This window comes from Ruegeria sp. HKCCA5763, assembly GCF_013034545.1.
GTDB lineage: Bacteria > Pseudomonadota > Alphaproteobacteria > Rhodobacterales > Rhodobacteraceae > Ruegeria.
The window spans coordinates 115344-173014 of the sequence record NZ_WQGF01000006.1 but is presented as its reverse complement, the minus strand read 5'-3'; the positions used below and the strand labels follow the sequence as shown (position 1 = coordinate 173014).

Here is a 57671-nt window from a genome sequence, read left to right as displayed (position 1 = left end):
CCCGGCGATTGCCTCGGCGGCGGTGTTGGCATTCCTTGCTTCGTTCGAGAACTACAACACCACCACCTTTACGTTTGGTGAATACCCGACGCTGACAATCGAGCTGGCCCAGAAGGTCCGGTATGGCATCACACCCGCGATTTCTGCGCTGGCATTTATCATCGTGGCCTTGACCGTGTTCTTTGCCTTACTGAACGAAGCCAAGCTCAAGCGTCAGGAACTGGTCGCGGCGGCACGCAAGAACGCAACGGTTGAGGAACTGGCCGGCAAAATCAAACTGCCCAGCTTCTTTGCCGGAAACGCAGCGGCGGTTCTGGTGGTTGTGTTTGCGATTGCAACGATCACGGTTGTCGGCACTGCAACGGCCTACGACCCCGGTCAGTGCATTGCCAACGTGCGCGAGCAGAAACAGCTGGAGGCCGAACAACGCATTCAGGAACTGCGCAAGCAGCGTGAAGAGCGCCGTAAGCAACGCGAAGCCGAAGAAGCCGAACAGGGTGAGGCGCAATCCACGCCCAAGCCATCAAACAACAGTGGCTTTGGAAACGTGTTTGCCCCCAACTCTCTGGGCGGAGACGAAAGCGAAAGCAACGATGGTTCGTCCGAGGCCGACCCGGCCCCATCGAACAACAGCGGGTTCGGAAACGTCTTCGACCCCAACAGCCTGCAAAACGACTAGCGTCGCAGGTTGATAGCCAAGGCATCCGCCCGGATCAGGATCAGCCCTGTCCGGGCGGATTGCGTTTCAGGATGGCGACATCGCAGCCTTGAACAGTTTGACCCTTCCAGATCACCGGGCTTGCATTGTAGTTGATCAGGAACACATGATCAGCTGTCTCGCGCATCCGCAAGCCTTGTGGCATGGCTTGCACGATCAATCCTGTTTGCTTTGCCGCCATCGCAATGACCCGATCCCAAAGCTGTTCATCAGGAAATCCCGCCAGATACCAAAGCCCGTTTTCCCCCTTGAGCGCGGCTGCCCCATCTTCGAAGTTCAGCAAATCGGTGGCTGAACCCGACAGTCGATCAACCCAATGAAGGGCTGCGCCACCGCCATTAACAGGTCGCTCAACCGTCGGAGGAAGCGTTTCGACCAGATCGACGTCACAGTCCAATGCGCTCAATCCGGGGCGGCCATTCTCGGGAATTTGGAAATCACGGGTAATGGCTCCGCTTCGGGGGCCAAGGATGGCGAGGTTACACGCCGATTTCAGACGGCGCTCCAAATCCTGATCAAGTGTCGCCAGCCCCGGTGCAAGGATCAGATCGTACTGTCCTGAGAGGTCATGGGTAGATACAAAATCCACCGACAACCCTGCGCGTCGCAGCGCGCGATACGCCGCAAAGACCAGTCGGAAGTAATCAAACCCGGCCCCCTGCGGCTGAATGGACCATGCCCAGTCCGACGCATATTCGAACAAAATAGCCACTTTGGCTTGCGACTGCCGGACGTCACCCAGTTCCGACAGTGTATCCGCGGTTTGACGCGCTTCAGTCAATGCAGGTGCAGGACGGTTGTTTGACGTCAACAAGCCTGCGTGCATCTGCTCTTGCGCGAAGGGGGCTTGTCGCCAACGAAAATAGCTCACCACTTCAGCGCCATGAGCAACGGCCTCCAGAGACCACAGCCGTACCATTCCGGGAAGGGGCGCTGGGTTATAAGGTGCCCAATTCACAGGACCGGGTTGCTGTTCCATCACCCACCAACGTCCGCGCCCGACGGCCCGGTACAGGTCGTGATGAAACGCCTGCATATCCGGGTCGCCTTGTTGCAGAAAGGCGATCTTTTGCGCATCGTCATCTTCCAGCCGATCCGACAAAAATCCAATTGGATAACTGTCCCAGGTGGCAATATCCAAATCTGCGCCGACCTCGAAGTGATCGAAATCCAGAACCCGGCCCATGTAATTGTGCAGCAGTGGCGCGTCGGTCAGCTGCCGCAAAACCTCAACCTGAGCTTTGTTGAAAGCCACAACCTGATCTGAGCTGAACCGTCGGAACGCCAACACATGAGCCGGGTTCGGTTCGGTTACGGTTTGATTGGGTAGGTCAATCTCGTCAAAACTGGCATATTCCATTGACCAGAACACATTGCCCCATGCTGTATTCAGCGCTTCGACGGTGCCATATTGAACTGCCAACCACTGTTGGAAGGCGCGGAGGGCAGGGGCACTGTAGCTGACCGTTGTGTCATGACACCCGTATTCGTTGTCGATCTGCCATGCTGCCACCTGCGGATTACGACCATACCGTTCGCCCATGATGCGGGCGATGCGTGAACATTCGTCGATATAGCCTTGGTGACTAAAGCAATAATGTCGCCGCGACCCAAACTTGCGCGGGGCCCCGAGTTCATCCACTGCAAGCATATCCGGGTGTTTGTCGATCATCCAGCGGGGCGGTGTCGCCGTTGGCGTACCCAGCACAACCTTCAACCCGGCGGACCCAAGTGTTTCGATCGCACGGTCCAGCCAATCGAGTTGCAGATTACCCGGCTGAGGTTCCATACGGCTCCAGGCAAACTCACCGATCCGAACCCAGGTCAGACCGGTGGTGATCATGCGCGCTGCGTCCTCCGCCCACATCGCCTCGGGCCAGTGTTCGGGATAGTAGCAAACGCCAAGTTCCGGCTTCATAAAATGACCCTGTGTTCTGCCTGACCCCGCCCGACATTTAGCGCGGCAAAGGTCTTTCCGTTGTTTGGTTGCGCTTCGATTTCGTCGGCACTTAACCCCTGACGCGCTGTTGTGCAGAAAAGGGTGCTCAGATCACTGCCGCCAAAGGCCGGGCAGGATGTATGCGCCGCGTCGTAAGAAACGGCACGCAGGAATTGTCCCTCAGATGTATAACAGGCAACCCGGCTCGCACCCCATTGGGCAATCCAGATGTTTCCAGCTGCATCAACCACAGCGCCGTCGGGGTTCAACCCTTCCGCCCGAAGATCCAGAAAGACCGAATGATCCCCTTCAGGCCACCCGGTTTCCGCGTCCAGCTTCCAACGCCGAACCTGCCCTGTCACGGTATCGCAAAAATAGGCAACCGACCGATCCGGAGCAAAACAGATCGCGTTTGAGATTGTCACATCCGCAACCAGACGCCTCAACGCGCCTTTCCAGAACCGATAGATCGATCCGGCTGCTGGTTCCGCATGCTTTCCCATCGTTCCGATCCAGAAGCCACCCCAAGGGTCGGCCCGACCGTCGTTAGAGCGGGTGACTGAGTTATCTGCCTCCAACGGTGTGATCAGGCTGCAGTCCGCAGCGGTCAAGTCAAAACGCCAAAGCCCGGTTTCCGACGCCAGCAGCAGCGTATCGTGATCCACCCATCCTGCAGCAGAGACATATTCTTCAAATGCCCAGCTCTGCGGCCCTTGTGCGCTACGGGTCATCAGGCGTTTGCCGATGATGTCGAACCAATACAACTGTTGCCGTTCGGGATGCCACAAAGGCCCTTCACCCAATTCACAGGGGCGATCATCGAAAACAGTGCTCATCCCACCGCCTTGTCATAGGCGGCAACGATCTGGCGGGCGCGGTCTGATATCTCGGTCACGTCCATGCCAGGTTTATATAGCGCCGATCCGATCCCGAACCCATCTGCCCCGGCCTTGATCCACTGATCAAAATTCTCAGGGCCCGCACCACCCACGGCAAACACCAGCGCACCGTCAGGCAAAACCGGGCGCAAAGCTGCCAGTCCGGCAGGTCCTGCCATCACACCGGGAAACAGCTTTAGCCCTGTGGCGCCGGCCTTTAGTGCCCCGAACGCTTCGGTTGGGGTATAAACACCCGGCCAGCTTTGCATCCCCAAAGCGACCGTGCGCCCAATGACCTCGGCATCATAGTTTGGCGATACGATCAGTTTACCCCCGGCATCCGAAACAGCATTGACCTGATCGATGGTTAAAACCGTGCCTGCTCCGATCAGTGCCTGATGCCCGAATACCCTGGCAAGAATAGCGATACTATTTAACGGGTCGGGTGAGTTGAGCGGCACTTCGATACGGTCGATTCCCGCGTCAAGTATCACGCGCCCAACGGCTTCGGCGTCGGACGGATTAAGCCCACGAAGAATGGCGATGATGGGACGGCTCATGAATTCACCTTGTCTTTTGCCAGAGCAAGCCCTGCCAGTGTCGCCGCAGTGGCATTTTCAGTTTCGACAAACGCACCTTGTTGCTTCAGCGCAGTTGCATAAATCTGCGAAACACCGTCGGCACCAATCACGGCCAACTGTTGTCCCAACCAATAGGGTCGGGTGGCGGCCAGCTCGGCACCGATCAGCAACCCCGAAAGCTGCGCCCGAGCGGTGCCTTTGTCCTGACCGTGTAGCAGATCTGCTGCGCGCAGACCGAATAGGCGTGCAGCCAGTTGTTCGGGCTTGGACAGGGTATCTGCAACGGCGTCCACAAATGCGTTATCATCCCAACCTTCGCAAACCGAGTGTCGCAGCACCGATTGCCCAGACAACAGATCGAACATCTCTCCCGTCATGAATGTCCGAAAGCTGACAACTTCGCCCGCGCTGACCTGAACCCACTTTGTATGCGTTCCGGGCAAACAGATCACCCCATCCCAATTCTGCCGCGCGGCAAGAAATCCTGCGATCTGCGTTTCTTCGCCACGCATAACGTCCGGCGGTGCCATCTGTTTCAGACCGGGCACGACAAAGGCACAGATGCGTGGATCGGTGTCGGGAACGCGGATTGGCGCGTCGGGCAGTGGTTGGCTTGGAACTGCGCCATAAGGTGCCTCGACCCAGCCCTGCCGCGCACCAACCATACCGCACGCGATTACGTCCACCGGGGTATCCGCCAGCCATGTTTCAACAAGCGCAAGCAACGCCGCCTGAAACCCATCCTTGCCAACTCGGGCCATTCCTGCGTCAGACCGTGCCTGATCCAGCACGGTGCGCCCCTGCATGGCCCACGCGCGCAGATGGGATGTACCCCAATCAACAGCGATCCATTCAGTATTCATCACGTCACCCCGTAACCACAACGCCACCGTCAACGACCACGCATTGGCCGGTCATCGCGCGGCTGGCCTTAGACGCCAGAAACAGGGTGGGCGCAATCATGTCTTCAGGTGTCAGATGCTCTTTCAGGCATTGCCGGTCCAGATGTGCAGCCAAATCTTCGGGCGTGGCCCACATGTCCAGCTGTTTCTGCGTCAGAACCCAGCCGGGCGCCAGGGCGTTGACCCGGATGTTCTGTGGCCCAAGCTCGCGCGCCAAAGAGCGTGTCATGCCCGTGATCCCGGCGTTTGACGTCGTGTAGATCGGATAGCCCGCGTTGCCCATCATATAGCTGATTGAACTGAAATTGATGATCGCACCCCCGTCTTTCATCTGCCGGGCGGCTTCCTGACAGGCGAAGTAATAGGCTTTCAAGTTGACCTCGATCATCCAGTCCCAGAACTCTGGCGTTGTTTCGTCCAAGGCGTGCCGCTGATCGTTGGCCGCGTTATTGACCAGTACATGCAAAGGCCCATGTACGTCGGCGGCCTTGCGCATGGTTGCGTGCAGCAATTCGGTATCGGTCATGTCACCCTGCATGAAAAGCGGCGCGCGGCCATGCTTGTCGCGCATCTCGTCAACAAACCCGCTGGCGTCCGAGCGACCGATGAACGCAACGTTGGCCCCCTGAGCCATAAAACCATCTGTCAGCGCCGCGCCGACGCCCGAGCCTCCGCCCGTGATATAGACAGACGCCCCTTTCAGGTCATGAAATGTTGCTAGTTGGGGCATCAGTGGCTCTCTCTGGTTACAAGGCGAGTGTCTTTGCCCACAAGGAAATCAAGATCAGCGCCCTGATCTGCCTGAAGCACGTGGTCGATGTAAAGTTTCGCGTAACCACGGGAGTAATACGGCTCATCCGGCTGCCACGCGGCGCGACGGGCGTCCAGTTCCGCTTCATCAACCAGTAATTCCATCTCACCCTTGCTGGCCGAGATACGAATGCGGTCACCGGTTTTCACCAGTGCCAGTGTACCACCGGCTTGCGCTTCGGGGCTGACATGCAGAATGACAGTGCCATAAGCGGTACCGGACATGCGCGCGTCTGAGATGCGGATCATGTCACGCACGCCCTCTTTCACCAGCTTGGCCGGGATCGGCATGTTGCCAACCTCGGGCATGCCGGGATATCCCTTGGGGCCGCAGCCTTTCAGGACCAGAATAGTATCAGGTGTGACCAGCAGATCATCTCGGTCGATATTGGCTTTCAGGTCTTCGATGTTTTCAAAAACGTAAGCCTCGGACTCGGTTTCCAGAAATTCATCCGTCGCCGCCGATGGTTTCACGATCGCCCCGTTGGGCGCCAAGTTGCCTCGCAAGACGCGCAGACCGGCGGCAGGTTTCACCGGATCGTTGAAAGGGCGGATGACGTCCGTATTGAAGCACTCGGCCCCTTCATAATGGGCTGAAATGTCCTTGTTCAACACGGTTTTTGCCTGGCGAAGGAAGGGTTTAAGCTCGTTCAGCACGACGGGAACCCCGCCTGCGTAGCAGAAGTCCTCCATCAGGTATTTGCCCGAAGGCATACAGTTCACCAGTAGAGGAATCTCAGACCCAATCTCAAAGTCCTTGAGCGTTAGATCAACTCCTACACGGCCTGCCAGAGCCAACAGGTGGACCACAGCATTGGTTGACCCACCCACAGCAGCATTCGCCAAAATGGCGTTCTCGAACGCTTCCTTGGTCAGGATGTCCGAGGGCTTCAGGTCTTCGCCCACCATCTCGACGATCCGTTTGCCGGTCAGATGTGCCAGCGCCATACGGCGGGCATCCACTGCGGGCAGGGCAGCATTGGTAGGCAGGGACATACCCATCGCCTCAACCAGCGAGGCCATGGTGCTGGCAGTCCCCATGGTCATACAAACCCCCGCGCTGCGAGACATGCCGGATTCGGCGTTCATGAAATCCTGCAGCGTCATTTCCCCAGCGCGGACAGCCTCGGAGAATTTCCAAACGTCGGTGCCCGAACCGATATCCTGCCCGCGATATTTGCCGTTCAGCATCGGGCCGGAGCTGACCACGATTGACGGCAAATCGACCGAGGCTGCGCCCATCAGCTGCCCGGGCGTTGTCTTGTCACACCCGCCCAGCAGGACAACGCCATCAATTCCGTATGCGCGGATGCTTTCTTCGACATCCATCGCCAGCAGATTGCGGAACAGCATGGCGGTCGGCTTCATCTGTGTTTCGCCCAGTGACATGACGGGGAATTCGACCGGAAAGCCACCTGCCTCCCACACACCGCGTTTGACGCCTTCGGCCAGATCGCGCAGGCCCGAGTTACAAGGCGTCAGTTCGGACCATGTGTTGCAGATGCCGATGATAGGGCGCCCATCAAAAGCGTGGTCAGGAAACCCTTGGTTCTTCATCCACGAACGATGGATGAACCCGTCCTTGTCGAGTTTTCCATACCAATGTGATGAGCGGCGCTTTTTTGTCATTTTTTGTTAGCCTTCTAGTCTCGCGGTCAGGCGGCTTTGGCGGGTTTGCACCAATCCGGCAACCAGTCTGCATGTGCGTCCAGTAGATCGCTCACCAGGCTGCGGATTTGACGAAGGTCCAATTCGGCAGCGGTGTGTGGATCCATCATCGCGGCGTGATAGATGTATTCGGGGTTCTGATCGACCAATGCGCGGACCGTCAGTTCCTGCACATTGATTTGGCTGCGCATCAACGCGATCAATTGGGGCGGGATGTCCGTGACAACCGAAGGCTGGACACCATTACTGTCAACCAGGCAAGGCGTTTCGACAGCGGCACCCAGTGGAAGTTGGGGAATTTGACCGGTGTTGGGCAAGTTGCCGTAGGCTGTATAGGGCGTATCCGTGACGATGGCGTTCATCAGGTCGGCCGCGAATTCGTGGCTTCGAATGACTTCAATGTCGCGGCCGTCGGTCAACGTCTTGGCCTGTTCTTTCCAGTTAGCGACCTGTTCGACACAACGGGTTGGGTACTCGTCCAGCGGGATCGAAAACTGTTCGATCAGATCCTGGCGTCCGTCCTTGATGAACCACGGGACGTATTCCGCCAGATGTTCCGAGCTTTCAGTGCAGAAATAGCCCAGGTGGTCCATTACTTCGTAACGCACTTTGTTGGGGCAGCGCGGCATCAGCAGGGGTGGTTTTGGGATTTGGCCATTGGCATACCCCTGCCTCAAAGCGGGGTAGAGATCGCTGTTTTGATGTTCAAGTTTCAGGAAGAAGGCCACATGATTGACGCCCGCAACCTTGTAGTGGATGTCCTCTTTGCGCAGGTCCAGATCATGAGCTAGTTCCTCGACCGTGTTCTGAACCGAATGGCACAAACCAACATGTTTTAGGCTGGGGAATTGCTCGGCCAAGGCCCAGGTGTTGATCGCCATCGGGTTTACGTATTGTAGCAGTGTTGCGTTGGGACAGAGCTGCATCATGTCCCGTGCTACGTCCCATAACACAGGAACCGTGCGCAGCCCGCGCATGATGCCACCGACGCCCAGCGTGTCGGCAATGGTCTGGCGCAGGCCATATTGCTTGGGGATTTCGAAATCGGTGACAGTGCAGGGCTCATACCCCCCGACCTGAAAGGCGGTAATGACAAAATCTGCGCCATCCAACGCAGCGCGGCGGTCAGTATGGGTTGTAACCGTCGCCCCTGTACCGACCGACTGGATCATAGCGCGAGCTACAGCTTCGCTTTCGGCAAGCCGCTCGGGGTCTATGTCCATCAGTGCAAATTGGCTGTTGGCCAATGCAGGGGTCAGCAGGGCGTCACCTACGATGTTCTGCATGAAGATCGTGGAACCAGCCCCGATAAAGGTGATCTTTGTCATCTTACAAACTCTTGGTTTGACGTTATTTTACGGCACCGAGGGTCAGGCCCGCGATAAAGTGTTTCTGCATCAAGAAGAACATGGCAACCGGCGGTAAAGCTGCAACGATCGAGCCTGCACTCATTAACTGATAGGCTGCCCTGAACTGCGCGTTAAAGCTGGTGATTCCTGCGGTGACAGGCTGGCTTTCAGCGCCTTGGGTCAGCACGACGGCCCAAAAATAGTCGTTCCAGATAAAGGTAAAAATCAGCACGCTAAGCGCTGCAATTGCCGGTTTCATCAATGGCAGCACGACGTACCAGAATATTCGCCATTCGCTAATGCCTTCCACCCGAGCAGCTTCGATCAACTCGAAGGGCAGGGCGCGAATGAAGTTCCGCATGAACAGGGTGCAGAACCCGGTCTGGAACGCGATGTGGAACAGGACAAGGCCGGTTTTTGTGTTGTAGAGACCAAGTTCAAGGGTGAGGTCGCGTACGGGTACCATCAGAATCTGGAAGGGTACGAAGTTGCCCGCGACAAACATGAAAAAGATCCAGAGGTTCGATTTGAACTTGTAGATCCCCAACGCGAACCCGGTCATGCAGCTAAGCGCGACGGCTCCGATCACAGTTGGGATGGTGATCATGAACGAGTTCAACAGATAGCGCGGCATGTCCGAGTTGAAGAATACCTGCCCATAGTTGAACGCACCTTCAAAGCTTGATGGCAATCCCCAGTAATTGGCGTTTGTGAAATCCGCGGCGGGCTTGACCGAAAACAGGGCAACCGCCAGCAGTGGACCCAGCCATAGCAACAAGGCCAGCGGCAGCATGGCCTGATAGGTGATCTGCGCCGCTCGGGGTTGTTTTTCGATGGGTTTGGGAAACATCTCAGTGCCCCTTTTCTTCGCGGTACATCGACCACAGGAAGTAGGCGATGAAGCAGAGCATGATGAGGAACAGGATCACTGCGATTGCAGCGCCATATCCCATGCGGAAGCCGTATTCGGACAGGGCAACCTCGAACATGTAGTAGGCCAGCACCCTAGATGATCCGAAGGGTCCGCCTTGGGTCATGATCGAGATCAGGTCGAAGCTGCGCAAAGCGCCGATGATTGTAACAACAAATGCGATGAAGGTGGCGGGGCGTAGTTGTGGCAGGATGATGTGCCACAGCATTCTCCACCCTTTTGCACCGTCCAATCGCCCGGCCTCAATCTGTTCCGGATCCACAGCGTTCAAGCCCGTCAGATACAGTATCATGCAATATGCGGTTTGCGGCCAAAGACCGGCGAAGATGATGCCATAGGTGACGAACCGTTCGTCGCCCAGCACATTCAGCGGGCCAAGGCCTAAGAAACCAAGGAATTCGTTCAAGAGCCCGAAGGTCGGGTCATAAAACCACGTAAATACAAGGCCCACGACCACCTGAGAGATTACGAACGGGAAGAAGAACAGGGATTTGTACAGGCGGATGCCCCAAACCGTCTGGTTCAGGAATAATGCGATGAACAGGCCCGCCGGAATCGCCAGAAGATAAAGGATCAGCCAGATCAGGTTGTTTTTCAACGAGATGAAAAAAGCATCCCGATCCACCCATTCCCAATACAGGTCTTCGTAATTCCGGAACCCGACATATTCGGCTGCGCCCAAACCGTCCCATTCGTAAAGGGACAGGTTGAAGGATTGGAATACCGGGATGATCACATAGACCATGAAGAACAGCAGACCCGGCGCCAGGAACAACCACGGCGCAATTCGCTGCTGGTTGCGGTGAAACCAGCTTTCTTGTTCTGGGATGTCGGCGGCAACGGTCATGACGGTGTTCCGGGTGATAAGGGGTGGCGGGCTGAAGTCCGTCCTACATTTCAGGGGATAGGTAGGCCGGGCAATTAGCCCGGCCCGATCCGCTTAGTTGTCGTAGATGCGCTGACGGGCGCGTTCCAGTTTCGCCAGAATACGATCAGCATTGTCCGGCTTGACCATAAATTCCTGGAAACCTTCCATCGAAACTTTGGCCATTTCAGCCGGAGCATCGCGGTCCCAGAATTGAGCGACACCGCCGGGGCTGTTTGATGACAGCATTTGGAAGCCCTGCTGCAGGAACTTGTCGTCATCCACCGAAGACTGCGCGTTCACAGGCAGCTGACCTAGGTTTGCACCATTGTTGATCTCGGTTTGCTCGTCTGCCGAAACCACAAAGCGCAGGAACTCACGCGCGGCTTCTTTGTTGGACGCATTGGCCGGGATGTGGAACGTGTCTGTCGGAGCGTCTTCGGCCAATTCGACGTCGGGATTGATCGAAACGAACTGGTAGAAGTCCAGCTGATCATCCGTCAGACCGGCATCACGCAACGGCGCAACGGCGAAGTTGCCCATCAGGTAAGCAGCGGCTTCGCCATTGACCATAAAGGGCAGGGCCTCTTGCCAGCTATAGGTCTGATGGTTGTCGATGAACGCACCCATGTCGATCAGCTGTTTCCAGTTGGCGAAGGTCTGTTTGACTCGATCATCTTCCCAGCTGATTTCGCCATTGGCGAGTTGGTTGTGGAAGTCAAACCCGTTGGTGCGCATGTTCAGGTAGTCGAACCAGCCACCGGCGGTCCACAGGAACTTGGTGCCGATGGTATAGCAGGCGCGACCTGAATCGACGATCTTCTGGCAGTTGGACAGTTCTTCTTCCCAAGTCGTCGGTTCGCTCAGGCCCAGCTCATCAAAGATGTCTTTGCGATAGTAAACGCCCCACTGATAGTAGGTGTACGGCACACCCCACTGCTTGCCATCGATGGTCATCGCGCCTTTGGTCGAAGCCAGGTTCTCGGCAATTTCAGGCTCGGCCCACAGGTCTGATACGTCTTCAAACAGGCCTGCCTCAACATACGGCTTCATGCGATTGGCTGCGTACCAAGTGGCCACGTCCGGAGTATCGGCCGTGAGGAAATTGCGAATCTGCGTTTTATAAGCTTCGCGGTCGATCACGGTGGTTTCGATTTCCAAACCTGGATGCTGTTCCGCAAACCGCTCGATCATCGCTTCCATCGTCGCACGCGGCGCCGGGTTTGACGTGTCCAGGAAAATGCGCAGCTCTCCGGTCAGTTCCGCAGCTGCTGGCGCCGCCATTGCGACGCCAAGCGCCAGCGCAGCCGTTGTGCGCTTGAAAGTGGAATACATGGTCTCCTCCCTGTTGCTCCCATGTGAGGTTCCAAATATTGAAACCAAGTTTTATATATTGAAAACTACACATCGACTCGGTTAGTCTTGTCAAGACCCATCGAGAGGAAGCGATGGAAAACGGAGGAGAATGCAAGCCCGTGTCAGGTGATGGAACCATAGGCAAAGCATGTGACGTGCTGGATCACGTCGCGGCATTTCAACGCCCTGTGCGGTTTTCTGAACTGCTGGACAGCAGTGCCTTTCCCAAGGCAACGCTCTACCGGTTCCTTCAATCCCTGACGAATCAGGGAATGTTGTCTTACGACCCGGACAGACAAACCTATGCGCCTGGTATGAGGTTGGTTCGCCTTGCCCATGCCGCGTGGACTCAAAGCTCTCTGGCCCCAATAGCACGCCCATTCCTTGACGCGTTGAGCCGGGAAACAGGTGAAACTGTACATTTGGCGCAGCTCGACTCAGGCCAGGTTCTGTACGTCGACAAACGCAACGCTGCGCAGCCCATTGAGATGTATTCGCAAGCCGGCAAAGTCGGGCCCGCCTATTGCACCGGGGTTGGCAAGGCGATGATGGCGTTTTTGGGGGAGGAGGCGCTGAACAGGGTCCTTTCCCAACAAAGCTATCACCGCTTCACTGACAAGACCCTCACCTCGGAACAGGCGCTGCGCGACGACCTCGAACGGATACGCAACCGCGGGTTCGCTGTTGATGATGAAGAACACGAACCCGGTATCATCTGTATCGCCTGCCCGGTTCTGACGTCCAACAGTCGAATGCTGGGCGCGATTTCCGTGACAGGCTCGACGGAACGGATGGATTTCAAACAACTCGAAGCCTGGGTGCCGCGTCTACGCCGCGTGGCCGAACAGATCGGGGCCGAGGCGCAGGCATGGCGCTTTCCCGAAACGGACCCAAACCACAGCAATGACAGGATGCAAGCGACATGACGGGAGTAACTCTGAACCAGGCGATCAAGCGGTATGGTCAGACACAGGTCATTCACGGGATCGACCTGCAGATCGACGACGGTGAATTCTGCGTCTTTGTTGGCCCTTCTGGATGCGGCAAGTCCACCTTGCTGCGCATGATCGCCGGGCTTGAAGAAACGTCAGAAGGTCAGATTCACATAGGTGCGCGGGACGTCACGCATATGGACCCTGCAAAACGTGGGGTCGCGATGGTGTTTCAAACCTACGCGCTTTATCCGCACATGACGGTCGCCGAAAACATGGGGTTCGGCCTGCGCATGAACGGTGTTGCAAAACCCGAGATTGAAAAGAAGGTTCAGGAAGCATCGAACATTCTGAAGCTGGATCAATACCTCAAGCGCAAACCCAAGGCTCTGTCAGGGGGCCAACGGCAGAGGGTTGCAATCGGTCGGGCCATTGTTCGCGGGCCCGAGGTTTTTCTGTTCGATGAACCTTTGTCGAATCTCGACGCCGAATTGCGGGTCGAGATGCGGGTCGAAATCGCGCGTCTGCATCAGGAAATCGGCGCGACCATGATCTATGTGACCCACGATCAGGTCGAAGCAATGACCATGGCCGACAAGATCGTTGTTCTGCGCGATGGTCGAATCGAGCAGGTGGGTGCCCCGATGGATCTGTACCGCGATCCCGACAACCGATTTGTGGCCGGTTTCATTGGCTCACCCGCGATGAACTTTTTAGACTGCGACTATGCCGATGGGCACGTCACACATCCCGCACTGGCGCAACCGCTGCCGATTTCGGCAACGATTCCGGCCGGACAGGTAAAAGTTACTTTGGGGATGCGCCCGGAACATATTCAGATTGATCGCGCGGCAGACACTTGCACCGTGGACCTGACCGAAGCGCTTGGGGGCGTTTCCTACTCGTATCTCCTCACCCCAAATGGCGACAAGCTGATTGTCGAGGAACGGGATGATCAACGCAGCAAAACAGGCGAACGGATTGGTATCTCGATCCAACCTGACCGCGCTATGGTGTTCGACCCCGAAACAGGGCAGAGGTTTCGGTAATCCGCTGGACCTGGACCGAGAGTTTGGTTGCGCATGCGCAAAGTACCGCTGAATAGTGTTGCGTGCTTCAAAGCAGAGCAACTAATGGCGAACGTTTGGAACGTTTTGCCGTACGAAACTCACGACACTCAAATCTGACCCGTGGCAAAACGCGCGCCTGTAGGCGATTGATTCCAAGCCAAACCTGATTTAAGGGAAGCCCTGTCAAAACAGAGTCACCCAGGGGCGGTATCGTGATCGCGCCCCTCCCGCGCCGCGCTTTTGCGGCCCTTAACTCTTAGATCGCACGCCCCGAAAGGCTTAAAAAAGGTAAAAGAATATGGCAGATAAATCGAACTTCGACATATTGTATACCATTGTAGACGAAGCGCCCGAGCTGGCCAGCGCCTCGTTCCTGCCCATCATCCGCAAGTTCGCATCTGCTGCGGGCGTCAGCGTTGGCACCAAGGACATTTCACTGGCTGGGCGCATTCTGGCAACTTTCCCTGAGAAGCTGACAGATGCGCAGCGCATTACCGATGATCTCGCCGCGTTGGGTGACCTGGTGAAAACACCGGATGCCAATGTCATCAAGCTGCCGAATATCTCGGCCTCGGTTCCGCAGCTGGTTGCCGCCATCGAAGAGCTTCAGTCGCAAGGCTATGACATTCCTGCCTATCCTGAAGAACCGGCCACAGAAGAAGAAAAAGCAATCCGCGCGCGGTATGACGCGATCAAGGGCTCGGCCGTGAACCCGGTTCTGCGAGAGGGCAACAGCGACCGTCGAGCGGCGCGTGCGGTTAAGAACTATGCCCAGAAGAACCCCCATTCGATGGGTGAATGGGCTTCGGACAGCAAAACCAAAGTGTCGTCCATGACCGGCAACGACTTTTATGCCAACGAAAAGTCCGCGACCATTTCCGCTGCTCAGGCCGGCAACGCAAATATCGAGTTTGTCGGCAAAGACGGCAGCATCACCGTTCTGAAAGACGCCTGGCCGCTGGAAGAAGGCACTGTGGCCGACGCGACCTTCATGTCGGTCAAGGCTTTGTCTTCTTTCCTTGCCGACGCTATCGAGGACACCAAGAAAGACGGCACCATGTTCTCGCTGCACATGAAGGCGACGATGATGAAGGTCAGCGACCCGATCATCTTCGGCTATGCCGTCAAAGCGTGGCTGGCCCCGGTGTTTGAGCAATTTGGTGCCGAATTGGACGCACTGGGTGTGAACCCGAATTCGGGCCTGGGCGACCTGTTGGATCGTGTGAAAGACAACGCCGATGTCATGGCCGCCATCGATGCGATCAAAGGTGATCGTCCGTCGATGTACATGGTCGACTCGGATCGTGGTATCACCAACCTGCACGTGCCCTCAGACGTGATCATCGACGCCTCTATGCCTGCCGTGATCCGTGCAGGCGGCAAGGGTTGGGATGAGACAGGCGCCAAGGGTGACACCAATTGTGTGATCCCTGACCGCTGCTACGCGCCGGTCTATGACGAAACCATCAAGTTCTTCAAAGCCAACGGCGCGTTAAACCCAGCGACCGCAGGTGCAGTCGCTAACGTCGGCCTGATGGCACAGAAGGCCGAAGAATATGGCTCGCACCCGACCACGTTCCAAGCCCCTGCCGATGGTACGATCCGCATCGTTCTTGCGAATGGTGAAACGTTGCATAGCCACGAGGTCGAGGCCGGTGATATCTGGCGGTCTTGCACCGTCAAGAAAGCACCGATCGAGAACTGGATCCAACTGGCGATGGACCGTCAGCGCCTGACCGGGTCCGAGGCGATTTTCTGGCTGGATGCAAACCGCGCCCATGATGCCGAACTGATCAAATACGTCAAACCGGCGCTCGAGGCCGCTGGCGTTGCCGACAAGTTCCTGATCATGGCCCCGCGCGAAGCCACCCGTCAATCGCTGGAAACCATCACGGCTGGCAACGACTCGATTGCCATCACCGGCAACGTGCTGCGGGACTATCTGACCGATCTGTTCCCGATCCTCGAACTGGGTACTTCGGCCAAGATGCTGTCGATTGTGAAACTGATGAATGGCGGCGGATTGTTTGAAACCGGGGCAGGAGGGTCCGCTCCGAAGCATGTGCAGCAGTTGGTTGAGGAAAACCACCTGCGCTGGGACTCGATGGGTGAGTTCTGTGCGCTTGGTGAATCTCTGAACTTCCTTGCTGACAGCAAAGGCAACGCCAAGGCAGGTGTTCTGGGTGCTGCTGCCGAAGCTGCAACGCAGGGCATTCTGGACAACAACCGCTCGCCCAGCCGCAAAGTAGGCCAGCCGGACAACCGTGACAGCCACTATTGGTTCGCGCGCTACTGGGCAGAAGCTCTGGCAGCGCAATCCGATGATGCTGATCTGGCGGCGGAGTTTGTGCCCCTGGCCAAAGACCTAGCCGATAAGGAAGAAAAAATCTTGTCGGAACTGGCTGCGGCTCAGGGTGTTGCTGCGGATCTGGGCGGATACTACCACACCGATCCCGCCAAAACGGCCGCTGTAATGCGTCCAAGTGCGACACTGAACGCGATCATCGGGTAATCGGTACCGACAGAGCAGATGCACGTGCATCTACTCTGTAAGCTAAGAAAAGGGGCCAGCAGAGAGTGCGGCCCCTTAATTATTGTGACGACAGGTCATCGATAAACGTGCCGATTTAAGCAGAGGATCAACGACTTCATCTACGGTGCTGGACCGAATACGAAACTGCATTACAGTACTCCTGTATGAGATTTTAAGTACATTATTTCAGATGGTTACAAGAATACCTCATCCACCTACGGGATTCCCCCAATAGAAACTGGAATGAGCCTAAGTTACACCTGTGACAACAAAGAATTTCACTGGTGAGGCCCCTTGGGCTCTATCACTCACTCAGAAGATGACCAGCATTTGGGGTGCTGGTCATTTTGCTTTTCAAAGCCCAAAATCTCGAGATTAACCCTGACCAAACCAATCCTGTCAGATTCGCGTCAGCTGCGGCTGTGCGCGGTCGGTTGAGCAAGGGAATGTTTTGGAGTGCGCTGTAATTCAGCCGAAACGGCGTGCCTGCGGCTGTACAAGGGAAGACTGCATCCTGTTCGCACCTGATGCGGCCACACCTTCATATTGCAAGTAGGACATACGCCGCGCCTCTCGCCGTGCAAGGGCAAGAGACTGCATGATAAGGGCGCAAACAATGAACAACATCGATGCGACAAATCCCGACACGGCAACAACCAGCGACGGTATCCGGTCAACAAGACCGGTATCCAGAAACTCGCGGAAAACCGAAATAAAGACCAACAGCGAGGGTAAAAATGCCAACAAGGCCAAAGACAGGAAAAACGAGATTGGTTTTTCGTCTTTGATCAGCAGGCCAATCATCTTGAGTATGCGCCACCCGTCCGAAAAAGTGGCCAGTTTGGAATTCGAGTCCGGCAACCGTGAGAAATAGTGTGTTTCAACTTCACCAACCGGCATCCGCATCTGCATCGCATGCACGGTAAGCTCGGTTTCAATCTCGAAGCCATTCGAAACTGCAGGAAAACTTTTCACAAACCGTCTGCTGAATACCCGGTAGCCGGACAGCAAATCGTTGATTTTGCTTTTGAAGAAAAACTTCACGAGCCCGCTGAACACGGCGTTTCCAAATTTGTGGCCCGGGCGGTATGCGTCCGTTTCGTCGTTCACCCGCGCGCCGTTAACCATGTCCAGGTTCTTTGACACCAAAAGGTTGATCAGTTCCGGTGCAGCCGAGCTGTCGTAAGTCGCATCGCCATCCGCCATGACATAGACATCGGCGTCAACATCAGCAAACATTCTGCGCACAACGTTGCCTTTGCCCTGATACGGTTCTGAAAAGACCAGTGCACCGGCTTCTTCTGCAATCCTGACAGAGTCGTCCGTAGAATTGTTGTCAAAGACATAGATAACTGCATCCGGTAGGGCTGCGCGAAACTGCTTGACGGTTTCGCCGATGGCAATCGCCTCGTTATAGCATGGCAAGATCACGGCAATTTCCAAGTCCGGTCTGTTCACCGGTGTCACCGATCTTTTCCTGAGATCCAAGGCACCTTGTATCATGCGTGACCCATGCTCTTGCTATCCCATCAAGGGATTGATGATTGCGCTTCAGCCTTAGACTGAAATGCTGATGAGGCGATTATGCAGCAGATAAACGGCCAAAATTTGTCCTACGACAAAATCATGTACGCTCAGGCAAGAAAAAAGGGCCGGTGCGTAGACCGGCCCATAGTTTCAGCTGAACCGAGGGATCAGTTCGAAGCTGCGTTCAGTTTTGCATTTTGTTCACGCAGCGAGTCCGAAATAATCGCGTACCATTCACCGGACTCACGCATTTCGTTTAGGCCTTTGTTCATCATCGCAATATACTCGCGCGCGAACGGGTTTGTACGATGCGCCAGGAAACTCATCGACGACAGTGTCGAAACATATGGGTTTTCAATGATATCAGACGAGGTCAAGCCCATATCGTTCATCGTGGATGCGAATAGATCAACCTCGAACGCGGCCACATCAGCCGTGCCGGTCAAAACCGCATCCAGGCATTCACGCGCGGAATTCGGCTGGACGACAGTTGTATTCTCACGGTTCAAACCGACTTCTTCCAGAACAACCATGCTCCAACCTGCCATCCGGCAGATGGTGGAACCTTCAAGATCGCTGAAATCCGTAGCGCTTGCATACTGGCTTTCCGGCAGAGTAAAGAAGCCGCCGACAACGTCGTAGACTGGCACCGACGCAACAAACTGGGTACAACGCGCGGTTGTTTCGGCTGACCATTCGTATGTACGGTTTGTGCAATCCGGGACAGTCCAAGCGATAGAGATGTCAAACGCACCAAGTGGCAACAGGGTATCAAGGTGCGAGCTCCAGTCATCAACAAAACTGACCGAATAATCGCGTTGGTTACCCGCGCGTTGGAGGCTAGTGGTAGCCAGACGAGTCATGATGCCGCCACCGCTAAGATTCTCAGTTGTAAACGGTTCCCAGCCGTTACCGGCAACCATCTTGATCGGCGGAGCGTAGACGTTCGAACGCTTGACGCTGGCCGCCCGCTGTTCTTCTGCTGCGATGATTTCCTGCGCGGATTGGCCGTTTGGCAGGCTGCCATCTTCACAAGGCAATGCCAAAACCAAACCGGGCTCAAGTGCGTTCGGGTTGTTGATGATGTTGCGGTTCGCGTTGAAGATCGGCTGATAGTTCGAGGTGCCATAGGCTGCAATTGCAATGGTCGCCATCGTGTCACCATCTGCAACGGTGTAATTTGTACAGGCTTCTTGCGCCGCTGCTGCACCCGCACTCAGAGCCGTGACGGCACTCGCCGACATCGCCACTTTCTTAAGGTTGAATTCAAACATGTCCACGTCCTCCAGACTTAGTTTTGCCAGGCCAGTTGGGGCCTTATCCGTTTTCCATTTGATGCCGCAGAGCGGTCGACACGATGTCGCGCCATTCTCCGGATTGCTGCATGATTGCCAGACCCTGATTCAGCGTCTCAAGGATCGCTTCCCCGTCAGGATTATCTTTGTGGGTCATGACGTTAAGTGACTTGATTGCCGCCAGGTTCGGGTTTTCGATTATCCGGTGTTCGTATCCCAGCCGCGAGATCGCCTCGACCGCCAGATGCGCTTCGATTGCAACGATGTCCGCGCGACCTTCTATTACTGCGTGAAAGCAATCATCGGGCGAAACAGGGCGCAAAAGCTTGATGATCGGTTCATATAGGCTGACAGAATCCATGTGGGATGTTGACCAGCCTTCCGGGCGGCAAATCGTTGTACCTGCAAAGTCCGCATAGCTGAACGCTTGTTCATAGCCCGATCCGTCAAGCGCAAAGAATGTGTCCACAACTTCATAAAACGGGTTCGAGAAATTGTAGGTTTCACACCGTGTGCGATCGCTTTCGGACAAGGCTTCTGCCTCTTCGCAGTTTGGGCGCGACCAGGGGAAAGTGCCGTCGAAAGCCAGCGTGGGCATCAACAGGTCCAAATGTGATGACCAGTCGTTCACAAACTGGATCTTGTAGGATTGTTCCGGTGCGGCACGCAGCATGGCTGTTTCCACCAGGCTGGTGTAAAGACCCCGGTTGGGCAGCGCTTCATCGGTGAACGGTGCATAGTTCCCGCCCGTGATCAGCAAAAGCTGCCGGTCTCGGATTTTCGGACGCTCGCCGGTGTCGGCATTCCGGATCAAAGCGGCTGCCTCAGAACGGGCGGCCTCAATCTCTTCTTTGGCCGCGGCCCGTGCTGCAACAACTGCTTCTTCACTGGTTTTCTTTGCTTCCGCTTCAGCTGCTGCCACGCGGGCTTCTGCTTCGGCCACGGCTTTTTCGGCGCGCTCTTCGGCGGCCTTTACCAGTTCTGCAGCCATTTCCGCGGCTAGGCGTTCTGCCTCGGTATCGGCAAGGACAGGTGCACGACCTATATCCTCAAGACACGGTAGCTCAAGTACGTCGCCCACCCGGATGATGTTTGGGTTCGAGCCAATGACATCCCGGTTCGCATCGAAAATGATCCGAAAATCTTCGGTCGAATAAACTTCAATGGCTAACTCGCGCAGGCTGTCCCCGCGTTGGATTTCATAGCTGGTACAAGCCTCTTGCGCCGACGCTGCGCCGGTGGCGGCAGCAAGAGCAAGGCTGGATATGATGAGGTGTTTTTTCATGAGTCCTGTTGCTTTGCCTGTTTATGTTCTTGTGAGTTTCGCGACTGCGATGGACAGATTGTCCTGATCCGGGTCACCCTTGGCCTGAACGGCCAATTGCAACGCCTCGGCGATTTCCTGCGCCAGCGATTGTTTGTGCTTGCTCAGAACCGATTGAATTTCGGCATCGCTTAGATATTGCAAACCGTCACTGCCAAGGATCAGGATATCGTCCGGTGTCACGAGAATGGGTTGCTCGGGGCAATCCACTTTGGGAATGGCGCCCCCCATTATGACCGAGGTCAGCTGGTTGCGATCCATATCCTGTGCCTCTGATTCAGTGATCTCTCCCGCAGCGAGTTTCGCGTCGATCACGGGCGCCATAGAGTGGTCTTCATTTACCTGAGACAAAGCGCCTTCGCGGAACAGATAAAGAGGGCTGTCCCCGATGGAGATCCAGAACACGCGACGCCCCAAAAGAAGAACACCCAACATGGTCGAACCCATGTTGAAACCCTGTTCTTGCGCCTCGTTATGGTTAGCAATAGCAGCGTTTGCTTGCATGGCTGCCAAAGGAAGGGCATCAACTATGGATCCCTCATTCAGGGTTTCCGCTTCAAGTTCGGGGTCCAGGGCTTCACGCCAAGCCGAAATCACCAGCTCAGAAGCGACTTCGCCTGCATCGTGACCACCCATACCGTCTGCAATCACGACATAGCCCGCATCCGACGCGTCGAACATGCGCGCAGCAATGGCGTCTTCCTGCGTCTCTCGCTGACCCTGGTGCAGGATCAGCGCCACATCATATGCCGGAGTCGCCAGCATCTATCAGGAATCCCGCCAATCAAAACCTTCGTCGCAGAAGGCCGTAAACCGGATGGATGTTTCACTAATTCGGATCAGATCCCCGCTGGACAATGCCACGGTGCTGAGTACGGGCTTGCCGTTCAAGCGCACAAGGTTGGCCTTGCCGCCGTGACCCAAGTAGCACTTACGATCTTCCGGATCATAGGCAATAACCGCATGGTTTGAACGCGAGATGCCTGTGTCGCCGAAATCCAGCTGAATAGCCTGATCATCGTTACGACCGATCTGCATCAGGCCTTCTGTCAAAGTGATGCTGGCACCCCGACCTGGCCCCGCGGTGACAACCAGCCAGCCGACTGGGAATGTCTCTTGCGCTGCCTCAGTTTTGGCGACGGGTTCTGCGGTTTCGATCAACTCTTGCACATGGGTGTCTGCACGTTCGAAACCCAGGAAAGTTGTTTTGACACGCGAGCGGCGATCTTCCGCTGGTGCAGGGGCAGGTGCGGGCTCGGCAACCGGTTCAATCGCTGGTTCAACCTTTTCCGCTTCCTGAACCGGAGCCTCTGCAACCTCAACCAAAGCCTCTGAAACTTCGGCCGGGGCCTCCGCGACTTCGGCTGGATCATCTTGCGCAGCTTCGGCAACTGGCGATTCAACCGCTTCGGGTGCGACGTTTTCCGAAACCTCTTCCACCGGTGTCGGTGCTGGGTCCTCGGCAACATGCAAAGTGATGATGTGTTCGTCTTCGAGGGCTGCCTCTTCTTCCAAAGGCTCAGCCGTCAGCAACTCTTCCGGCGCGTCGTGTTCGATTGCGGTATCTTCGACGAAAATGGAGTCCTCGACAGTCTCTTCGGTCGCGACCTCGTCGAATTCAGGCATCTTCTCTTCGGGGATCAGCTCATCCGTTTCCTCGTAAGACTCGGATGTCATGTTGCCGCCAGCCAGCGCCGCACGCAGAGCATTGAAGTCTGCAATCGGCTCTTGCTTTTCTTCTTCGACCGCAGGGGTTTCAACCGCGTCTGAGTTTTCTGCAACGTCTTCTTCTTTGGATTTGCCGGCACCTTCTAGAAGCCGGCTCAGAGGGCTTTTGTATTTGAACATGGTGTCGACACCTTCGATTTGGCGGCACGAATATCTTGTGCCGTAAGCTGCTACTTATCCCGCGCGCAAAAGCGCAGAGACACTCATTGGATACTCAAGGAAACTGGTACATTCTGCGGCGGGCCGGTTCCCGCCGGGGTGACAAACTGGATGCCACCCTCAGCAAACACACGCTGGCAGATCACAAACGAACCGGTCAGATTACTCCTGTGCAAGCTGCATGGTTGCAGCGGCTTCAGCACCGTTACGCAGGACGGTCAATTTCGCTTCGGGTCGGCCCTCAGAGACGAGTTCTGCAAGCATGGCATCCAGGCTTTCCGACCCGCCCAAGGCAATCCCCGACTGGCTTTCGCTCAGAAGCACATCGCCACGCTGCAGACCGCCTGCGTCACTGAATGGGGTCGCGTCCACCTTGGTTTGCCAGCCCTCACTGCCAGAACTGCTGACAGTAAAGGTAAATCCGTTCTTAAGTCCGACAGAACGCTCAACAGGCAAGGCAAGCAGACCGTTTTGCGCTCGGGTCTGACCAATTGGACGATAGCGGGCCGCGACGCGGGTATAACCGTCGGGATCAACGCTCAGCTTGTCCAGAACCTGTGCTGCAAGAGAAGCATCCTCGCGTATCGGCTTTCCGTTCAAAGTAAAGATCACGGCACCGCGTTGCACCCATTCGCCGATCACACTCATGTCCTGATTGGGATCGAGACCAGTTATAGCGATGGTCGCACCGGTTGAGGCGCGGCGACGAGATGTCTGGAAGGGGATTTCCACATCCCAATGCGCAAAGGACACCTGTTGCTCTGCCGGAACGGCACTTGACGTGGCGACCTCGGGTTCAAATTCTGTAACCGCAGGGTCCTGCGCCTCAGCCTTGGCCACTTCAGGGGCTGTGGGCTCTGGGGTTGCAGTCGCAGTTTCTGCCACAGCAGTCTCTGCAGGCTCAGTTTGTACCTGCTCGACAGGCTCTTCTGCGACTGGTGTTGGATCAGGCGACGGCGCGGAGGCGACTTCGGTTTCCTGTTCTTCCGAAACAGAGCTTGGTGCTTCTACCGCTGTTGCCGGGACATCTGCCGTTTCCACCTCTGCCGCGGTTTGCGTAGCTGGTGCTTCAACCTGTTCTTCGGTTTTGTTGCCAGACATTGCAAAGTAACCGCCAGCCGCCAATGCGACTGCAACCACAGCCGCGCCGGCAATCAGCTTACCACTGCCGCCAGAACCGCTTTGAACCACAGTATCGACGGCGACAGGAGCTTCTTCCTTCGCGACGATCTTGGCCAGGTCTTCGTTCCTTTTGTCATCGTTTCCAACAACAATATCCGGGTTGCCCGCCAAAAGTGCGGTCACAACGGCCTCGGCGTTTTCGCTTTCGGCCTTGATCCGTGCCTTTTCTTCTTCTTTGTCCTTGCGGTCCATGCCCACAATCACCGAGACAGGGCGATAGGCAAATGTATCAAACATCACGCCCGGACCGCGGAACATGCGCAACCAATCCAGCGCAGTCTGCAAACGATCTGTGGTGTGAACTTCCATGGCCTTGTCAATCGCCTCGAGGAACCCTTCAGGATATCCTTCGAAGCGGCCCGCAAGCGGGGTGTACGGATCATCCTGCCCGTTGTTGAAGGCATTCAACCGGCTTTGGCCGTCGACCGGGCGTTCGCCACTAATGGCGTGGTACAACGTTGCCGCCAGAACATAGAGATCACTGCTTGGCCCCTGTTCCGCACCCCGGACATAAAACTCGTGTGGGGAATACCCGTCTTTGATGACACGCAGGGTCAGCAGAGCCGCAGATTTGTTGGCCGCCTGCTCACGCGCCGCACCAAAGTCGATCAGGACAGGGTCGTCGTTCTCGTCGATCAGGATGTTGTCCGGCGAAATGTCACGATGCAACATCCCGCTTTGGTGGATGAACGAAACCGCCGACAACATCTTTTCCGTGACTTGCACGATAAAGTCAGGGCCTGCATCGTTTTCAGGATTCTCAACATAATCCAGAAGATCGCAACCGCGGATCAAGTCCATCGCGATATAGGCGGTGTCGTTGTCTTCAAACACCTGATGAACATCGACGATATTCGGGTGCACCAGCCGCGCATGATTGCGGGCTTCCTGAATAAACAGATCAATGATGGCGCGCAGGTCTTCCTTGTAGGACGGATCGTTGGGTTCAACGAGATCGCCATTGCGACGACACAAGGCACCGGGGAAGCATTCCTTGATCACCACGTCGCGCTCCAGGCTGTCGCGCGCAAGATAGGTGATGCCGAATCCTCCGTTGCTCAGAAAGCGGAGGATCTCATACTGACCGCGCAGTAGTTTTGCGCCCGGTTGCAATCCTTCGATTTTTGGTTCGTCGTGCGTTGCACCGACAGCCTGGTTGTGGCTCATTTTAATCCGCCCGTTCTACTCGTTTTTTGCGGCTAAATTTAACAGGGCCAACAGCCCACGAACTCACAACCAAAAACAACCGCAGGACACTTAAGAACGGTTAGACGTTTCAAATTTGACTTTATTGGGGCCGCCTGATGGCTTCACTATGGATCGTTCTCTTGATCATAGCACATGTAGTTTCCCACGCGCCCTTAACACTGCATATTGATAAATTGGGTAGAGGTAATGAAAACGCACACCCCTAAAAACGCAGGTTGGTCTACGAATTCGAAACAATAAAGGGCCGATTCCTTGGCCCTTCGAATCGCTAAACTGCACTCAATCTTAACGAGAGATTATCAGGTCCCGGTTTTGGATTGAGCTGCGGCGACCGTGCTACCAGCCCATGCAAGGTTGTCACCCAGCTGCACCAATATGCTGATTGCGTCCTTCAGGGGCGCATCGCCACTTTCGAACTGCAACAGCAAAAGCAGGTCGGTGGCCTTTTCAAACTCTGCTGGAATCCAGTCTGCATCCGGGTCAATCTCGCCACCTTGCTCCAGTCTTTCTGCAAAGTCTTCGACGATTTCCTGGCAACTTTGCAGGAACGAAACTGGCTCTATATCCGAGGACTCGCGCAGATCCTCATAGATGCTTGCAATTGCCGCCAGCCAGTCTTCGAGAATGGGGTTGTTCAAAGGCGGTAGGGCAGAGCCCAGCGTGGATTGCATCGCTGCTGCATCGGGAGGTGTCGGTTCTGAGTCCGGTCCCTGGAGCGCTTCGAGGAATGGCAGAAATTCCTGTTGCAAGTCCTTTCGAGCCGCGTCCAGATCGCTGCGACGTCGGCTGGACGCTACGTTCAGAACTTGTTCGGCAAGGTTCTGACCACCGCACGTCTCCCACAAGGTAAAATCAGGCTCCGGCTCCTGAGCCATGGCCTTCACTGCCAAAGGAGTGCCGATCGGAACTACTTCGCAGAACATCCCGTCCTTTTCTTTGTTAAGCCGAGACAAAACGCGGTCCAATGATCCTTGCACGTGCGGCAGATCAGCGTGAGTCACAGCCAGCAGACTGTTGGCGCGCAATTCAGGTGGCACTTTGGACCACAAGTAGCGCTCTGTCTCACGCCATGCGTTTGTCCCGTTTGAACACCAGATTGCGCAGTCGACGAACTTCAGCAAGTCCAGGGTCTTTTTATAGGTATCGTCCAAAGCACCTGAGCCGGGAAGGTCAAACAGTGAGATTTCCTTCAGTGCAGGCGTGTTGATCCCCACCGAAATAAAATCCGGCTCATCCGCCGCGGCTTTTTCCAGTGCTATTCCAGAGTAGGTCTTGGGTTCTTTGTCCCACCAACCCACGGTCGTCTCGGGCGTTTCCGCGAAGGCCACAATGACAAGTGGCAGTTTCAGATGCTGAGGACCGGTGGGAAGAATATCTGCACCGGCCAGCATGTTAGCAAGGCTTGATTTACCTGCACCAAACTCCCCGGCAAACCCGATATTGACCGCATTGGACAACCGCTCGGCGTGGGCCAAAGCCCGCGCGCGCATGTCCTCCAACTTGTCATCAGACGACAGTTTTTCAGTCGCGGTCAGAAAACGCTCCAGTTGGCGCACTTCCTGTTCGGTTCCGGGAAATTCTATCATTCCGCTGCCTCTGCTTGTCGTTCGTCCGCATGGCCGGTTCCAAAGACACTTTCAAGGTCCGAAGCAATGCGGCGCGCTCGGTCGAATGCAACTTGTGCTTCGGCCTGAGCATTCAATTCACCCGCGCCCGAGCGGTGTTCGAAATGACCCGCCAACAGGGCCACATAATGATCCAAAACTGTATTTAACCGTTCCAGCAAGTTGTCACGCGTGGTGTCGATCAAATCGTCACCAATCAACTCGAACTCTTGCACAATCATCCGTTCCGCTCGTGTTACAACGCTGTTGCGCGAGATCAGACGCGACAACCAGTTTACACGCAATTCAACCGTAATTCCACGGGTGAGCGCAGTGGTGTCAGGTCGGAACCACCGAACAGCGCTGGTGTTCATGCGATTGTCGACCGGTTCTTGCCAGCCCGGCAAAGCGCGCAAAGCTGCGTTGCATTGCATGTCGACCGCATAAAGCTCACTCAGCATGCGCTGGCGCACTACTTGAGAAGCGCCTTGTACCAGTTCCCGCATGTGTTCGCGCAAAGGGGTAAAGTTCAACTCGGTCGCACCACCTTTGGCCAGCAGGGGTGATTGACCGTTGGGCCCACGCACTACGCCCGAGACGGATTCAGCAACTGTATCATCCATCACGCCACGTAGATTGGAAAGGACATCATCCATGTCCCGAGTGATTTCCTGTGTCTTATCTGCTATCAGTTTGCGCAGCTCACCAAAGGATTTGTCACTGTCACCTGCGCTGCGCGCATCGGAAATATTTTCATCTTGTAGCGCCCGCAGATGAACCTGAGACCGCTCAAGCTCACCGCGTGCGAAACTGTCAAGATGCTGCCAGGCCATCCGAAGCTGTTCGTCAATGGGCCCGTTTGTCAAAGCCTTGGTAACATGCCTGCGTAGATCTGGCAGACCTGAAGCAATCATTGCGGCAAAACGCAAAACAGCCTCGCGACTGATGGGGCCAGGGCCTTGTTTGATCTCGGCCACGCCGTTCAGGTATTGCTTCATCTGTTCCGGATGCGCGCGCAGCCACGCCAAAACATCGTCATGGTTCACACCGGTTTCATCACCGGTCAGCGCATAATGCGCCCATTGAGCGCTGCCCATCAGAACGTCGATGTCCGCATTGCCGAGGGCCTTTTCCAACCCGTCCAGAACATCCAAACGCACTTTGGCCGCGTCCTCGGGGCCGCCGCCCAACTCATCAACGCGGTTGATGAAAACAACGATCTGACCAAGCTCAAGCGCTTGCATCAGCCGGAACAGTTTTAGATCCGCGCGCGACAATGCCTGATGTGCGGACAGAACCACCACGAAGAAATCTGATTCCTTCAGGTATTGGCGCGAAATCTCTTCGCGGATCAGCAGGGGGTCATTGACCCCAGGAGTGTCCGTAACGGTTAGAGGAAACGGGAAATGCCCGATGTCGAAATAAACTTCGGCCTTGCGGGTAATATCGCTGTACAGTCCACGATCACTGCCTGGATCTACGTTGCCATCTTCGCCAGGATCATCCCCTGCGCACACATAGCGCGCAAGATCGTCCGAGTTCAGTTCTTCAAGATCGTGATGTTGCCCCAACAGCTGCTCATAGCTGTCGCCCAAACGCAGGCGCGCCCGGGTCTTCATAGCTTCGACCTGCTCTTCGATCATCTCGCGCTTATAGCTGTCCTCGTCATCGGGGAACATATTGCGCAGCTCTTCACCTTCGGCGATCAGAGATTGCCACTGGTGATTGTCAAAGAAATGGAACTCGGCCCCCTCAGTCCGACCAGAGGGATGCCCGAAATGCATGTCGGTGATTACCGTGGTCCATGGGTTGACGTCCGACGGCAGGTATTCAGCCTGCCCGGTAAACCCGTTGATCAAACGGGATTTCCCAGCCTTGATCTGCCCCACAAAAGCGATTGACGGCTTCAGGCTTGCCAGATCTCCGATGATACGCGAAATGAAATGGCGCGTTTCATCATTGCTGGTTTCATGCATATCTTCTGCGATGCGTATAAGCTCGCGGCGATTTGTTTCACTCATTACTCACTACCTTGGTCACACAAAAAAGGATTGAATTAATCGAAAATTTGAATCCTACAGGGACAATCATTCCTTAGTCCCCTGTAAAGAAGTCCACAGATTAACAACTGCCCCCAGCTTACGCGCGTCGTGGGCGGCAACAGCTATTTGACCACTATCGCTCAGCACTGCCAGTCCAGCGCCTTTCCCGCCAGACGGCCGTATGACGATAAGTTGGGGACCGTCGAACTCGTCCTGGGTATCGTTATCCCAACCCGCAAGATCGGTTGCAAAACGGGCCAAAACGTCCGGACCGGGATGCATGCCTTGCGACGGCTGGCAAGACCCTTCGTAGGCCAGGCCGGTCTTGTCCGCGCTGTCGATCAACACGCGGCCAGATGCAAAGCGGCCCGCACCGTCAAAAAAGCGCTGCGCAAGCTCTGTTGAAGGATCAACATTCATTGCAAGTGCAGGGTCGTCGTCTGTCGACGGTTCTAAATCCGGCACAACGGACACAATCGGTTCTGTGGACAAGTCAATGGCAGCGCAAGCGCTCTCGATTTCACTATAAGTCAAACCCACATCATCCGCCTCGAGATCCGAGTCCGGTTTACCTGACTTCAGCTCAAGCGGGGTAGGGGCGGTTGCAATCTCTGACACCAACTGAGCCAGCTTTTCGACCAGTTCGCCGCGACTTTCCGTTTCGAAATCCGGCGTTGGTCCGCTCGGCACCTGGAAGATATCCGTGACCCGCGAACTATTCACCTCGATCGCCAGACACATCCCATTGGCGGCCGTGAAGTCCAGCCGACGGGGCAGAATAGTGCCGCGAATGCTGCGCAAGACTGCCGCGCGCCGTGCCGCAGCCGAGTCCGCTGCAATTGTCACAGCAGGTGACAACCGCGCAACCGAGGACCGCCCGATATCCTCAAGCATGTCCAGAATGTCTGTGTCCATCATACCGTGACCCCCTCTGGTCCCGTTCAAACTGCGGCCGCAACCGACCCCAGGCTGAGATGTGATTTTGTCAATGCCAAACCGACATTTGCGCTATTGCGGCAAATGTAGCAGACCACATGGTCCGGATATTCTTTCGTCCGCAAGAAAATGTTCAGACGATCTTTTGAAAACACGGCGATTTCCCCAAATCCTGTGTTCTGCGCCTCATCATCGCCACCAGCGTCACGCAACAACGCCTCAAACGCGGCAACCCCGCGTCCTTGAAAGAGATTAGCAACCGCAATCGACAAATTGTCCAAAGATTCCGTGCATTCCGGTTCCGAAACGCTGCTCCCCAGCAGCATCCCGGTTTCCATATCGATATACCCGGCTGCAATGCAGTCGGGTATTGTTTCGATCGCTGTGCTTAAGGCGTTTTGGATGGACATCTAAGTTATTGTTTTCAATTGAAGGTTGCCGGTCATATCGATTCTGGTGACACTACAACACGTGCCATTCTGCAGCGCTGTTTTCCTTTGCTTTCGGAATGGATTGCAATGTCTCCTTTGAGTGCTTTTCACTTTTTTCTATGGCGATTTGGTCAAACTCTGCCAAAAACGCCTTGAACACGTTCTTCAGGCCATCCGCATCGTCAGGCAGATCTTCGCTGTCCGCAATTTCACGCCACATATCCGATGCACTCAAGGGCGAGCCATCCGCATCCTCAGGCCGTTCTCCGAGTACTGAGATGTTAGGCTCGATGGCATCCACCTGATCGGTCAGAGCAGCTTCGATCAGCCCGCTGGTCTCGGGTTCTGGTTCATAATCGTCGGCACTGCCGTTGGGCTGCGCTGCCATCAACGCCGCAATGGAAGAAACCGAAACCTCAATTCCACGATCTTCGGAGTTATCAGACTCGTCGACCGCGTCTTCCGCAGGTTGCGTGTTAGACGGTGCGTCCCGCAGAGTCGTGTTAAGAGATGCAAGGACATCCTCGGAGGCCTCAATCTCAAGGGCTGCACCACCGGTCTCTTCAACTTCGATGCTGTTGTCGGCCAAATCCTCAAGCTCGTCATCAAGGTCGGTACCATCTGACAAGTCAAATTCATCAACGCTGCCGTCAAGTCCGGCGACATTGGTCAGCTCCAACGGATCGTTAGACGTGTCCTTGAAGAAAGCGCGCAGATCATCACTTGTGTCGGGTTCCGCTGATGTCGGTTCTGGGTCCGAGACCATTTCAGCGCGCAGACGCTCGGCCTCTTCCGCATTGATCCGCACCCGTTCAGCTTCATCCGAGCGCCGCTCTACACGGGCGGGGCGGACGGGAAAGCTGGTGACGACCGCGGCGCCATCGTGCTCGGGCCGCGCTTCTTCTTCCACAGGGTTGACCAACCTTAAAGGTGCGGCTTCGGCCTGAGTCTCGCTGTCGGATTTCCGAGCCGGGCGCACCGGCTGCACCTTGGATGCGTCCGAGGGGCTTTTGTCGATCTGATACCGGGCCAGCTGATCGGCACGTTTGTCCATAATCTGCTCAGTGATCTCCAGGAAGCTGTCGATCATCTTTCCGCCACCGCTGCGAGACCACATCTCAGCATCACCGGTTTTGTCGCGGGCAACAATCGCATCCCGAGCGGAAAACAGAATAGAACGATTGAACAGGTGACCTGCCTCACGATTCACGCGACGCAAAACCTTTTGACGGTCCTTGAGGTTCAGCGCGTCCGCGCGAGTGATCAAAAGCAGCGAGTTGTTTTGCAAACGTTCAGGCAGTGATACCCATGTCGCACGCTCAGTCTCGCGCCAGGCTTGGGTCGCGTGTGTACACCACAATACCCCATTGGCCTGACCGACGGCCCGTTGCCAGACATCCGTCGAGATTTTAGGATCCGAGATACCGGGCGTGTCAATCAGATCGACGGCCTCAAGAATATCGGCTTTCAGAAATACCCGAATGAATTGCGCGTCGTTGACGCCCACGGATTCCAGATCGTCCAGTTCGATAACCTCGACCGAGCCGTCATGGCGCTTGATATAGGGTGAGCGATCACCCCAGCTGAACCAGACTGGCGGCAGTTGGGTTGCGGTAACCTGCGTGGGCAAGGTCTGCGTTCGTAGCAGAAAATTCATCAACGTAGACTTACCGGCACTGAATTCGCCCATCAGGGCGAAAACAGGCTTACGGCGGGACCACTGCTCGATACGTTCCCATGTCTTCGGTGAAACAAAGCGTGATTGTGTATCTTTTGCCATTTTTCTACTTATGCCGCTTCGTTGCTTAGATCTTTTAGGATGTCACCCAGAATCTCATCTTTGGATTTCTGGGGCTGCAAACCCGCCATGGCCGCTGCAGTTTGACCTGCGTTTTTATCGGCCGTCGACGAAATGCTCAGCAGAGTTTCCTTCTGCTCGCGCATAAAGTCTGTCAGGGTTGCGCGGACGTTTTCCAGCACCGCGGCAATCTGGTTTTCCTCGATATCTTTAGTGATCGAGTTGGCCTCGGATGCAATCAGACGTGTGTAGTCCGCAGCGTAGGCTTCAAAGCCTTTGCGCCTTTGCCACCATCGCCGCCACCAGGTGCTTTGCAGATCCAGAGCAATGGTCCGACCGATGCCAAGAGGCGGCGGGACGCGGGGCACAATGGGTGCTTCAATGCTGAACTCGCCCAGATGGTTGCCCAATATCTTTTGGTACAACGCCTCGACATCTGCCGCAGCGGTTCCATACAACGCTCCAGCATCCTTACGCATTGCGCGAGCAAAGCTGAAATAAGCTGCCTTTTGCAGTGTGCGTAACCCAGCCGGGTCGTATTGCCATGTACCTTGTTCGCCGTTCTTCTCAAGATGGGCGATCAAAGAATCCGTTGCCCGTTTGACAAAGTTGGCTTCGGCTGCGCTTAGACGTTCCAACACCTTGTCACGCAGGGCATTTGTCAGCTCGGCCGCTTTCTTTTCATATTCCGCTGCCACGGTGTTGATTGCATCTTCAGGCGATACACCTTCCAAATCCCTCGAAATGCCTTCACCGTCGGACAAGTTCTTTGCAACTGCTGTGGCACGGATTTGGCTGGCGATGTTGCGCGCGCGATGACGCACACGATCCATCAACCGCGCTCCGGCCCCTTCAGCAATGCGCTCATTGATGGCCAAAAGCAGATCGGGCAGGCCGGACAAGGCCCAAATCTTATCCAGTGAAGGTGCCTGATCCCCGAACCCAGCGGCCAGGTAGAACGTGTTCAGTGCCTCACGCGACTCTTCGGTCAGAATGTCCGGGTTTCCGGTCAAGGCTGCTTCGGCCCACAAAGCACTGCCAAACACGACGCTGGTATTGGTGTCGATGTTGTTCTGCTTCAGCGTATCCTGAATGCGGTCGCGGATTTCAGGCACTTGATTGACTGGATCTGAAAGTTCATCGATGCGGTTGACGAACAGGACAATCTGGCGGTTCTCAAACTGCGCAATAATGCGCATCAAAGCCATGTCCATGGTGGTTAGCGCCTGACTTGCGGCCAGAACGACGACACAAACCTCAGACCCTCGCAGACTGCGCAGAGTGATTTGTTCGCGCACCATGAATGTGTCGTTCACACCGGGTGTGTCGCAGAGCTTGAGCGCGATCGGATATTGCGGGATGTCCATGTACAGCTCAGCTGACTTCGTGACATCAGCAAACCGTCCGGTTTTTGGATCGATATCCGGATCGTCTTCGTCGCCCAAGCAAACATAGCGTTGGATCAATTCCTCATCGAAATGATCATACTGATGGCTCTGACCAAGAATCAGGTCGAAATGCTTGCCCAAACGCTCTTCGGATTTGGCTTTCATGTCACCGATCTGGCGGCGGATGTCGTCCATCTCGTCATCCGCACCCGCTCGGTTCGCCAATTCGCCCAAACGACCGCCGCCGACCATCAGGTTGTCCCATTCTTCCTGCTCAAAGAATGTGAACTTGGCTTTGGTGTCGCCTGGCGGACGCGTGTTGATGTTCAAGGTCGTGACAACCGACGTCCAAGGGTTGACGTCTGAGGGTAACAGGGCAGGGCGCCCGGCCAGAATATTAACAATCGACGACTTGCCTGCCTTGACCTGGCCCACCATCGTGATGCTGGCGGTGAAATTTTCCATTCGCGTCTTGAGGGTGGCCAGCCGCGCCGAGGAGCGCGCATCTGCCACCTCAGTCAATTGATCGATCTGCGCCGTCAGCGACGACATAGCAGAGGTCATCGGAGCCAATGCCTCGTTGCCGACAGACAAAAGGTGATCGTTGCGCGCCATGCTTAACCTCCGGTTCCCGTAGCAGCAATCTGGGGTTCGTGCGACACGCGCCCCGTAGGTAGGCCTGTCAATGTGTCAATACGTGCGATCAAATCCAGCGCGTTGCCCAGAATCTCGGCTTCGGCACGTGGGGTAATTGTTTCGTAGGCTTTGGAATCCGCCAGCACTTCGATAGAGCTGAAGCGATCACCGTTCTCAAGTCGCGCCACGCGGCGCCCTGTCGGGAAACCCAGAGATTTCGCCGCCGGCAAAGGCATCCGGGCGTTTGCCAGCAGATAATGTTCACCTGAATGGGTGCGCAACGAAATACCAAAGCCCGTATTTGGATAGTCCCGGTTCAGAGTTTTGAGTTCGCCAAGAAAGCTCTCGCGAGCGAAAAAGACAGCGTCTTGCTCGGCGGCAACGGAGGAATTCAGATCGGTCACAGCAGAAAACCTTGTACTGGAGTTGAGCAGAAAACTCGTACCGGTGCCAAATTGGCGAAAAAGACTCATTAACTCCTTGCAACCAAGAAGAACCTTCAAGGCGGTCTTAATTTGACGCGAATAAGATTTTTTGGCGGTTGAAATGTGGCGGCAACATGGCAGAGCCAACCTAAGAATGCCTCAACCTTTGCGAGTATATTGCTTTCAACCAGTTGGTGCAGTCGCTTCTGCCGACCATTTTGCAGGGTTGGCTTGTCGACTGTGAACTGCCGTTCAGTAATTAATTGAAAATACTAATTTATTGGATGAGCATGTGGCCGAGCGCTCGATTTTTGCGGTGCCAGATACGCTAGTCATGGGTGTGTTTTATCCTACTTCGACATCCGAAAACCACAACGTACTTGCGGAAGACTGAGCGTCTTCTCAACGTAAGCGCGTTCGCATTGCGAATTGATCGGAGTGCCCCATTCACCGCAAACTTGTGGAAGCTTTGCTTTGAAAAATGCCGATGTCTGGTCGAGTCAACCGCACGCGATCAACCCTCATCAAGGTATATGTCTTCCGAACCAACGACGCGTTTCACGCAGGCCAGAACCGATAATCCCTATCAGTTCCATTCAAGTGAACAAACTTGCTGTTTCGTAAATTTTACCTCTCGCACTCGGCATCAAGCTTTGTTAAGAGCGCAGCAGTACGGCGCTGAAGCGCATGGTTGCGGGTGTGGCGAAATTGGTAGACGCACCAGATTTAGGTTCTGGCGCCGCAAGGCGTGGGGGTTCAAGTCCCTCCACCCGCACCAAATTTAACATAATCATGATTATACCACGCATATTCATTCAAGGGTGGGTTCACACCCAAAGTGCAATCTTTCTATTAAAACAGCATGTTGCACGGAAGATGATAAGACAGGCAACGCGACCCTCGCCTGAGTTCAGAATAAAACTTTAGAACGGAAGGCTCACCACACCCAAGAGTTTTAGATTCGCGAGAGGATACTGCTTACACGCTTGCAACCCGTTTCCTCTGTGCATCCCGAATTAGGGCCGCAAGGCGATAGAACCCATGTGCCATCTTGGCAAAAGGCATGAGCAGAAAAAACGTCAGCACCGATCCGAGATGAACCGCCAGAAGTGCCGGCATCATCTGGGTTGACCCCATTGCGTACAGGACAAGCCCACTCAGACCGACAAAACCCAGCAACAGGATAAAGCCGATATCGCCTCCCCATGCCGAAGGATCACCAAGATCGCGGTCTGACTTTTGTTTGAGAAGCGCCATAGCACCGCAACCAATAGTCAGCAGAACGCCACCAGTGACTCCAAATAGTTTAGGTAATGACCAAAACCCGTATGGCGCGTGCATTCCGAAACCATAGTGCATAACCGTCGCTACTGAAGTCGAGGCGAAGCACAGCAGAAATCCGTACATGATCGTGTGATGCACGTGACGACGAGCTTGGCTAAACCGGTCTTCGTCCTCAAAGTTGCAGCCTTCACCGTGTCCAGCAGCCAGATCCTGCATTTTGCCCGTATGATTTAAAGCAACTTTTAGGTCTGCCCACTTTATCGGTTTACCCCCAACCGTACGCCAATAGCGGTTCAGACCGACGACGACACTTATAAGAGGCAGTAGGAACGCCGGCGCAAAGATTGCGACCATCGCATTGTGTGACAATACGGCGTAGAACCCCTGCCCCCCGTCAGACCTGATCACGCGAATAGCCAAGAACATGAAAGCAAACCCTATCACCAGTGCCAAAGCTATGGCCCCTCCTTGGGTGTGAAACCGCTGGGCCAGAGGTTGCGGCCAAGCGAAGCTTTCCCAGCTGTCCCGGCGTACCTCTGCCAGAGCCTTGGGCAGGTTCAGGTCAAACTCGTGTGGCGCCGTATACTGACAGGCATAATAACAGCCCCGACAGTTATGGCACAGGTTGGCCAGTTGCGTGATATCGCCGTCCGAGAATGCGCGTTGAGCATGAAGCGATGGAAAGACCGAGCAGTAGCCTTCGCAATACCGGCAGGCGTTGCAAACCTCGGCCTGACGGCGGGCTTCTTGCATCAGATCAATTTGCATAAGCAGCGGCCTCACGTCCTGCGATGCGTCCAAAGACGGTTCCGATGGTCATGCCAAACCCAGCCAGGTACCCCTGCCCCAAAATCGATCCGGCCATGGTCTCGCCTGCTGCCCAGAGGTTTTTGATCTTGCCGTCCGGTGTCGAACACTGGGCCGTATCGTCAACCTTCAGCCCCAGATATGTGAAGGTCACACCGGTGCGCAGCGAGTAGCCATAAAAAGGCGGTTCGGTAATCGGGCGCGCCCAGTTGGTTTTAGGTGGTTTCAATCCCGAGGTCGCCACGCCATCCAATTCGGTAGGATGAAAGCCACTGGTGTCGCCACAGGCCGCGTTGAACGCGGCGACCGTTTCTGACAGCTTGTCTGCCGGAAGACCCATCATTCCGGCCAGTTCTTCCAATGTATCCGCCTTCAGAGGCGGGAAAACCGACGGCATGAACAGGTTCAGCGATTTTGCATCAATGATGACGTAACCAACCTGATCCGGCTGCGCCGCCACCAATCGGCCCCAGATTGCATAGCGCTTGGGCCATACGTCTTCGCCCTCGTCATAAAACCGCTCGGCTTTCTTGTTCACGACGATGGAAAAAGGCACACAGTCCAGCCGCGTGACAATGCCCCCATCGAATTTCGGCGCACGCCCGTCAATGGCCACGGCGTGGCACTGCGTAGGATCGCCGACGCTCTCGACGCCTTGATCCAGAAGGTCAGCCAGAACTACGCCCCGGTTATACGGAGTGCCACGGATCAGAAAGTTTTTCGCGGGTTCCCCCCATGCGCGGGTTAGCCAATCCGTGTCAGCCTGAAACCCGCCCGAGGCGACTATGACTGCTTTCGGTGCGATGCGGTGAGACTGGCCTTCGCAGGTGTAATCCACCCATTCGATCCGATCGCCGCTCAGCTCCAAATGCGTCACAGCGGCTTCATACAGCACGTCGACGCCCAGAGCCGCCGCTGTCCTATAGTACGCATTCACCAGAGACTTTCCGCCGCCCATAAAGAATGCGTTTGTTCGCGCCAATGAAAGTGTCCCGGACAGAGACGGTTGAAAGCGAACCCCGCGCTTTTCCATCCATGGCAGACATTCCTCGGACGTGCGTATGGCCAAGCGGGCGAGATGCTCATCTGTTTTCCCATCGGTGACCTTCATCAGGTCGGACAGGTATTCATTCTCGCTGTACGCATCGACCAAAGGGCCTAACGGACCCGCATGCATACACCGAAAGTTCCGGGTATGGCGCGAGTTCCCTCCGCGATATGGTTTTGGAGCGGTCTCAAGGATCAATACGCGGGCACCCGCCTCGGCGGCAGTCATCGCGGCACACAAGGCGGCGTTTCCACCGCCAATGACAGCAATATCGTAAGCTTTCTTTTGGGTAGCCATATTCTGACTGCCTATTGAATTTCATCGGTTGTGCGGTCGCGTTCCTGTAACGCACGGATTCGCATCCGTTGCGCGGCCTGAATGTGTGCGCGCATTTCCGTTTCAGCCGCCGCGCCATCGCGGGCCTTCAGAGCGGCCATGATACGCCGATGCTCCGCCACTGCCGCGTCGGCACGGTCGCTGTCCAACAATTGCGAAGGGCCAAGGATCAGCAAAGCCTTTTGCAGTGACAGCATGGATTTGGCCAGAAACCGGTTTTTGGCGGCATCCAGAAGCGTGGCATGGAAAACCCTGTTGATCTGAGCCGCGTCAGGACCTGTGCCCGCCTCGGCAAGCCGGTCATTCAATATGCCTAATTCATCCAGTTCGATGTCCGACGCCGCGCGGGCCGCCAGCCGGGCGGCAGTGCCCTCCAGCACTGCGCGCATTTCGTAAAGCTCCATGACTTCGGCGTAGTCCAGACTGCGCACTGTCGCGCCCTGCCGCGGAACATGTGTGACCAGCCCGTCAGCCTCCAATTGCCGGATCGCCTCGCGCACCGGGGTGCGGCTGACACCAAGCCGTTCAGACAATTCAATCTCGCGCAGGCGATTGCCGGGCAAAAGAGTGCCCCCGCGAATCTCGTCCAGCAGGCGCTGGTACGCAGAATTGCCTTGTGGACCAGGCTGGAAGGAGGCGTCTTGAATCGTCATCACAGGCTCACTTGCTTACTTGCGTCCATGTGTATACATTTGGATACACACTGAGTCAACGACGCCGGAACCTCCATTGTGCCCACCCTCTTGAATTCACCCTCTTTGATGACCAAACGGGCACTGACGTTCGGCCTGGCGGTTCTGGGCACCAGTGTATTTTGGGCATTGAACTTGCCGCTGCCCTTCTTGTTTGGCCCTATGAGCGCGTGTCTGATTGCTGCTCTGGCTCATGCCCCCATGGAAGGTTTTGGGCAGGTCTCGGTTGCAGCGCGTACCATACTAGGCGTTGCGGTCGGGGCATCGATTACACCTGACTTGTTTGTGCAACTGCCCAAAATGGCCTCTTCGATTCTGTTGGTTCCATTCTTTATCCTGTTAATCGCGATGGTCGGTGTGCCGTTTTTCCGCAAAGTCTGGGGTTTTGACCCAAAAACCGCGTTTTACGCGGCAATGCCGGGTGGGCTTCAAGACATGATCATTTTCGGCACTGAAGCAGGGGCCAACCCGCGCACTTTGTCGCTGATACATGGAACGCGCGTTTTGATCATCGTCACCCTAGCCCCAGTATTCCTGACAGTTTTCTACGACGCGGACTTAACCAATCCCATAGGCCAGCCTGCGCGGGACCTCCCGATACACGAATTGGCACTTATGTTGGTCGCCGCTGTTATCGGTTGGAAGGGCGGCGAGCGCATCGGCCTGTTCGGGGCATCGATCTTGGGGCCAATGATCCTGACGGCAGCGCTGTCCCTTGGAGACTTCATCCACACCAGGCCGCCACGTGAGGCCATTTTAGCTGCGCAATTTTTTATTGGCTGTGCGATCGGTGTGAAATTTGTGGGGGTAACATGGACCGAACTTCGCCGTGTCGTGGCCGCGGGTTTCACGTATGTCATTGTGCTTGCCGTCCTTGCAGCGGTGTTCACCGCCTTAGTCACAACTTTAGGTCTTGGGCACCCTGTCGAAGCGTTTCTGGCATTCGCCCCCGGCGGGCAGGCCGAGATGACGGTTCTGGCTATTGTATCGGGCGCCGATCTGGGCTTTGTGATCACTCACCATCTGACAAGGATCGTTTTGGTCATCATCGGCGCACCAATCGCCGCCAATCTCATTTTGAAAGGGACACAGAACCGAGATTGATCGCGCGGAACAGCTTTGACCCGGGATTTGCGAGATAGGGGTCAATTCGTTCTGGACTCAAATCCCATCGCAGTGCTGGTCTACCTGGCGTAAATTTGAACCCATGGCTAAATGACGCTGTTCTTAACGTGTTGTTTGCGGTTTCTTGCTCAAAAAAACATGTGCAAACTTGGCAAGGCTGAACTATTTTTTTAATGCGGCGATGCTTCCTGGAATGATTAGGATCAAAAACAGTGAAATCTGAACACCGCCTATCTGCGCCTCAGCGCCACGAACTGCGCAATGTGCGGAACCAAGGCATCGCTTTTTTAGCGCTGGCGTTCCTGTTCAGCATCTTCGTTAATTTGCTGATGCTAACGGGTCCCCTGTTCATGTTGCAGGTATATGACCGGGTTTTGGGCTCGCGCGCGGTCGAGACTTTGACCGCTCTGTTTTTGCTCGTCGCCATGCTTTACGCGCTTATGGCGATGCTCGACTTTGCTCGTGGCCGTATCGTTGCGCGGTTTGGCGCACGGTTCCAATCCCAACTGGACGAGCGTGTGTTCGAAGCCACTATGCGTCGGTCCCTTGTTCCTCAGGTGCGCTCTGCCCCTGCAACCGCTTTGCGCGATCTGGAATCCATTCGAAACCTATGCTCGTCCCCGGTTCTTCTGGCAGTCATGGACCTTCCGTGGACGCCGGTCTTTTTAGGCGCGATTTTCCTGTTTCACCCACTGCTTGGATGGCTGGCCGTGGGCAGCGGTGTGGTGCTTGTGGCAATCGCCCTGCTCAATCAGGCGATGACCAGCAGGAAAGTTGCCGAGGCCCAGTCCGCAACTGCGCGGGCCAATGCCTTTTCCGAGCACGCCAGACAAGCGGCAGAAGTAGTACGTTCGCAAGGGATGCAGGCAGACGTCACAAAGCGGTGGCTGAAGCAGCGATCCGATGCCTTGACGCAGTCTGTCGCAGCAAGCGACTGGACTGGAAGTTTTACGTCACTTACCAAATCGTTACGGCTGTTTCTTCAATCAGCCATGCTGGCCTTGGGCGCATGGTTGGTGCTGCAAAACGAAATGACTCCCGGCGCGATGATTGCGGGATCGATCCTGCTTGGCCGCGCCCTGGCGCCTGTCGAACAAGCTGTAGGCCAGTGGAATGTTGTGGAACGCGCCCGAACGGCTTGGGTCTCATTGAACAGGTTTTTGGATCATACTCCGCCAGAAGAAAAGCGCATTCGTCTTCCCGTGCCGAAGGCGCAACTCGAAGCAAAATCCCTGACGGTGATACCTCCGGGGGCTTCAACTCCGACATTACGAAACGTAAACCTGAAGCTGGAACCCGGCAAAGCCTTGGGTGTCATCGGGAAAAGCGGATCAGGAAAGACAACACTGGCAAAGGCATTGCTGGGGCTTTGGCGACCTGCCGCCGGTGAAATCAGGTTGGGCGGTGCAACACTGGATCAATACGACCCAAACGATCTGGGCAGCCATATCGGTTACTTGCCGCAGCAGGTGACCCTGTTTAACGGAACGGTTGCTGAAAACATTGCCAGAATGTCCGAGAACCCGGATTCCGAGGCGGTTGTAGCAGCAGCCAAGAAAGCCAACGCGCATGAGTTGATTCTGTCTCTGGAAAAAGGTTACGGCACCTTTCTGGAAGGCAATGACAGCCAATTGTCCGGGGGACAGAAACAGCGGATCGCTCTGGCACGAGCGCTATATGGAAATCCCGTCCTTCTGATTTTGGATGAGCCGAACTCGGCACTGGACGCAGATGGAACCGATGCATTGAACACGGCGGTCCGCGGCCTGAAAGCCGCAGGCAAGTCAACAATCATCATGACGCACAGACCGCAGGCCATTTCAGAATGCGATGATCTGGCCGTTGTTGAAAAGGGCCAGGTAGTAAAGTTCGGCAGCCGAGACGAAGTCCTGAACGCGATGGTGCAGAACGCAGGCGCGATCAAGCGTAAGCTCAGCCCTGTAGGTGAATGATGGCGAAGAAACCAACGAAAAAACCAGAACAGGTCTGGAGCATGAAAATTCCTGCGCTGGTCGGATTTCTTGCGCTGTTCCTATTGGTGGGCGGATTGGGCTATTGGGCGGTCAAGACGCGCCTGGCCGGTGCTATTGTGTCCTCGGGGGTGATCGAAGTGCAAAGCAATCGGCAGGTCGTCGAACACCCTGACGGCGGCGTGGTCGGAGAAATTTTCGTACGCGACGGGGATGTGGTGTCTTCAGGCGACATGCTGCTGCGTCTGGACGATACCTTCCTTTCGTCCGAACAAACTATTGTCGAGGCGCAACTGTTCGAACTTTTAGTCCGGCGCGCCAGGTTAGAGGCAGAGCGGGATGGCCTGACACCTGCGGAACTGACAACCCAGCTCACCGAGGTTCAGAAAGAATACGGCATTGGGGCCGACCTGATTGCCGGGCAGCAGAACCTTTTCGAGGCCAGACTGGAAACGCTGTCCCGTCAGGATGAACAACTGCGCAAACAAGTTGTTCAAATCGAAAGCGAGATCGAAGGCACGCAGGCCCAACTGGTCTCTTTGCGGCGCCAGGTCGAATTGATCGAAGATGAACTGGAAGATCAGCAAAGCCTGTTGAACCGCGGACTGACACAAACCAGCCGTGTACTTGCGCTCCAACGGGAAGAAGCCAGCCTGAACGGTGAGATTGGCCGCCTGGAGGCCGCTGTCGCACGACTTCGAGGGCAGATCGCCTCGACCGAAATACAGATTGTCGAACTGACCGCAACCCGGCGGGAAGAGGCGATCACCACCTTGCGGGACGTCCAGGCACAGGTTGCCGAGCTGTCTGAACGCAGGCTGTCCTTGTCCGAGCGCCTGACCCGTCTGGACATTCGCGCCCCAGTTACCGGAAGAGTGTACGGAAGTCAGGTTTTTGCGTTGCAGTCGGTCGTGCAGCCGGGGGAACCGATGATGTATATTGTGCCTCAGGACACACCTTTGCTGGTGGCAGCCCGAGTGGACGCAATCCATGTTGATCAGTTGCATGTTGGTCAGCCAGTGGCTTTGCGGTTCCCCGCATTTAACCAGCGAGAAACACCTGAACTGGACGGGCAAGTATACAACGTCTCTGCTGATACGTTCACCGACGAACAATCAGGGTTTACGTTCTATCGCGCCGAAGTTGAGCTGAACGACGAGCAGATTGACCGGTTGAACGGGCAAGAGCTTTTGCCCGGCATGCCGGTAGAAGCGCTGATTAAAACCGACGAGCGTACACCGCTGTCTTATCTGGTCAAACCAATGGCTGACTATTTCAATCGCGCCTTCCGCGAATAAGGCAGGCGCCGCTAATTCTGGATCACTGCGCTTTCCCATTCCGCCAAAAATCTGCGGCGCTTCAATCTGTCCAAAAAAGTAAGCAGAGCGGGGTCCAAGCCAATCGTTTCACGCTCGGTCTCTGTATCATACGGTGCCAGAGGCGGCAGTGAAAAAGCGCCACGGCCTCTGTCTGACTGGCTTTCCACGAGGTGACGAACAAAAGACGAAGCCGCCTCGACCTCAGGCGTGCCTTTTAGAATCAACGCAGTTCGCATCATGGTGGTTTGGAAATCTGACGGTCGGATGATTTCCAGAACATCCTTGCTGCCCGCCCGTGCTGAAGCGTAACTGCCGAGTACGTTGTACGCTACAGCAATCTCTCCGCTGACAAGATCGTCAATCATATCGGCTGAACAACAATACAAGCGAACATCCAACCCGCCCATGACCTCCATCAGGCGCCAATAGGTCTCGGACGCGCGCGCATCCTGAGTTGCAAACAAATAACCCAGGCCGGATTGCCGGATATCATAGGTCCCTACCCTTCCCAGAAAATCGTCGGGATGCGCACGAAGTATTTCGATAAGCTGTTGGCGGGTTTCCGGAATGGGACCACCCGCAAAAGCCGCGCTATTTATCACAATCGTTGCCGGTTCGAACGTAAAGGCAAACAGACTTTGATGCCATTGCGCCCAAGCCGGTAGTTGGATGTTGTCAATCGCCTGCCCATATCCGTCATTTGCCAGTTTCAGTTGCAGGTCCATTGCACTGGAAATGACGATATCAAAATCGTCAGGGGCCGCGCGGACGACACGGTCGATATCTGCCGTGCCCGTCACCATGTAATCAATCGAGATACCTGGGTTTTCCTTGAGAAACGCGGCGATTAGCGGCTCGAAAAGAAAAGTGTCGGTGCTAGAAATCACCCGCAGGGATGTATGGCCGGCCTCTGCATTGAAAACCTGCCTGTCTTCCCAGACTTGCGCCAACCCAACCACAGGAAAGATAACCAGAATCAGAGCGATAATGTAACGCACGCGCCGCCCCCTTGCCGATTTGCCAATTCCAGCTCGCCGCCGTGGGCTGTTGCAACATCCTGCACGATGGTCAGACCCAAGCCGGAGCCGATGGTTCCGCTTGCGTTTTTGCCGCGTTCGAACCGGCGCGTCAGCGTGTCAATTTCGTTGGGCGGAAAACCGGGCCCGCGGTCTTTGACACGGATCTGAGCCGTGGGTGCCGACGTCACTTCAATGCGAACAGAACTGTCAGGCGGTGCATATTTCAAAGCATTGTCGATCATGTTTCGCACCGCATTCTGAATGAGGATCGGGTCCCCCGAATAATGAACCGTAGGGTCACCGCCCAGAGACAGCGAAAGGTCTTTCATTTCAGCAATGGGTGTCAAACGCTGAACCAAATCCCGGATCAATGTGACCAGATCGATCTCTTCCCGTTCAAGGTGATCCGCGCGGAACGTAATCATCGCGTGATCCAACAACTGTCCTGCCGCCCGCGAGCTTTCGTCAATGGCGCGCACCATCGAACGCAATGCTTCACGGTTTTCTTCCTTTTCTACCCTTTGCAATGTCGCATCGGCATAAGACCTGACTGTTGCCAATGGGGTTCGTACGCGGTGCGCCGCCTCGGCAATAAAGTCTTCGGATTGGCTCAGGGACTGATCGAGGCGCCCCATCAATGAGTTCAGCGAAGCCACCAATGGTGCCATTTCACGGGGCACGGGTTTCCTGAATGGGCTCAGATCCTGCGGACCTCGTCGGGTGACAGAGGTTGTCAGCCGGTTCAACTGCCCAATGGTCGACGATGTCGCCCAAAAGGACAAAGCGGCGGCAAGGCCAAAGAACCCTATCCCCAAGATTGCCGCATTGCGTGAGATTTGATCCAGGGTTTCCGCCAGCGCATCCTGTGTTTGCCCCAACACAATTTCGATGACGGTTTGCTTGTCCAACCCCACCAACGTTCGGTTGGCACTGACCTGACGGATGGTCTCGCCTCGAACCTGGCTTGATTCAAAGCGCCACCGGCCGTCATACTGCTCTGAGGACGGTAAAAGGTCTTCGTATCCAGACAGAAATTCTCCGTCTTGATAAATCGCATAAAAGACCCGGTCGTCGGACGGGGTACTCAGCATTGCGAAGGCGGCGTATGGAATATCAACCTCAAGCTCACCTTCGCGCAGGGCTACTGCATCAAGTATGGAGGTCACGGAGGCGCTCAGAATATTATCCTGCCCCTGTTGTGCAACCTGCGCGGCATAGTTTCGGACCGCGACAAAAAGCAGAAACGCAAGAAGTGCAGCACCCCCGATGAGTGTCAAAACCAATCGGTTCCGCAGCGACCCTGATACATTCGGGTCAAGAGGCATGATCCAGCCTGTATCCCAGACCACGAAGTGTTGTGATCTTCAATTCAGACGGCTCCAAATGCTTGCGCAAGCGACCCACATAGACCTCAATCGCGTTGTCCGAGACAGTGTCGTCATAAGAAAACAACCGATCCGTAAGTTTTTGCTTGGAAAACACCTGTCCGGGCGCGTTGATGAACAACTCCAGCAAGCGCAGTTCGCGGTTTCGCAGGGAAACGGTCTGTTCCCCGACAGTCAGGTGGCCAGCCAGTGGATCGAATACGATACCGCCCACTTCGATCCTTGTCTTCGCGTTCCCGGATTTGCGACGCAGAACGGCACGGCAACGCGCCTCAAGCTCGGCATGATCGAAGGGTTTGGTGACATAATCGTCTGCCCCCAGATCCAGCGAACCGATTCGATCCGACACCTGACTGCGGGCCGTCAGCACAATGACGGGCGTGTCCCGATTGCCTGCGCGATGCTGTTTTAAGAAGTCGCGTCCATCCCCGTCAGGCAGCATGATGTCCAGCAGGATCAGGTCATAATCCTGAGTTTCCACAAACCCCGTCGCATCATCCAAATTTGCCGCGTGATCAATTACATGCCCGTCTAACCTCATGCGGGAACAAATCGCACGTGCAAGGTCGGGACTGTCTTCAACAAGCAGGAACTTCATGGGGCTTTTGCACTATTTTTGACGCATGACAGGTTGATGTCAGGTTGATGTGTTTTTGTTCCGCCAATCTGAGCCGCGACGCGGCCGGTTGTCAAATGGGAGGACATCATGACGACATTCACACTGGGCCGCCGCGCCCTGATCGCAGCTGTGGCCGCAATTGGCCTGACAGGACCGGCTTTAGCAGATGGCCATCAGGTTGTGGACAGCATCCACTTTCTGATCCCCGGTGGCGCCGGCGGCGGCTGGGACGGCACTGCCCGTGGCACTGGCGAAGCACTGACCAATGCTGGCCTGGTCGGGACGGCATCTTACGAGAACATGTCCGGTGGCGGCGGCGGTAAAGCCATTGGCTATCTGATCGAAAACGCCGACAGTAATCACGGCACGCTGATGGTGAACTCAACTCCGATCGTAATCCGTTCACTGACCGGCGTATTTCCGCATAACTTCCGCGACCTGACTCTGGTCTCGGGCACCATCGGTGACTATGCCGCGATCGTTGTGGGCAAAGACAGCCCCATCAACTCCATGGATGACCTGCTTGCCGCCTTTGACGCCGATCCGGGCGGAACTGCGATTGGTGGCGGTTCGGTTCCCGGCGGTATGGACCATCTGGTGGCCGCGATGGTGATGGAAGCTGCGGGTAAGGACGCACTTGGGGTGAAATACATCCCTTACGATGCAGGCGGTAAAGCCATGGCGGCACTGCTGTCGGGCGAGATCGCGGCGCTGTCCACCGGTTTTTCAGAAGCCGTTGATCTGGCGAACGCGGGAGAAGTCAAAATCATCGGCGTGACGTCGGAAGAACGCGTCGATGCGGCGCCTGATGCGATGACCATGAAGGAACAAGGCATCGACACCACCTTCGTAAATTGGCGTGGCTTCTTTGCAGCCCCTGGACTGCCCGAAGACAAGCTGGCCGCCTATCAGGCCGCGATTGCCAAGATGTACGACACCCCGGAATGGGAAGAGGTTCGTGCGCGTAACGGTTGGGTGAACATCCACAACTCTGGCGACGACTTCCAGTCATTCCTGGAGCAGCAGGAACAGCAGATCGGCGATCTGATGAAAAAGCTGGGCTTCCTCTGAAACCACTACCGGCAGAGCGGGCCGCCGCTCTGCCATCCCCAACGACAAGAAAGGAGGGGGCCTCATGGCGCTGGATCGCTGGATCGCGCTCATTCTTCTGGGTGTGTGTTTAACATATGGCTACGCCGCTTGGTTCACGATGGATGGCGGCCTTCCCCCTTTCATGCAGAGAAACCCAATCTGGCCCAGCACCTTCCCAAAAGTGCTGTCGATTCTGGGTATCATCACCACCACGATCATTCTCTTGGGTTTCGAGAAGGCTGAACCAAAAAAAGCCGATATCGATTATCGGCGGTTGGGTGACTACCATCTTGATCAGGCGCTGATGCTCCTCGCTCTGATGGTGATCTACGCCCTCTGCCTGCGCCCTGTTGGGTTTCTGATCTCGACCTCGGCTTTCCTGATCCTGGGATCGTTCATTCTGGGTGAACGTAAGTGGCATATCATGCTTCCCGTCGCTTTCATCGCGACAGGTGCCGTCTGGTATCTGGTGCAGGAAGTTCTTGGCATCTACATGCGCCCCCTGCCGGGCATTTTCGGAGGCTGACATGCTTGAAGGACTTCTGATCGGCCTGCAAACGGCATTTTCACTTCAAAACCTGCTGATGGTCATCGCAGGATGTCTGATCGGTACATTCATCGGCATGCTTCCGGGCCTAGGCCCGATGTCGATTATCGCGATCATGATCCCGGTTGCGATTTCCATGGGTGACCCTTCAGCGGCGCTGATCCTGTTGGCCGGTGTCTACTATGGCGCCATCTTCGGCGGCTCAACTTCTTCGATCCTGCTCAATGCGCCGGGGGTCGCAGGCACGGTGGCCTCCAGCTTTGACGGCTATCCAATGGCCCGACAGGGCAAAGCGGGCAAAGCCCTGACCATCGCGGCCATCGCAAGTTTCGCGGGCGGCACTTTGGGCGCGGTCCTTTTGATGGTCTTCGCCCCTGCCCTGTCCTCCGTGGCCTTGCTGTTCCACTCCGCCGAGTATTTCGCGCTTATGGTGGTTGGCTTGTCGGCTATTGCAGCCTTTGCAGGTACAGGTCAGGTGGCGAAAGCTGTCATCATGACGGTTTTGGGCCTGATCATGGCCACTGTCGGCGAAGGTGCGTTGTTCAACCTACCGCGTTTCACCATGGGCATTATGGATCTGCAATCAGGCTTTGGCTTCATCACGCTTGCTATGGCCATGTTCGCTTTGCCCGAAGCACTTTTTCTAGTCCTCAAACCAAAGGACCTGAAAGGCGACGATGGTGAAATCAAGGACCTGCGGATCACCAAGGCCGAGGCCAAGGCCATAGCGCCAGTGGTCGGTCGTCAATCGGTTCAAGGGTTCTTCATCGGCGTTCTGCCCGGCGCAGGCGCAACCATTGCCAGCTTTCTGGGTTATGCGGTCGAGCGCAACATCGCGCCGAAAGAGGAGCAGGAAGAATTCGGCAAAGGGTCAATCAAAGGGCTGGCCGCACCCGAAACAGCGAACAACGCCGCGTGTACCGGTTCATTCGTGCCCCTACTGACGCTGGGCATTCCCGGCTCTGGTACGACGGCGATCCTGCTTGGCGCTTTGATCGCCTTGAACGTCACGCCCGGCCCGCGTCTGATGCTGGACGAGCCGCAGATTTTCTGGGCCGTGATCATGTCGATGTTCATCGGCAACCTCGTTCTGCTGGTGCTGAACCTGCCGCTGATCCCTTACATCGCCAAAGTTCTCTCGGTTCCACGCAACTATCTGATCCCCTTCATTTTGTTCTTCACTCTGATGGGGGCCTATATTGGCCAGAACAATGCGACTGAGCTTTTGATACTTGTTGGCTTCGGTGTCTGCGCCACAGCGTTGAAATTCGCCGATTACCCGCTGGCTCCATTGCTGATCGGTTTCATTCTCGGTGGGATGATGGAAGACAACTTTGCCCGTTCGATGCAGCTCTATGACGGCATTGCATTTATCTGGGAGCGTCCGATGACGCTGGGTCTGCTGGTTATCGCAGTGCTGCTGGTGCTTCTGCCAAGCTACCGTGCACGTCGCGCACGGGCACGGGCCGCGGGGGTCGCCGAAGGTGACTGAACCGCTGGAAGGAATACGGGTTCTAGATCTGACAAATGTCCTTGCGGGTCCGTATTGCTGCTATCAACTGGCGCTGATGGGTGCTGAAGTGATCAAGGTCGAACGCCCCGGTGGCGGCGACCTTGCCCGCGTTCTGGGCGCTGACCCCGACAGAAACAAAGCCGGCATGGGGATCAGTTTTCTGGCGCAAAACGCCGATAAGAAATCGGTAACGCTCGACATGAAATCGTCAAAAGGCAAGGCGTTGCTTAAACGGCTTGTAAAAACTGCTGATGTGCTGGTCGAAAACTTCCGGCCCGGTGTGATGGATCGGCTTGGTCTGGGCTACGACGTCTTGCGTAAGGTCAATCCAAACCTGATCTACTGCGCCATCACCGGGTTCGGTCAGGACGGCCCGCGACGGGACGATCCGGCCTATGATCAGATCGTTCAGGGCATCAGTGGCGTGATGTCCATCACCGGGGCACCGGACACTGCACCCTACCGCGTTGGCTACCCTTTGGCAGATACGGTCGGCGGGATGACGGCCGCCTTTGCCGTGTCTGCGGCGTTGAACGCGAAACCGCGTGGAACCTTTCTGGATGTTGCGATGTCCGAAGCCGTTGTTTCCACAATGGGTTGGGTCGTGTCGAATTTTTTAGTCGGCGGCGTCACACCCGCAGCGCATGGAAATGAAAACACAACGTCTGCCCCATCGGGGACGTTTGCGACGCTCGACAGCCCAATAAACATCGCTGCAAACCGAGATGAACAGTGGCAGGCCCTTACAAGACATCTGGGGCGGGACGATCTGCTAAACAACCCCGACTACGCAACCCGCGAAGACCGCAAACAAAACCGTCACGCCTTGCGCGACGCGCTGGAACAAACTCTGCGGACCAGAGCCGCAACCGACTGGGTTCGAGAACTTAATGCCATCGGCGTACCAACCGGGCAGGTTCTGACAGTGGCCGAAGCTCTTGCAGACGAACAACTTTCTGGGCGTGGCCTGATCGGGTCTGTGCGGGTTCAACGCGAAGATATGAAGCTTGCGGGCAGTCCCGTTGTCATGGACGGCGCGCGGCGCTTGCCACAAAACGCACCACCTGAACTTGGAGCTGACAACAATGCGATCTGGTCTGAAATCGGATTGTCCGACGCAGAAATTGATGCGTTGAACAAGGAGGGGGTCATATGAGCGATGTTTCCGATTGGTGGACGACATCCATCATCGACATGGAGCCCGGCCGGATCGATATGCGCGGTGAGCCGATCCAGGACCTGATCGGAAATGTCAGTTTCTCGGAGATGATCTGGTTCATGGTGCGCGGGGATCGCCCCTCGGACGCGCAGGCCCGATTGTTCGAAGCAGCTTTGGTCGCGGCGGTGGACCACGGCCCTCAGGCACCATCGATTGCAACTGCACGCATGGCCGTGACTTGTGGCTTACCTCTCAACAACGCGATTGCAAGCGCCGTAAATATGTTGGGCGACATTCACGGCGGGGCTGGTGAGCAAGCCGTAACTCTCTACCATTTCGTTGCGGAACATCCCGGTCGCTTGGAACAGGCATTGGACGACTGGATTGAAAGCGAAGGAACGATACTGCCTGGTTTTGGCCACCGGTTTCACACCCCAACGGATCCGCGCGCTCCGCGTCTGATGACAATGGCTTCTCAAGCCGTAAAGGATCAAGCGTGTGATGGACGGTTTATGCGGATTGGCCAAGCGATCGAGGCAGAATTGGCACGGCGCAAAGGCAAGCCCGTTCCAATGAACATAGATGGCGCAACCGCGGTTATCTACGCCGAACTTGGTTTTGCGCCCCCGCTTGCGCGCGGTCTGTTCTGCCTATCCCGATCCGTCGGTATATTGGCCCATGCATGGGAACAGATGCAACAAGGGGGCAGGAACAAGGGACCGACACCACCCACCTATCGCTGGACCTATAAGCCGAAATGAACCGCCGCTACGCGGTTTTCAGATGTGGGCGACCGGCCAACAGGTCCGCTGCGGCGCGGGCAATCATCAGTTCTTCATTCGTCGGGATCGCCATGACCACAACGCGGGACAGATCCGTTGAGATGATCCGATCATTGTCCGCATTCGCATCCGGGTTCAGCTCGATCCCCAACCATCCCATTCCGGAACACACCCGGTCGCGCACCAGTCGCGAGTTTTCTCCGATCCCGCCGGTGAATACCAAGGCGTCTATACCGCCCAGAATGGCCGCCATCGCCCCGAGCTCCCGCCGAATACGGAATGTGAAGTAACTGATCGCCTGACGGCTTTCGGGCGTGTCCGCCTTTTCCAAGGTACGCATGTCGTTCGATAACCCCGAAAGGCCCAGCAAGCCTGACTTGCGGAACAGAAGGTCCGAGATTTCGTCGGCGCTTAACCCCTCCTGATCCATCAAGTACAGCACCACACCGGGATCAAGCTGTCCGCAACGCGACCCCATTGGCAGCCCATCCAAAGCCGAAAAACCCATGGTCGAGCCAACAGATCGCCCTCCGATCATTGCACACATTGATGCACCGTTGCCCAGATGGGCAACAACCACGCGACCTTCGTGCAACAACGGGGCCGTCTTGGCCATGTGGTCCGAGATGTATTCATAGCTCAGGCCATGAAAACCGTATCGACGAACGCCCTTCTCATAATACTCGCGTGGCAGGGCAAAAACGTCGTTCTCCCACGGGTGGTTACGGTGAAAGGCCGTGTCGAAACAGGCGATCTGGGCAGCGTTCGGAAACCGTTTCATCGCCGCCTTTGCCCCGGCCAGATTGTGCGGTTGGTGCAATGGCGCGAAGGGCGAAAGCTTGTCCAGCGCTTCAATGGAGGCTTCGGTCAGCGGCAGCGGTGCATCGATATTCGGACCACCGTGGACAACACGATGTCCAAATGCGGTCACCTCGCTGTTTGGAAATGAACGCGCCAGCAGATTCAACACCCAATCCAGGGCCGCGGCATGGTCATGGATTTCGCCCGCCGTGCCACTGGCCAAAACACTGCCATCAGATGACTTGGCTTTGACCAAAGGCTCCCCCTCGCCAATCCGCTCAACCGCCCCGGTGCAAACCATTATCGGATCGTCATTGGTCAACTCGAACAGACCAAATTTCATCGAAGACGATCCAGCGTTCAATGTCACGACATGTGTCATGCGTGTGCTCCGGTTTGCGACATAGTAAATGCATCGTGCAGCGCGGCTACAGCGCAGGACGCCAGCCGCGCCTTGTCGTCATCAGCTCGGCTGGTCAGAATGATGGGCGCTTTGGCCCCCATCACCACCCCTGCCCCTTCTGCATTCGCGATATAGGTCAGTTGCTTGGCCATCATGTTTCCGGCATCCAGATTGGGCACCACCAGAATATCTGTTTTGCCCGCAACGTCCGAGACTATTCCTTTAGATCGCGCAGCAGCGAGGCTGACGGCATTGTCCATGGCAAGGGGGCCATCAACCAACCCTCCTGTGATCTGACCGCGTTCCGCCATTTTCGACAGCAAGGCCGCATCCACCGAAGATCGAATAGCCGGATTGACAGTCTCGATAGCGGAAAGGATGCCCGCCCTGGGTTGTTCGATCCCCAGAGACAAGGCCAGATCGATCGCGTTTTGGACAATGTCTATCTTGGTTTCCAGGTCCGGTTCGATATTTATCGCCGCGTCTGTCACCAATAGCGGTCTGGGTTGCCCTGGCACGTCCATAACAAACACATGGGTAAACCGGCGTCCCGCGCGCAGGCCATTCTCGCGTCGCAGCGCGGCCTTCAACAGTTCATCCGTGTGCAGATGCCCTTTCATCAACGCCTTGGCCCGACCTGCAGCAACAAGATCAACCGCCGTATTGGCTGCGCTGAAATGGTCGCTCTGCGGTATGATCTCAAACTTATCGAGCGTAGCGCCTATTTCGGCGGCCGCGCTGGCGATTTTCTTGGGATCACCGATCAAAATAGGGGCAATGATCGTCTCGTGCGCGGCCAGCAGGGCACCACCCAAAGAATTCGGGTCCTCAGGGGCCACGACCGCCGTCGGCATGGGCGGCAGAGGGCGCACCTTATCCAACATGGCGTCAAAGTGCCGATGCCGTTTGACCACAAGCCCGGGCAATTCCAGTTCGGCAAACGCCAGCTCTTTGTCCGGTGCAACGACAACAGCTTGCCCAGTAACGATCACTGCGCTGTCGGATGGGCGTGTCACAGCTGTATCGAAAACAACTTCTCGGTTCGGTCGCTTTTCTGCAACCGTGACCCTGGACACAAGCTCATCACCCGCATGTGCCCGTTCAATAAAGTTAAAGTTCTGCGACTTGTAGAGCGTCCCTGCGCCCGGCAGAACGTTTCCCAGGACGGCAGAGATCAGAGCCCCCACAAACATGGCAGGCGCAACCGCTTCGTTGGTATGATCACCGTCGCCATCTTCACTTGCCAGATGGAGCGGATTGTGATTGCCGGAATTGTTCGCGAATACATAGAAGTCGTCGACAGAGCAGGTACGAACCAGCTCGGCAGTATCGCCGACCTGAAGCTTGTCATAAGGCTTGTTGTGATACTGCATGAACTTTCGATTCCGTTTCGGTCCGTGTCGCGGCGCTGTGAACTCTCTTGCTGATACTCAGTTTGGCGTTCAATGAAAACGATGCAACAACGCCGCCCGGTTTGGACGCCACTCTACCTTCAGAATGCAACGACTTGATGTCTGTGCGTCCTGAAACTAGGCACATCGAAGACTAAGAGCGCCTCATTCCACCGCCGCCCTGTTTTCGCATCGTCAGGCCGATCCGTTTTCGGGGCACATCCACCTCGACAACGCGGACTTTCACAACCTGCCCGGTTTTGACAACCTCATGCGGGTCTTTGACGAATCGATCTGCCAACTGGCTGACATGGACCAGCCCATCTTGATGAACACCAACATCCACAAATGCCCCGAAGGCGGCCACGTTTGTCACGGTGCCTTCCAGAACCATCCCGGGCTTCAGGTCAGTGATCTCTTCGATGCCATCCGCAAAGGAGGCCGTGACGAAACTTGGGCGAGGATCGCGTCCAGGCTTTTCCAACTCGGCAAAGATGTCCCGAACCGTCGGCAGACCGAAATCTTCTGTCACGAACTGTTCGGCCCTCATTCCTTTCAAAGCTCCGTCATGGCCCATGATGCGTCGAATATCGCGTCCGCAAGCGGCCACAACACGTCGGGCGATGTCATATGCTTCGGGGTGAACCGAAGAGGCGTCCAGCGGCTCTGCGCCATCCCGGATGCGCAGGAAGCCGGCGCATTGTTCAAATGCACGCGGGCCCAGCCGAGCAACGGACAACAGATCTTTACGCGATTGAAACGGCCCATTCAGATCACGATGGGTAACGATGGCCTCTGCCTGTGCCGGACCCAGACCCGACACACGCGACAGCAACGGGGCAGAAGCGGTATTCAGATCGACGCCAACTGCATTCACCACATCTTCAATCGCGGAATCCAGAGACTGGGAAAGCCGGTGTTGATCCACGTCATGCTGATACTGACCGACGCCAATGGATTTGGGCTCGATTTTAACCAGCTCCGCCAACGGGTCCTGCAACCGCCGGGCAATGGACACTGCCCCGCGCAGCGAAACATCCAGATCAGGAAACTCGCGCGCAGCCAGTTCAGAGGCGGAGTAGACCGAAGCCCCCGCCTCGGACACCACCACCTTTGTCGGCGCTTTCACCGTCTTCGGCAGCAGGGAAAGTGTGTCTGCAACCAACCGTTCAGTTTCGCGGCTGGCGGTCCCGTTACCGATGGCGATCAGTTCGATCTGGTGGGCCGAGATCAGATCGAGGATGGTCGCCTGCGCCCCGCGCACGTCCTTCTTAGGCTGAAATGGATAAAGCGTGTCGGTCGCCACCACCTTGCCGGTTGCATCAACAACGGCCGCCTTCACACCGGTGCGGATGCCCGGGTCAAGACCCAAAGTGGCCTTGGCCCCTGCTGGCGCTGCAAAGAGCAAATCCTTCAAATTGCGCGAAAAGACCTGAATGGCTTCGTCCTGCGCTCGGCTGCGCAGATCCGCCATGAGATCAACCATCATCGATAACGACAGTTTTACACGCCACGTCCAGCCCGCAACCTTGCGCAGCCATGCATCTCCTCGCCCCTTCCCGCGCGTTTGTAGATGTGCGGCGACAATCGTCTCGGCCCGCGCCGCGCCAAATTCGGGTTCGGGCGCGATATCCAACGTAACAATGCCTTCTTTCGAGGCGCGCAGCATCGCCAGCGCACGATGCGACGGCACATCGGCCCAAAGCTCGGAATGGTCAAAGTAATCACTAAATTTCGCGCCTTCCTTTTCCTTTCCATCGATGACCTTTGCAGTCAGTATTGCCTCGCGCTGCATGAAGGTCCGCAGTTCGCCCAAAAGTTCAGCGTTTTCCGTCAACCGTTCGGTCAAAATATCCCGCGCCCCGTTTAGCGCGTCGCGCTGGGTCGGTACCGCCTCGGAAAGATAAGCCTTGGCCAGTGTTTCCGGTTCCGCATCACGGTCGGCCAAAATGGCATCGGCCAACGACTCAAGCCCATTTTCCCGCGCAATCATCGCCTTGGTGCGCCGTTTGGGCTTGTACGGCAGGTAAATATCTTCCAGTTGCGCCTTGGTCTCGGCCCGGGCAATTGATTTGCTCAGGTCTTCGGTTAGCTTCCCCTGGTCCCGGATCGAGTTCAGGATGGTTTCACGTCGCGCTTCAAGCTCTCGTAGATAGGTCAGCCGCTCGGACAACAAACGCAACTGGCCATCGTCCAAACCGCCTGTTGCTTCTTTCCGGTAGCGGGCGACAAATGGCACGGTTGCCCCATCATCCAGCAATTTGATCGCGGCTCCGACCTGATTGGAGCCTGCATTAATCTCGGTGGCAATGGTGCGGGCGATACGGTCCAAAGGAGCCTCCTGAAACAACTGTGGAAGGGTGTCTTACCCAGCCGTTTCAACAAGTAAAAGACCCCAGCCCTGAAGCGGTCGCAAAAAATCGGGGCGGTTAATCACGCCCAGCGACAGATGTTTCCAAAGTTGCCCGCAACACTTGGGCGTCAATAGGTTTATAGAGCAACGGAAGATCAGCACGCGCACAGTAGTCAGCAAGGTCAGCGGACCGATTGGCCGAAATAATACACCCAGGCAAAGGGCCAAACGCGTGGAACAGTGCGTTTATTGCATCAATCCCGGTTTCATCGTTATTTAGCTGGTAATCGGCAACAATGACATCTGGCAGTATACCTATTTCTCGTAGTAGACGGGTTGCGTCTTCTCCGCCTTCCGCTTCCAGAACCTCAACACCCCAAGACTCGATGGTCATGCGCAACGCATTGCGCAGGTTCTCATCGTTTTCGATCAGCAAAGTGACAGTGTTGCACGGCAATACAGAGTTTGATTTTTGACGCGCCGAGGGATCGCGCACCACCGGCAGTCTTGTCTTTGCCAGAGGAATTTCAACCGAGAACCCCGAACCTTTGCCAACCTCGGACCGCAAATGGATCGGGTGTCTCAACAACCCGCAGGCCCGTTCAACAATCGCAAGCCCCAACCCCATACCTTCTGCGGCGCTAGCGTCTGAGTGCAAACGCTGAAACTCCTGAAAAACAGTATCTCTGTGATGTGGTGCGATGCCGATGCCAGTATCCCAAACCTCTAGCGACACGGTTTTCTTGCGCCGCCTGACGCCCACCAGCACCTTGCCTGCCTCGGTGTATCGGATCGCATTCGACAACAGGTTTTGTAGAATGCGCCGCAGATAACTTGCATCACTGGTGACAACCGAGCTCGTGCCCACAAAGCGCAAATCCAATCCCTTAGCCTGTGCAACCGGGCGAAATGCGTCCTCAATCTGAGAAAACAGCTGTCCAAGAGGAACTGGGGACAAGTGTACACGAGCGCGCCCTGAATCCAGTTTTGATATGTCCAGTAAAGCCTCGAGAATGTGTTCAACACTGTTCAACGCACTTTCCGCTTTTGCAGCAACAGCCTGGGCATCTTCGCCTTGTAACCCGCTGCCCAGCGACGCCACATACAGCTTTGCGGCTGACAATGGCTGAAGAAGATCGTGACTGGCGGCGGCCACAAAACGCGACTTCGACGCGTTGGCACGCTCGGCCTCATTCAGCGCGTCGGCAAGTTCCACCGTGCGTGACGCCACGCGCTGTTCCAGCAGTTCTTTTGCTTCATATAAGGCCTCGGCTGATTTGCGTTCCGCCGTCACATCCGTAAAAGAGATCACAAAACCCCGATCCGGCATTTCCTGAGCAAAAACAGACAGAATCTTTGAGCGCCCGCGATGCATTTGAAATTGCAGCGGTCGTCGCGAGGTCCTGCGACGCACCCAATTTAACAAGTCCTGTTCGGTGATCCCCTTTTGGAAAGAAATGTTTGCGCTGAGGCGGTTGGACAGAGTGTCGAAACGTGTACCCATCTGAAATTGGGTGATTGGCACAGCCAACAATTCGCTGGCACGATTGTTCCAGCCAATCAGGCGGTGTTTGTTGTCAAATATGCAGACACCCTGTTCGATATGTTCCAAAGTTGCGCGGATCAAGCGGGCTTTGTCATCGAGAATGCGGTCTCTCTCCTGCCGCTCGATACGCATAATGTCGGTTACATCCGTCTGTAGGATCACAGTGCCGCCATCTGGTGTGCGGTGCTCGGACACCTGCATCCAACGATTTCCAACAAGCCGGACATTAAAGACCACGCGATCTTCGCTGTGCCGGTCCAGGCG

45 protein-coding genes and 1 tRNA gene (2 of these 46 cut by a window edge) are annotated in these 57671 nt (G+C 55.9%); 13 read left to right on the top strand and 33 right to left on the bottom strand.

Features of this window, described 5'->3' with window-relative positions:
- Positions 1-679, top strand: partial view of an ABC transporter permease gene (locus GOV89_RS12285; protein ID WP_171176976.1) — the 3' portion only. Its footprint begins 590 nt before the window's first position; 679 of the gene's 1269 nt are visible here — the last part of the coding sequence; its start codon lies beyond the left edge, outside the window; its stop codon occupies positions 677-679.
- A 40-nt stretch (positions 680-719) separates the two neighbouring features.
- On the opposite strand, the gene GOV89_RS12280 is transcribed toward GOV89_RS12285, so the two are convergent.
- The 10 genes from GOV89_RS12280 to GOV89_RS12235 form a co-directional block, all read right to left on the bottom strand.
- Positions 720-2636, bottom strand: a complete 1917-nt coding sequence (locus tag GOV89_RS12280; protein ID WP_171238306.1) for a beta-galactosidase — start codon at positions 2634-2636, stop codon at positions 720-722.
- Positions 2633-3493, bottom strand: coding sequence for an SMP-30/gluconolactonase/LRE family protein (locus GOV89_RS12275; protein WP_171238305.1), 861 nt, complete (start codon positions 3491-3493; stop codon positions 2633-2635). Before GOV89_RS12275 ends, GOV89_RS12280 begins: the two co-directional genes overlap by 4 nt.
- Positions 3490-4095: a 2-dehydro-3-deoxy-6-phosphogalactonate aldolase gene (locus GOV89_RS12270; RefSeq protein ID WP_171176982.1), complete on the bottom strand. Its 606-nt coding sequence runs from the start codon at positions 4093-4095 to the stop codon at positions 3490-3492. The genes GOV89_RS12275 and GOV89_RS12270 overlap by 4 nt, the downstream gene beginning before the upstream one ends.
- A complete protein-coding gene (locus GOV89_RS12265; RefSeq protein WP_171176984.1) occupies positions 4092-4979 on the bottom strand; it encodes a 2-dehydro-3-deoxygalactonokinase in 888 nt (295 codons plus the stop codon). The genes GOV89_RS12270 and GOV89_RS12265 overlap by 4 nt, the downstream gene beginning before the upstream one ends.
- A 4-nt stretch (positions 4980-4983) precedes the next feature.
- Positions 4984-5748 (bottom strand): SDR family NAD(P)-dependent oxidoreductase, encoded by a 765-nt coding sequence (locus tag GOV89_RS12260; protein ID WP_171176986.1) that lies wholly within the window; start codon positions 5746-5748, stop codon positions 4984-4986.
- On the bottom strand, positions 5748-7457 hold the full coding sequence (locus GOV89_RS12255) for an IlvD/Edd family dehydratase (RefSeq protein WP_171176988.1): 1710 nt from the start codon (positions 7455-7457) through the stop codon (positions 5748-5750). Before GOV89_RS12255 ends, GOV89_RS12260 begins: the two co-directional genes overlap by 1 nt.
- A 26-nt stretch (positions 7458-7483) precedes the next feature.
- The gene (locus GOV89_RS12250; protein ID WP_171176990.1) at positions 7484-8824 is read right to left on the bottom strand and encodes an alpha-glucosidase/alpha-galactosidase; all 1341 of its coding nucleotides are present in this window, start codon (positions 8822-8824) and stop codon (positions 7484-7486) included.
- Between the two features lie 22 nt (positions 8825-8846).
- Positions 8847-9695 carry a carbohydrate ABC transporter permease gene (locus tag GOV89_RS12245; RefSeq protein ID WP_171176992.1) on the bottom strand — a complete coding sequence of 283 codons (849 nt, stop codon included), beginning with the start codon at positions 9693-9695 and terminating at the stop codon, positions 8847-8849.
- A 1-nt stretch (position 9696) separates the two neighbouring features.
- Positions 9697-10623 carry a carbohydrate ABC transporter permease gene (locus GOV89_RS12240; RefSeq protein WP_171176994.1) on the bottom strand — a complete coding sequence of 309 codons (927 nt, stop codon included), beginning with the start codon at positions 10621-10623 and terminating at the stop codon, positions 9697-9699.
- A gap of 93 nt (positions 10624-10716) precedes the next feature.
- On the bottom strand, positions 10717-11976 hold the full coding sequence (locus GOV89_RS12235) for an ABC transporter substrate-binding protein (protein WP_171176996.1): 1260 nt from the start codon (positions 11974-11976) through the stop codon (positions 10717-10719).
- Positions 11977-12116: 140 nt separating this feature from the next.
- On the opposite strand from GOV89_RS12235, the gene GOV89_RS12230 reads away from it, so the two are divergent.
- The 3 genes from GOV89_RS12230 (at position 12117) to GOV89_RS12220 (ending at position 16511) form a co-directional block, all read left to right on the top strand.
- Positions 12117-12923 carry an IclR family transcriptional regulator gene (locus GOV89_RS12230; protein WP_171177301.1) on the top strand — a complete coding sequence of 269 codons (807 nt, stop codon included), beginning with the start codon at positions 12117-12119 and terminating at the stop codon, positions 12921-12923.
- Positions 12920-13978 carry an ABC transporter ATP-binding protein gene (locus GOV89_RS12225; protein ID WP_171176998.1) on the top strand — a complete coding sequence of 353 codons (1059 nt, stop codon included), beginning with the start codon at positions 12920-12922 and terminating at the stop codon, positions 13976-13978. The genes GOV89_RS12230 and GOV89_RS12225 overlap by 4 nt, the downstream gene beginning before the upstream one ends.
- A 319-nt stretch (positions 13979-14297) precedes the next feature.
- Positions 14298-16511 (top strand): NADP-dependent isocitrate dehydrogenase, encoded by a 2214-nt coding sequence (locus GOV89_RS12220; protein WP_171177000.1) that lies wholly within the window; start codon positions 14298-14300, stop codon positions 16509-16511.
- Between the two features lie 489 nt (positions 16512-17000).
- On the opposite strand, the gene GOV89_RS12215 is transcribed toward GOV89_RS12220, so the two are convergent.
- From GOV89_RS12215 to GOV89_RS12155, 13 genes are all read right to left on the bottom strand, one after another.
- Positions 17001-17990 carry a glycosyltransferase family 2 protein gene (locus GOV89_RS12215; protein ID WP_348540078.1) on the bottom strand — a complete coding sequence of 330 codons (990 nt, stop codon included), beginning with the start codon at positions 17988-17990 and terminating at the stop codon, positions 17001-17003.
- A 236-nt stretch (positions 17991-18226) separates the two neighbouring features.
- Positions 18227-19333, bottom strand: coding sequence for a transporter substrate-binding domain-containing protein (locus GOV89_RS12210; protein WP_171177005.1), 1107 nt, complete (start codon positions 19331-19333; stop codon positions 18227-18229).
- Between the two features lie 43 nt (positions 19334-19376).
- Entirely contained in the window at positions 19377-20639 is a 1263-nt protein-coding gene (locus tag GOV89_RS12205; protein WP_171238304.1) for a transporter substrate-binding domain-containing protein, read from the bottom strand.
- A 21-nt stretch (positions 20640-20660) separates the two neighbouring features.
- Complete coding sequence (locus GOV89_RS12200) at positions 20661-21443, bottom strand: PP2C family serine/threonine-protein phosphatase (RefSeq protein WP_171177009.1); 783 nt, start codon at positions 21441-21443, stop codon at positions 20661-20663.
- 3 nt (positions 21444-21446) lie between these two features.
- Complete coding sequence (locus GOV89_RS12195; RefSeq protein WP_171238303.1) at positions 21447-22526, bottom strand: FHA domain-containing protein; 1080 nt, start codon at positions 22524-22526, stop codon at positions 21447-21449.
- Positions 22527-22727: 201 nt separating this feature from the next.
- Positions 22728-24914, bottom strand: a complete 2187-nt coding sequence (locus GOV89_RS12190; RefSeq protein WP_171238302.1) for a serine/threonine-protein kinase — start codon at positions 24912-24914, stop codon at positions 22728-22730.
- 341 nt (positions 24915-25255) lie between these two features.
- Positions 25256-26542, bottom strand: coding sequence for a dynamin family protein (locus GOV89_RS12185; RefSeq protein WP_171177015.1), 1287 nt, complete (start codon positions 26540-26542; stop codon positions 25256-25258).
- A complete protein-coding gene (locus tag GOV89_RS12180; protein ID WP_171238301.1) occupies positions 26539-28581 on the bottom strand; it encodes a dynamin family protein in 2043 nt (680 codons plus the stop codon). Before GOV89_RS12180 ends, GOV89_RS12185 begins: the two co-directional genes overlap by 4 nt.
- A 66-nt stretch (positions 28582-28647) precedes the next feature.
- A complete protein-coding gene (locus GOV89_RS12175) occupies positions 28648-29520 on the bottom strand; it encodes a hypothetical protein (RefSeq protein ID WP_171177019.1) in 873 nt (290 codons plus the stop codon).
- 23 nt (positions 29521-29543) lie between these two features.
- Positions 29544-29948 (bottom strand): hypothetical protein, encoded by a 405-nt coding sequence (locus GOV89_RS12170; protein ID WP_171177021.1) that lies wholly within the window; start codon positions 29946-29948, stop codon positions 29544-29546.
- Between the two features lie 52 nt (positions 29949-30000).
- Positions 30001-31749, bottom strand: a complete 1749-nt coding sequence (locus tag GOV89_RS12165; RefSeq protein ID WP_171177029.1) for a dynamin family protein — start codon at positions 31747-31749, stop codon at positions 30001-30003.
- Positions 31750-31757: 8 nt separating this feature from the next.
- Positions 31758-33770, bottom strand: coding sequence for a dynamin family protein (locus GOV89_RS12160; protein ID WP_171235135.1), 2013 nt, complete (start codon positions 33768-33770; stop codon positions 31758-31760).
- A gap of 2 nt (positions 33771-33772) precedes the next feature.
- Positions 33773-34195, bottom strand: coding sequence for a hypothetical protein (locus GOV89_RS12155; RefSeq protein WP_171177033.1), 423 nt, complete (start codon positions 34193-34195; stop codon positions 33773-33775).
- Positions 34196-34909: 714 nt separating this feature from the next.
- Here GOV89_RS12155 and GOV89_RS12150 point away from each other — a divergent pair.
- Positions 34910-34994: transfer RNA gene (locus tag GOV89_RS12150), tRNA-Leu, on the top strand.
- A 200-nt stretch (positions 34995-35194) separates the two neighbouring features.
- On the opposite strand, the gene tcuB is transcribed toward GOV89_RS12150, so the two are convergent.
- From tcuB to GOV89_RS12135, 3 genes are read right to left on the bottom strand one after another with little or no spacing between them, the layout of a single operon-like run.
- A complete protein-coding gene (gene tcuB, locus GOV89_RS12145) occupies positions 35195-36268 on the bottom strand; it encodes a tricarballylate utilization 4Fe-4S protein TcuB (protein ID WP_171177041.1) in 1074 nt (357 codons plus the stop codon).
- Complete coding sequence (gene tcuA / locus GOV89_RS12140; RefSeq protein WP_171238300.1) at positions 36258-37652, bottom strand: FAD-dependent tricarballylate dehydrogenase TcuA; 1395 nt, start codon at positions 37650-37652, stop codon at positions 36258-36260. Before tcuA ends, tcuB begins: the two co-directional genes overlap by 11 nt.
- A gap of 11 nt (positions 37653-37663) precedes the next feature.
- Positions 37664-38344 carry a GntR family transcriptional regulator gene (locus GOV89_RS12135; protein ID WP_171177045.1) on the bottom strand — a complete coding sequence of 227 codons (681 nt, stop codon included), beginning with the start codon at positions 38342-38344 and terminating at the stop codon, positions 37664-37666.
- A gap of 108 nt (positions 38345-38452) precedes the next feature.
- Here GOV89_RS12135 and GOV89_RS12130 point away from each other — a divergent pair, with 108 nt between their 5' ends.
- The 3 genes from GOV89_RS12130 (at position 38453) to GOV89_RS12120 (ending at position 42776) form a co-directional block, all read left to right on the top strand.
- On the top strand, positions 38453-39487 hold the full coding sequence (locus tag GOV89_RS12130) for an AbrB family transcriptional regulator (protein WP_171238338.1): 1035 nt from the start codon (positions 38453-38455) through the stop codon (positions 39485-39487).
- Between the two features lie 233 nt (positions 39488-39720).
- Positions 39721-41460 carry a type I secretion system permease/ATPase gene (locus GOV89_RS12125; RefSeq protein WP_171177050.1) on the top strand — a complete coding sequence of 580 codons (1740 nt, stop codon included), beginning with the start codon at positions 39721-39723 and terminating at the stop codon, positions 41458-41460.
- A gap of 41 nt (positions 41461-41501) precedes the next feature.
- Positions 41502-42776, top strand: coding sequence for an HlyD family type I secretion periplasmic adaptor subunit (locus GOV89_RS12120; protein ID WP_254451521.1), 1275 nt, complete (start codon positions 41502-41504; stop codon positions 42774-42776).
- An 11-nt stretch (positions 42777-42787) separates the two neighbouring features.
- On the opposite strand, the gene GOV89_RS12115 is transcribed toward GOV89_RS12120, so the two are convergent.
- From GOV89_RS12115 to GOV89_RS12105, 3 genes are read right to left on the bottom strand one after another with little or no spacing between them, the layout of a single operon-like run.
- A complete protein-coding gene (locus GOV89_RS12115; RefSeq protein ID WP_171177053.1) occupies positions 42788-43795 on the bottom strand; it encodes an ABC transporter substrate-binding protein in 1008 nt (335 codons plus the stop codon).
- On the bottom strand, positions 43774-45141 hold the full coding sequence (locus GOV89_RS12110) for a sensor histidine kinase (protein ID WP_171177057.1): 1368 nt from the start codon (positions 45139-45141) through the stop codon (positions 43774-43776). Before GOV89_RS12110 ends, GOV89_RS12115 begins: the two co-directional genes overlap by 22 nt.
- Positions 45131-45799: a response regulator transcription factor gene (locus GOV89_RS12105; RefSeq protein WP_171177058.1), complete on the bottom strand. Its 669-nt coding sequence runs from the start codon at positions 45797-45799 to the stop codon at positions 45131-45133. The genes GOV89_RS12110 and GOV89_RS12105 overlap by 11 nt, the downstream gene beginning before the upstream one ends.
- A gap of 108 nt (positions 45800-45907) precedes the next feature.
- Here GOV89_RS12105 and GOV89_RS12100 point away from each other — a divergent pair, with 108 nt between their 5' ends.
- The 5 genes from GOV89_RS12100 (at position 45908) to GOV89_RS12080 (ending at position 50892) form a co-directional block, all read left to right on the top strand.
- A complete protein-coding gene (locus tag GOV89_RS12100) occupies positions 45908-46891 on the top strand; it encodes a tripartite tricarboxylate transporter substrate binding protein (RefSeq protein WP_171177060.1) in 984 nt (327 codons plus the stop codon).
- Positions 46892-46955: 64 nt separating this feature from the next.
- Positions 46956-47438: a tripartite tricarboxylate transporter TctB family protein gene (locus GOV89_RS12095; protein ID WP_171177062.1), complete on the top strand. Its 483-nt coding sequence runs from the start codon at positions 46956-46958 to the stop codon at positions 47436-47438.
- Position 47439: 1 nt separating this feature from the next.
- Positions 47440-48951: a tripartite tricarboxylate transporter permease gene (locus GOV89_RS12090; protein WP_171177064.1), complete on the top strand. Its 1512-nt coding sequence runs from the start codon at positions 47440-47442 to the stop codon at positions 48949-48951.
- Entirely contained in the window at positions 48944-50128 is a 1185-nt protein-coding gene (locus GOV89_RS12085; RefSeq protein ID WP_171177066.1) for a CaiB/BaiF CoA-transferase family protein, read from the top strand. Before GOV89_RS12090 ends, GOV89_RS12085 begins: the two co-directional genes overlap by 8 nt.
- Positions 50125-50892 (top strand): citryl-CoA lyase, encoded by a 768-nt coding sequence (locus GOV89_RS12080; RefSeq protein WP_171177068.1) that lies wholly within the window; start codon positions 50125-50127, stop codon positions 50890-50892. Before GOV89_RS12085 ends, GOV89_RS12080 begins: the two co-directional genes overlap by 4 nt.
- A 7-nt stretch (positions 50893-50899) precedes the next feature.
- On the opposite strand, the gene GOV89_RS12075 is transcribed toward GOV89_RS12080, so the two are convergent.
- The 4 genes from GOV89_RS12075 to GOV89_RS12060 all read right to left on the bottom strand — a co-directional run.
- Positions 50900-52096, bottom strand: coding sequence for an acetate/propionate family kinase (locus GOV89_RS12075; protein WP_171177070.1), 1197 nt, complete (start codon positions 52094-52096; stop codon positions 50900-50902).
- Positions 52093-53490 (bottom strand): bifunctional enoyl-CoA hydratase/phosphate acetyltransferase, encoded by a 1398-nt coding sequence (locus tag GOV89_RS12070; protein ID WP_171177073.1) that lies wholly within the window; start codon positions 53488-53490, stop codon positions 52093-52095. The genes GOV89_RS12075 and GOV89_RS12070 overlap by 4 nt, the downstream gene beginning before the upstream one ends.
- Positions 53491-53662: 172 nt before the next feature.
- Complete coding sequence (locus tag GOV89_RS12065) at positions 53663-55840, bottom strand: Tex family protein (RefSeq protein WP_171238298.1); 2178 nt, start codon at positions 55838-55840, stop codon at positions 53663-53665.
- 97 nt (positions 55841-55937) lie between these two features.
- A protein-coding gene (locus GOV89_RS12060) for a PAS-domain containing protein (protein WP_171177077.1) crosses the window boundary here: on the bottom strand, positions 55938-57671 show its 3' portion. 480 nt of this gene lie beyond the right edge of the window; the window shows 1734 of its 2214 coding nt (coding positions 481-2214); its start codon lies off the right edge, out of view; it ends in the stop codon at positions 55938-55940.

Bases quoted from the DNA above. Each gene is read 5' to 3' on its own strand.
- GOV89_RS12110 (WP_171177057.1), bottom strand. From the start codon at position 45,141: ATGCCTCTTGACCCGAATGTATCAGGGTCGCTGCGGAACCGATTGGTT.
- GOV89_RS12130 (WP_171238338.1), top strand. From the start codon at position 38,453: ATGACCAAACGGGCACTGACGTTCGGCCTGGCGGTTCTGGGCACCAGT.
- GOV89_RS12255 (WP_171176988.1), bottom strand. From the start codon at position 7,457: ATGACAAAAAAGCGCCGCTCATCACATTGGTATGGAAAACTCGACAAG.
- GOV89_RS12190 (WP_171238302.1), bottom strand. From the start codon at position 24,914: ATGAGCCACAACCAGGCTGTCGGTGCAACGCACGACGAACCAAAAATC.
- GOV89_RS12165 (WP_171177029.1), bottom strand. From the start codon at position 31,749: ATGGCAAAAGATACACAATCACGCTTTGTTTCACCGAAGACATGGGAA.
- GOV89_RS12080 (WP_171177068.1), top strand. From the start codon at position 50,125: ATGAGCGATGTTTCCGATTGGTGGACGACATCCATCATCGACATGGAG.
- GOV89_RS12205 (WP_171238304.1), bottom strand. From the start codon at position 20,639: ATGAAAAAACACCTCATCATATCCAGCCTTGCTCTTGCTGCCGCCACC.
- GOV89_RS12220 (WP_171177000.1), top strand. From the start codon at position 14,298: ATGGCAGATAAATCGAACTTCGACATATTGTATACCATTGTAGACGAA.
- GOV89_RS12275 (WP_171238305.1), bottom strand. From the start codon at position 3,493: ATGAGCACTGTTTTCGATGATCGCCCCTGTGAATTGGGTGAAGGGCCT.
- GOV89_RS12245 (WP_171176992.1), bottom strand. From the start codon at position 9,695: ATGTTTCCCAAACCCATCGAAAAACAACCCCGAGCGGCGCAGATCACC.
- GOV89_RS12200 (WP_171177009.1), bottom strand. From the start codon at position 21,443: ATGCTGGCGACTCCGGCATATGATGTGGCGCTGATCCTGCACCAGGGT.
- GOV89_RS12265 (WP_171176984.1), bottom strand. From the start codon at position 4,979: ATGAATACTGAATGGATCGCTGTTGATTGGGGTACATCCCATCTGCGC.
- GOV89_RS12120 (WP_254451521.1), top strand. From the start codon at position 41,502: ATGAAAATTCCTGCGCTGGTCGGATTTCTTGCGCTGTTCCTATTGGTG.
- GOV89_RS12225 (WP_171176998.1), top strand. From the start codon at position 12,920: ATGACGGGAGTAACTCTGAACCAGGCGATCAAGCGGTATGGTCAGACA.
- GOV89_RS12235 (WP_171176996.1), bottom strand. From the start codon at position 11,976: ATGTATTCCACTTTCAAGCGCACAACGGCTGCGCTGGCGCTTGGCGTC.
- GOV89_RS12135 (WP_171177045.1), bottom strand. From the start codon at position 38,344: ATGACGATTCAAGACGCCTCCTTCCAGCCTGGTCCACAAGGCAATTCT.
- GOV89_RS12270 (WP_171176982.1), bottom strand. From the start codon at position 4,095: ATGAGCCGTCCCATCATCGCCATTCTTCGTGGGCTTAATCCGTCCGAC.
- GOV89_RS12105 (WP_171177058.1), bottom strand. From the start codon at position 45,799: ATGAAGTTCCTGCTTGTTGAAGACAGTCCCGACCTTGCACGTGCGATT.
- GOV89_RS12090 (WP_171177064.1), top strand. From the start codon at position 47,440: ATGCTTGAAGGACTTCTGATCGGCCTGCAAACGGCATTTTCACTTCAA.
- GOV89_RS12240 (WP_171176994.1), bottom strand. From the start codon at position 10,623: ATGACCGTTGCCGCCGACATCCCAGAACAAGAAAGCTGGTTTCACCGC.
- GOV89_RS12250 (WP_171176990.1), bottom strand. From the start codon at position 8,824: ATGACAAAGATCACCTTTATCGGGGCTGGTTCCACGATCTTCATGCAG.
- GOV89_RS12260 (WP_171176986.1), bottom strand. From the start codon at position 5,748: ATGCCCCAACTAGCAACATTTCATGACCTGAAAGGGGCGTCTGTCTAT.
- GOV89_RS12170 (WP_171177021.1), bottom strand. From the start codon at position 29,948: ATGTCCATCCAAAACGCCTTAAGCACAGCGATCGAAACAATACCCGAC.
- GOV89_RS12180 (WP_171238301.1), bottom strand. From the start codon at position 28,581: ATGAGTGAAACAAATCGCCGCGAGCTTATACGCATCGCAGAAGATATG.
- GOV89_RS12160 (WP_171235135.1), bottom strand. From the start codon at position 33,770: ATGGCGCGCAACGATCACCTTTTGTCTGTCGGCAACGAGGCATTGGCT.
- GOV89_RS12070 (WP_171177073.1), bottom strand. From the start codon at position 53,490: ATGCAGTATCACAACAAGCCTTATGACAAGCTTCAGGTCGGCGATACT.
- GOV89_RS12185 (WP_171177015.1), bottom strand. From the start codon at position 26,542: ATGATAGAATTTCCCGGAACCGAACAGGAAGTGCGCCAACTGGAGCGT.
- tcuA (WP_171238300.1), bottom strand. From the start codon at position 37,652: ATGGCTACCCAAAAGAAAGCTTACGATATTGCTGTCATTGGCGGTGGA.
- GOV89_RS12195 (WP_171238303.1), bottom strand. From the start codon at position 22,526: ATGTTCAAATACAAAAGCCCTCTGAGCCGGCTTCTAGAAGGTGCCGGC.
- GOV89_RS12210 (WP_171177005.1), bottom strand. From the start codon at position 19,333: ATGTTTGAATTCAACCTTAAGAAAGTGGCGATGTCGGCGAGTGCCGTC.
- GOV89_RS12075 (WP_171177070.1), bottom strand. From the start codon at position 52,096: ATGACACATGTCGTGACATTGAACGCTGGATCGTCTTCGATGAAATTT.
- GOV89_RS12095 (WP_171177062.1), top strand. From the start codon at position 46,956: ATGGCGCTGGATCGCTGGATCGCGCTCATTCTTCTGGGTGTGTGTTTA.
- GOV89_RS12100 (WP_171177060.1), top strand. From the start codon at position 45,908: ATGACGACATTCACACTGGGCCGCCGCGCCCTGATCGCAGCTGTGGCC.
- GOV89_RS12280 (WP_171238306.1), bottom strand. From the start codon at position 2,636: ATGAAGCCGGAACTTGGCGTTTGCTACTATCCCGAACACTGGCCCGAG.
- tcuB (WP_171177041.1), bottom strand. From the start codon at position 36,268: ATGCAAATTGATCTGATGCAAGAAGCCCGCCGTCAGGCCGAGGTTTGC.
- GOV89_RS12175 (WP_171177019.1), bottom strand. From the start codon at position 29,520: ATGATGGACACAGACATTCTGGACATGCTTGAGGATATCGGGCGGTCC.